This is a genomic window from Actinacidiphila sp. bgisy145, from assembly GCF_057708125.1.
On record NZ_JBYIRL010000020.1, the window covers coordinates 112339 to 157852 of the forward strand.

At 73.9% G+C, this 45514-nt stretch carries 39 protein-coding genes (1 of these 39 cut by a window edge); 20 read left to right on the forward strand and 19 right to left on the reverse strand.

Features of this window, described 5'->3' with window-relative positions:
- Positions 1-489, forward strand: partial view of a hypothetical protein gene (locus AC3ERT_RS19550; protein WP_435175680.1) — the end only. It extends 2622 nt beyond the left edge of the window; the window shows 489 of its 3111 coding nt (coding positions 2623-3111); its start codon lies off the left edge, out of view; the stop codon is at positions 487-489.
- A gap of 122 nt (positions 490-611) precedes the next feature.
- Here AC3ERT_RS19550 and AC3ERT_RS19555 read toward each other — a convergent pair whose 3' ends face one another.
- Positions 612-1376: a Mut7-C RNAse domain-containing protein gene (locus AC3ERT_RS19555; RefSeq protein ID WP_335978723.1), complete on the reverse strand. Its 765-nt coding sequence runs from the start codon at positions 1374-1376 to the stop codon at positions 612-614.
- Between the two features lie 108 nt (positions 1377-1484).
- Between AC3ERT_RS19555 and AC3ERT_RS19560 the strand changes: the two genes are divergently transcribed.
- Complete coding sequence (locus AC3ERT_RS19560) at positions 1485-1964, forward strand: GNAT family N-acetyltransferase (protein ID WP_435135801.1); 480 nt, start codon at positions 1485-1487, stop codon at positions 1962-1964.
- A gap of 14 nt (positions 1965-1978) precedes the next feature.
- On the opposite strand, the gene AC3ERT_RS19565 is transcribed toward AC3ERT_RS19560, so the two are convergent.
- From AC3ERT_RS19565 to AC3ERT_RS19590, 6 genes are all read right to left on the reverse strand, one after another.
- The gene (locus AC3ERT_RS19565) at positions 1979-2242 is read right to left on the reverse strand and encodes a LapA family protein (protein WP_335978725.1); all 264 of its coding nucleotides are present in this window, start codon (positions 2240-2242) and stop codon (positions 1979-1981) included.
- Positions 2243-2370: 128 nt separating this feature from the next.
- Entirely contained in the window at positions 2371-3636 is a 1266-nt protein-coding gene (locus AC3ERT_RS19570; protein WP_335978727.1) for a M14 family zinc carboxypeptidase, read from the reverse strand.
- A 527-nt stretch (positions 3637-4163) separates the two neighbouring features.
- The gene (locus AC3ERT_RS19575) at positions 4164-5162 is read right to left on the reverse strand and encodes a S66 peptidase family protein (RefSeq protein ID WP_435175682.1); all 999 of its coding nucleotides are present in this window, start codon (positions 5160-5162) and stop codon (positions 4164-4166) included.
- Positions 5159-7153: a prolyl oligopeptidase family serine peptidase gene (locus AC3ERT_RS19580; protein ID WP_435175684.1), complete on the reverse strand. Its 1995-nt coding sequence runs from the start codon at positions 7151-7153 to the stop codon at positions 5159-5161. The genes AC3ERT_RS19575 and AC3ERT_RS19580 overlap by 4 nt, the downstream gene beginning before the upstream one ends.
- Positions 7150-8538: a M20/M25/M40 family metallo-hydrolase gene (locus AC3ERT_RS19585; RefSeq protein ID WP_435175686.1), complete on the reverse strand. Its 1389-nt coding sequence runs from the start codon at positions 8536-8538 to the stop codon at positions 7150-7152. The genes AC3ERT_RS19580 and AC3ERT_RS19585 overlap by 4 nt, the downstream gene beginning before the upstream one ends.
- Entirely contained in the window at positions 8531-9367 is an 837-nt protein-coding gene (locus AC3ERT_RS19590) for a M55 family metallopeptidase (RefSeq protein ID WP_335978735.1), read from the reverse strand. Before AC3ERT_RS19590 ends, AC3ERT_RS19585 begins: the two co-directional genes overlap by 8 nt.
- Positions 9368-9891: 524 nt before the next feature.
- Here AC3ERT_RS19590 and AC3ERT_RS19595 point away from each other — a divergent pair.
- Positions 9892-11598: an MFS transporter gene (locus AC3ERT_RS19595; protein WP_435132027.1), complete on the forward strand. Its 1707-nt coding sequence runs from the start codon at positions 9892-9894 to the stop codon at positions 11596-11598.
- A 283-nt stretch (positions 11599-11881) separates the two neighbouring features.
- Here AC3ERT_RS19595 and AC3ERT_RS19600 read toward each other — a convergent pair whose 3' ends face one another.
- A complete protein-coding gene (locus AC3ERT_RS19600) occupies positions 11882-14242 on the reverse strand; it encodes an MFS transporter (RefSeq protein ID WP_435175705.1) in 2361 nt (786 codons plus the stop codon).
- A 406-nt stretch (positions 14243-14648) separates the two neighbouring features.
- Positions 14649-15092 carry an SRPBCC family protein gene (locus AC3ERT_RS19605; protein ID WP_335978739.1) on the reverse strand — a complete coding sequence of 148 codons (444 nt, stop codon included), beginning with the start codon at positions 15090-15092 and terminating at the stop codon, positions 14649-14651.
- Between the two features lie 171 nt (positions 15093-15263).
- On the opposite strand from AC3ERT_RS19605, the gene AC3ERT_RS19610 reads away from it, so the two are divergent.
- The 10 genes from AC3ERT_RS19610 (at position 15264) to pssA (ending at position 27435) form a co-directional block, all read left to right on the forward strand.
- Positions 15264-16382 carry an Rv2578c family radical SAM protein gene (locus tag AC3ERT_RS19610; RefSeq protein WP_435132032.1) on the forward strand — a complete coding sequence of 373 codons (1119 nt, stop codon included), beginning with the start codon at positions 15264-15266 and terminating at the stop codon, positions 16380-16382.
- A gap of 19 nt (positions 16383-16401) precedes the next feature.
- Positions 16402-16932 (forward strand): GNAT family N-acetyltransferase, encoded by a 531-nt coding sequence (locus AC3ERT_RS19615; protein ID WP_435132035.1) that lies wholly within the window; start codon positions 16402-16404, stop codon positions 16930-16932.
- A gap of 332 nt (positions 16933-17264) precedes the next feature.
- The gene (locus AC3ERT_RS19620; RefSeq protein WP_435175689.1) at positions 17265-19217 is read left to right on the forward strand and encodes a 3-hydroxyacyl-CoA dehydrogenase family protein; all 1953 of its coding nucleotides are present in this window, start codon (positions 17265-17267) and stop codon (positions 19215-19217) included.
- Between the two features lie 181 nt (positions 19218-19398).
- On the forward strand, positions 19399-20187 hold the full coding sequence (locus tag AC3ERT_RS19625; RefSeq protein ID WP_335978747.1) for a TetR family transcriptional regulator: 789 nt from the start codon (positions 19399-19401) through the stop codon (positions 20185-20187).
- Positions 20188-20463: 276 nt separating this feature from the next.
- Positions 20464-21816 carry a crotonyl-CoA carboxylase/reductase gene (ccrA, locus tag AC3ERT_RS19630; RefSeq protein ID WP_435175691.1) on the forward strand — a complete coding sequence of 451 codons (1353 nt, stop codon included), beginning with the start codon at positions 20464-20466 and terminating at the stop codon, positions 21814-21816.
- A 202-nt stretch (positions 21817-22018) separates the two neighbouring features.
- Positions 22019-23983, forward strand: coding sequence for a protein meaA (locus tag AC3ERT_RS19635; protein WP_435132303.1), 1965 nt, complete (start codon positions 22019-22021; stop codon positions 23981-23983).
- A gap of 2 nt (positions 23984-23985) precedes the next feature.
- A complete protein-coding gene (locus AC3ERT_RS19640) occupies positions 23986-24564 on the forward strand; it encodes a MaoC family dehydratase (protein ID WP_435132305.1) in 579 nt (192 codons plus the stop codon).
- 1 nt (position 24565) lies between these two features.
- Complete coding sequence (locus tag AC3ERT_RS19645; RefSeq protein ID WP_335978753.1) at positions 24566-25780, forward strand: acyl-CoA dehydrogenase family protein; 1215 nt, start codon at positions 24566-24568, stop codon at positions 25778-25780.
- A 181-nt stretch (positions 25781-25961) separates the two neighbouring features.
- On the forward strand, positions 25962-26609 hold the full coding sequence (locus AC3ERT_RS19650) for a phosphatidylserine decarboxylase (protein WP_335978755.1): 648 nt from the start codon (positions 25962-25964) through the stop codon (positions 26607-26609).
- A complete protein-coding gene (gene pssA, locus AC3ERT_RS19655) occupies positions 26596-27435 on the forward strand; it encodes a CDP-diacylglycerol--serine O-phosphatidyltransferase (protein WP_335978758.1) in 840 nt (279 codons plus the stop codon). Before AC3ERT_RS19650 ends, pssA begins: the two co-directional genes overlap by 14 nt.
- Before the next feature lie 613 nt (positions 27436-28048).
- Here pssA and AC3ERT_RS19660 read toward each other — a convergent pair.
- Positions 28049-29203, reverse strand: coding sequence for a glycerate kinase (locus AC3ERT_RS19660; protein ID WP_435175693.1), 1155 nt, complete (start codon positions 29201-29203; stop codon positions 28049-28051).
- Positions 29204-29288: 85 nt separating this feature from the next.
- Between AC3ERT_RS19660 and AC3ERT_RS19665 the strand changes: the two genes are divergently transcribed.
- A complete protein-coding gene (locus AC3ERT_RS19665; RefSeq protein WP_435132050.1) occupies positions 29289-29813 on the forward strand; it encodes an NUDIX domain-containing protein in 525 nt (174 codons plus the stop codon).
- Between the two features lie 22 nt (positions 29814-29835).
- Here the strand turns inward: AC3ERT_RS19665 and AC3ERT_RS19670 are convergent, their stop codons facing one another.
- A complete protein-coding gene (locus AC3ERT_RS19670) occupies positions 29836-30315 on the reverse strand; it encodes an SCP2 sterol-binding domain-containing protein (RefSeq protein WP_335978764.1) in 480 nt (159 codons plus the stop codon).
- Positions 30316-30557: 242 nt separating this feature from the next.
- Between AC3ERT_RS19670 and AC3ERT_RS19675 the strand changes: the two genes are divergently transcribed.
- The 3 genes from AC3ERT_RS19675 (at position 30558) to AC3ERT_RS19685 (ending at position 32441) form a co-directional block, all read left to right on the forward strand.
- Complete coding sequence (locus AC3ERT_RS19675; RefSeq protein WP_435132053.1) at positions 30558-30989, forward strand: hypothetical protein; 432 nt, start codon at positions 30558-30560, stop codon at positions 30987-30989.
- A gap of 69 nt (positions 30990-31058) precedes the next feature.
- Positions 31059-31904, forward strand: a complete 846-nt coding sequence (locus AC3ERT_RS19680) for a helix-turn-helix transcriptional regulator (protein WP_435132056.1) — start codon at positions 31059-31061, stop codon at positions 31902-31904.
- 57 nt (positions 31905-31961) lie between these two features.
- Entirely contained in the window at positions 31962-32441 is a 480-nt protein-coding gene (locus AC3ERT_RS19685; RefSeq protein ID WP_435132058.1) for a PGPGW domain-containing protein, read from the forward strand.
- A gap of 37 nt (positions 32442-32478) precedes the next feature.
- On the opposite strand, the gene AC3ERT_RS19690 is transcribed toward AC3ERT_RS19685, so the two are convergent.
- From AC3ERT_RS19690 to AC3ERT_RS19725, 8 genes are all read right to left on the reverse strand, one after another.
- Positions 32479-33912, reverse strand: a complete 1434-nt coding sequence (locus AC3ERT_RS19690) for a phytoene desaturase family protein (RefSeq protein WP_435132061.1) — start codon at positions 33910-33912, stop codon at positions 32479-32481.
- Positions 33909-34841, reverse strand: a complete 933-nt coding sequence (locus tag AC3ERT_RS19695) for an inositol monophosphatase family protein (RefSeq protein WP_435132063.1) — start codon at positions 34839-34841, stop codon at positions 33909-33911. Before AC3ERT_RS19695 ends, AC3ERT_RS19690 begins: the two co-directional genes overlap by 4 nt.
- Before the next feature lie 43 nt (positions 34842-34884).
- Complete coding sequence (locus tag AC3ERT_RS19700) at positions 34885-36450, reverse strand: NCS1 family nucleobase:cation symporter-1 (RefSeq protein ID WP_435132065.1); 1566 nt, start codon at positions 36448-36450, stop codon at positions 34885-34887.
- Between the two features lie 78 nt (positions 36451-36528).
- On the reverse strand, positions 36529-37545 hold the full coding sequence (locus tag AC3ERT_RS19705) for a TIGR03842 family LLM class F420-dependent oxidoreductase (RefSeq protein WP_435132067.1): 1017 nt from the start codon (positions 37543-37545) through the stop codon (positions 36529-36531).
- 58 nt (positions 37546-37603) lie between these two features.
- Positions 37604-39004 carry a dihydropyrimidinase gene (gene hydA, locus AC3ERT_RS19710; RefSeq protein WP_435132070.1) on the reverse strand — a complete coding sequence of 467 codons (1401 nt, stop codon included), beginning with the start codon at positions 39002-39004 and terminating at the stop codon, positions 37604-37606.
- A complete protein-coding gene (locus AC3ERT_RS19715; protein ID WP_435132072.1) occupies positions 39001-40347 on the reverse strand; it encodes an aspartate aminotransferase family protein in 1347 nt (448 codons plus the stop codon). The genes hydA and AC3ERT_RS19715 overlap by 4 nt, the downstream gene beginning before the upstream one ends.
- Before the next feature lie 4 nt (positions 40348-40351).
- Positions 40352-41194, reverse strand: a complete 843-nt coding sequence (locus AC3ERT_RS19720) for a nitrilase-related carbon-nitrogen hydrolase (RefSeq protein WP_335978781.1) — start codon at positions 41192-41194, stop codon at positions 40352-40354.
- A gap of 167 nt (positions 41195-41361) precedes the next feature.
- Positions 41362-42621 (reverse strand): hypothetical protein, encoded by a 1260-nt coding sequence (locus tag AC3ERT_RS19725; protein WP_435132074.1) that lies wholly within the window; start codon positions 42619-42621, stop codon positions 41362-41364.
- Positions 42622-42813: 192 nt separating this feature from the next.
- Between AC3ERT_RS19725 and AC3ERT_RS19730 the strand changes: the two genes are divergently transcribed.
- The 3 genes from AC3ERT_RS19730 to AC3ERT_RS19740 all read left to right on the forward strand — a co-directional run bounded on the left by AC3ERT_RS19730 (position 42814) and on the right by AC3ERT_RS19740 (position 45497).
- Positions 42814-43245, forward strand: a complete 432-nt coding sequence (locus tag AC3ERT_RS19730) for a MarR family winged helix-turn-helix transcriptional regulator (protein WP_435132076.1) — start codon at positions 42814-42816, stop codon at positions 43243-43245.
- A gap of 43 nt (positions 43246-43288) precedes the next feature.
- A complete protein-coding gene (locus AC3ERT_RS19735; RefSeq protein WP_435132079.1) occupies positions 43289-44848 on the forward strand; it encodes an MFS transporter in 1560 nt (519 codons plus the stop codon).
- Positions 44849-44930: 82 nt separating this feature from the next.
- Complete coding sequence (locus AC3ERT_RS19740; protein WP_435132081.1) at positions 44931-45497, forward strand: isochorismatase family protein; 567 nt, start codon at positions 44931-44933, stop codon at positions 45495-45497.
- Positions 45498-45514: the final 17 nt, after the last annotated feature.

Consider the following 45514-nt stretch of genomic DNA (forward strand, 5'->3'; position numbering starts at 1 on the left):
CGCGGCCCGCGGCCGGCTCCGCTGGCCGCCATGATGCGCGAGTTCGCCCGCCTCGCGATGGAGGCCGACGACACCGAGGGCCTGCCGGCCGCGCTGCGCCACCTGGCGGCGGCGGACGAGCTGTGCGCCGAGGTCCCGCCCGGCACGCCGGACTTCGCGCACTGGTACCACAGCGGCGCCACCGCCTACCAGCGCGGACGCGCCTACGCCGCCGCCGACGCGTACGACGAGGCCCTGGCCGCCATGGAGCAGGCGATCGAGGCGTACGCCGAGGGCGGCCGGGCGGGCGAGGAGCCGCGGGCGGAGGCGGTGCGGATCGCCGCGCTCATCGAGGGCAACGCGCTGGGCGACGTGCCCGCGGCCACCGCCCGCCTCGCCGCGGCGATCGAGCGCTGCACCGCGGCGGAGCTGCCCGAGGCCGCCGAGGCGCTGGCGTCCGTACGGGACGGGCTGGCGGCGCAGCGGCAGCAGGGGGCGGACGGCGGCTGAACGGGGCGGCGCCGGCCCGTACGCGGGTCGGCGCCGCCGCGGGCCGCGAGGGCCGGACCAGGTCGGACCGGGTCGATCCGGGCCGATCCGGGCCGCCCCGGATCGACCCGCCCCGCCGCGGGTCAGGCCGCCGGGCCCGGGGCGGCCGGCGCCGGGCCGTACTCCCGCATCGCCCACTCCACGACCGCCTCCAGGTGGGCGTGGTGGGCGCCCTTCCAGTACACCCGCTCGCAGGCGGTGCAGCGGGCGAAGACGTCGTAGGACTTCTGGGTGCCGTCGCGCAGGCGGTCGCGCACGGTGTCCTTGTCCGCGGCGACCAGCGGGCCGTTGCAGGCCACGCAGCGGGTCCAGGGGGCGAGCGGGGGCGCGAACCGGCCGAGCACGTCGCTCAGTTGCTCCTGCGGGCGGTCGCTGTAGACGTAGCCGCCCGCGAAGATCTCCCGGCGGCGCAGCAGCCCGCGGTCGCGGGAGAGCATCACGCGCCGCTCCTGCGCGGAGCGGCGGGCGAGGGCCGGGTCGCCGATGTCCTCGTTCTCGTACGCGGCGTCGACGCCGAGCAGCCGCAACCGGCGGGCCAGCGTGCCCAGGTGGACGTCGAGGAGGAAGGCCGGCGGGCCGGGGATCTGCTGCGGCCGCCGTACCGCCTCGATCGCGATCTCCTCGCCCGCCGCGGGCACGTGTCGTGCCGGCACCCGGCGGCCGCCGGCGCGCAGGGCGCCCACCTCGGTGAGCGGGATGCCCAGCGACTCCACCACGTGCCCGAGCGAGGACATGCCGTCCGTCACCACCTCCGCGGCGCTCCCCCGGTACCCGGCGGCCACGAAGACATGCAGTTCAGGGGCGATGCGCACGCTGATCCGCGGCTTGTCCGCGGTGTTCTGGCTCACGTCCCCAGCATCCCACCGCCCCGCGCCCGCCTTCCACGCCTTTCCGCGCCGCTGTCAGCACCAGACCGCCCTTTCGGACCTGTCGGCGGGTCCGCCTACGATGGCCGCATGGAGATCAGGACGACCCGCTTCGACCACCCGGACGCCATACGTCTCAACGACCTGGTGCAGCTGGAGTACGCGGAGCGGTACGGCGACGGCGACGCGACGCACATGGCCGCCGACCACTTCGACCCGCCGCGGGGCCTCTACCTGCTGGGGTATGACGCCGACGGCAAGCCCGTGGCCAGCGGCGGCTGGCGGGCGCAGGACGATGCGGCCGAGGGCTTCACGGCCGGTGACGCGGAGATCAAGCGGATGTTCGTGGTGCGGTCCGCGCGCGGGCGGGGCCACGCCCGGGCGATGCTCGCCGAGCTGGAGGCGACCGCGGCGGCCGCCGGCCGGACCCGGATGGTGCTGGAGACCGGGCAGAAGCAGCCCGAGGCGATCGCGCTGTACACGTCGTGCGGGTACGTCCCGGTGGGCGGCTTCGGCCACTATCGCGACGAGCCGCTGAGCGTCCACTTGGGCAAGCCGCTCGCGGGCTGACCGGCGCCGGGCGGTCACCGCCGGGCGCGCCGCCTGCTGCGCCTGCCGCTCCAGGCGGCGAACAGCCCGCACAGGACGCCCGCGACGAAGGTGATCAGCAGCGCCGACCACAGCGGCATCCGCACCACCGGCCCGATCAGCCGGATCGGCACCTCCCGGGTGTTCTCGAAGATGAACACGAGCGCGAGCACCGCCAGCACCAGCGCGGCGATCCGGCGCGGCGTCATCGCCTCCCGCCACCGGCCGCGGGTGGGCCGGTCCGCCCTGTCGGCGCTCATCGCGCTCACCTGCCTCCGGTCCGCGGGACGCCCCCTTCGGTCCATGGTCACCGCAGGGGCGGCCGCACGGGCCGGGAACTACTCCGAACAGGTGACGGCGGCCCGGCCACCGCCCGGGGCGCGCCGCCTCACGGCCGCAGCTCCTCGTAGACGGCCATCACGCTGCGCGCCTGCTGCTCGACCTGGTCCGCGACCGGCACCCAGCGCGGCCGGTAGGCGGCCTCGTACGCCGCGCACCAGGAGTCGACCAGGCCCGTCACGGCCGGCAGCGCCGCGATCCGGCGCAGCATCGCGGCCGCGCGCAGCGGGATGCGCTGGGCGTAGACCTCGATGCTGGTGACACGCGCGGTGGTCATCTCCGGCAGCGGCCAGGCGTCCGCGGGGCGCACCGCGGGGTCCCACTCGGCGCTGAGCTGCGGGCCGATGCCGACGAGTTCGCGCACGGTGCGCAGCATCGGGCTGTCGGCGCCAACCAGCCGCGGGTCGATCCGGTCCAGCAGCCGCGCGACGGTCGGCAGGTCGCGGCGCAGCGCGGCGCCGGCGACGCGCAGGGCGCGGTCGGCGTCGGGGTGGGGGGTGGTGTCGGCGGCGCGGTCGCAGGCCCACATGGGCACCTCGACGACCGCGGTCACCCCGTCGTACCGCCCGGCGTGCGCCCAGGTGGAGTGGGCGCCGTCGCCGGCGGCGGAGGCGGGCGGCATGACGTAGACGCCGGGGCCCGGGCTGGGCCACTGGAAGGCGTCCGAGGAGCCGCTCTCCAGCGGGATGTCGAGTTCGGCGGCGGACTTGGCGATCCGCTCGGGGACGCCGGGCACGTCCCGGGTGAGCTGGACGAAGCTGCCGCCGACGTCGATGCCGTGCAGGGAGCACTGGAGCACCGGGCGCAGCCGGTCGAGGAGTTCCACCAGGGTGCGGGTCTCGGGCAGGGCCGCGGAGCGCACGGCCCCGTCGGTGGGCAGCCACTCGGGCTGTTCGGCGGCGCACGGCCGGAAGAAGTGCTCGTAGTGCCGGCGCAGGGTGTAGGGCCCGGTCAGCCAGGGCTCGTTGAGGGCCGCGCCGTCGGGGTCGATGCACAGCAGGAAGTGCCAGGTGCTGCCGTCGCCGGCGCCGGCGCGGCAGGACTCGGCGATGCGTTCGGCCAGTTTCAGGCTGGTGGCGCCGCCCACCGCGGCCTCGTTGGCGTGCGGTCCGGCCACCACCAGGACGTTGCGCGGTCCCTGGCCCACCGTCAGCAGCTGGAGCGGGCGTCCCGCCCGGGACCGGCCGACCTCCGCCAGACGGCACAGCCCCTGATATCTCCACGTGAGACGACGAGCACTCTCGGTGATTTCGCCCGTCGTCGGATAGCGCTCTTCCGTCACCGCAACCCCCTGCCGCGGACCCCCGAGCCGCACCCCGCATGACGGCTTCGAGTTCGGTTCCGTCAGTAGGTCACGCCCCCGCGAAGGTGTCAACGGTGCTACCGGCGCCGCTCCCGGGCCGGGTCGGGACGCCCGTCGCCGGACCGGACCCGGAGGCGGGCGCCCGGGGCCGGGTGCACCGCGTCGGGACGGGGCGCATGCGTGCCCGGGTGCGCCCGGCGCGCGCCCCGGGGTCCGCGCCACACCGGATAGGACCCGAGCCGCATGCCGAACGCGCAGCTCAGCGGGGTCCTGCGGGTGCTCGCGCCGTGCCCCGGGCGGTGCGCCGGAGCGCGCCGCCCGGCCGCTTCCGATCGGGCCCGGGGCGGCCCGCCGCGGGCCCGTCCGGCAGCGCCCGTACCGCCGGTAGCGGCGCCGCCGGACAGCTCCCGCACAGCCGGGACACAGCCCCGCCCCCGCACCCGCCGTGACCGGACGATATACGGCAGATACGCCGGTCCGCGGTCGGCGACCACCGCAGCCCCCGTACGCAAGGCCCGCCCGGGGCGGGCCTTGCGCCCTCACGCCAGCGCGGGCACCCCCATGCTCAGGACCGGGCCGGGCGCCGCCGGGTCGCCGGGCGCGGGCGGCGGCGCGTCGAGGACCGCCGGGACGCCGAGCGGCATCGTGAGCGTGGACGCGCAGTGCCCAAAGCCGAACTCCTCGACGATCGGCACCCCGAGCGGCCCGAGCAGGTCCACCACGAGGTCGCGCACCGCCTCGTACGGGCCGCACTCCGCCCAGGAGCCCAGCACGACACCGGCGACCCCCTCGAACCAGCCGGCGCGCAGCAGCTGGGTGAGGTAGCGGTCCAGCCGGTACGGCTCCTCGCCGACGTCCTCCAGCAGCAGGATGCCGCCGGCCGCCGACGCGCGGGCGTACGGCGTGCCCAGGTCGGCGGCGAGCAGCGACAGGCAGCCGCCGAGGGTGACGCCCTCGGCCCGGCCGGGCACGAGCGTGCGGGCCCCGGCGGGGGCAAGCACCTGGACCGACTCCGGCTCGAACAGGGTGCGGCGCAGGCCCTCCCGGGTCGGGGCGTCGTCGAGGAAGGTGGCGGCCGCGGCCATCGGGCCGTGCACGGTGGCCAGGCCCAGCCGGGTGGCCACCGCTTCGTGCAGGGCGGTGATGTCGCTGTACCCGATCAGGGCCTTCGGCGGTGCGGCCCGCAACTCCTCCCAGTCGAGCAGGTCGACCATGCGCTGCGCGCCGTAGCCGCCGCGGGCGCAGAGCACCGCGGTGGTGGCCGGGTCGCACCAGGCGTCCTGGAAGTCGTCCGCCCGGGCCGCGTCGTCGGCGGCGAGGTAGCCGCTGCGGTGGCCGTCCAGGACGTGCGGGGCCACCTGCGGCACCAGGCCCCAGCCGCGCAGCACCTCCAGGCCCGCGTCGAGCCGGTCGGCCGGTATCGGGCCGCTGGGGGCCACCACCGAGATACGGTCGCCCGGGGCGAGCCGCCGCGGGCGGATCAGCGCGGGCACGGGGACGCCCACGGCGTCGGCGACGCGCCTGAGTCGTTCGGTCATGTGGTCAGCTCCAGGACCGGCACCCCGTCCGGGGTGAAGCCGAAGACCTGCCCGTACAGGGACAGTTCGGCCTCCAGGCAGGTCACCATGGTGTCGAGGCGGCGGAAGCCGTGGCTCTCCCCGGCGAAGGCGCGGTAGGCGTGCGGGATGCCGCGCCCGGCGACTGCGGCGAGGAACCGCTCGCACTGCACCGGCGGGCAGATCACGTCGTCGAGCCCCTGGAGCAGCAGGAAGGGCACCGCGATCCGGTCGCTGCGGGTGATCGGCGAGCGCTCGCGGTACCGCTCGGGCACCTCGTCGACCGGGCCGACCAGCGACTCCAGGTACTGCGACTCGAAGTCGTGGGTCTCGCCGCCCTGCTTCGACCAGCCGAGCAGGTCCAGGATCGGGTAGATCACGGTGCCGCAGGCGTAGGTGTCGGTGCTGGTCAGCGCGGCCGCGCTGGTCCAGCCGCCGGCGCTGCCGCCGCGGATGGCGAGGCGCCGCGGGTCGGCGGCGCCCTCGGCGACCAGTCCCTGGGCGACCGCCGCGCAGTCCTCGACGTCCACCACGCCCCACTGCTCACGCAGCCGGTTGCGGTAGGCGCGGCCGTGGCCGGTGGAGCCGCCGTAGTTGACCTCGGCGACGCCGATACCGCGCGAGGTGAAGTAGGCGATCTCCAGGTCCAGCACCATCGCCGCGCGGCTGGTCGGCCCGCCGTGCACCCAGATCACATACGGTCCGGGGCCCTCGGCGCGGAACTGCGGGTGGCGCGGCGGGTAGAGGTGGGCGTGCACCTCGCGGCCCCCGGGGCCGGTGAAGGTGCGGGCGACGGGCTCGGGAAGGTAGGCGGGGTCCACGGTGTCGTGGTGCGCGTTGCCGATCACCTGGGTGCGGCCGGTGGCGGTGTCCAGCTCGATCACCTCGTAGGAGGTGCGGGCGCTCGCGGCGATGCCGATCACCCGGCCGCCGGTGGCGGCGAGCGTCGGGTTCCACTCCGTCCACGGGCCGGGGGCGTCGGCGACCTCGCCGGTGGCGGTGTCGAGCAGGCCCAGCCGGGGGGCGCCCACGCCGTGCAGCACCGCGACCAGGCCGCCGTCCAGCGGCAGGAACCAGCGGTGGCCCAGCTTCCACAGCGCGCCGGCGAACTCCTCCTCGCGCGGGCACAGGGCGGCCGCGGCACCGCTGTCCGGGTCGATCCGGTGCAGGTTCCACCAGCCGGTCCGGTCGGTGGCGGCCAGCAGGCTGCCGTCGGGCGCCCACTCGACCTGCGGGACGGACTCCTGCGGGCCGCCGATCAGGGTGCGGGCCGGGCCGAAGACGCCGTCGGCGCCGACCTCGGCGACCCGCAGCTCGGTGCCGTCCCACGGCATCAGCGGGTGGTCCCAGGCGAGCCAGGCCGCCCGGCTGCCGTCCGGCGACAGCCGCGGCCCCGTGACGAACCGGTGCCCGGCCGTGGCCAGTTCGCGGACCGCGCCGCGGTCCTCGGCGGCCGAGCCGTCCAGCGGGACGGCCGCGGGCACCCGGCGCACGTCGGACGGGCCGTCGCCGGTGAACTCCTCCAGCACGCCCCAGACCTCGCCGCGCTCCGGGCTGATCGTCAGATCCGCCCAGCGCAGGCCCTCGCCGACCGGCGAGAGGGGGGTGAGCGGTCGGGGGGTGCGGTCCGGCCCGTCCGGGCGGAAGGCGTACAGCCGCTGGTCGGCGTGGTGGGCGAAGACGATCAGCACGGAGCCGTCGAGGACCGCGCCGGCCCAGGGGGTGCCGCCGTACTCGATGACGCGGCTGCGGACGTTCCAGGGCGCGGGCAGCGGGCACTGCTCGGTGCCGTCGGGCAGGCGGCGGACCAGCGCGCGCCGGCCGCCCTCGGCGGGCCGGGGCGCGGTCCACCACACCTCGTCGCCGACGACGCCCACGAACTCCGGGCTGCCGTCGTGGGAGGCGGCGGTGGCGGCGTCGATCGGCGACGGCCAGCTGCCGTAGCCGACGGCCTCGCGGTCGGTGGTGGTCATCGGGCGCCCTCCCCTGCGGTGGTGGCGGGTGCGCCGGTGCGGCGCAGGAAGCGGTCCAGCACCTCGACGCCGAAGTGCAGCGCCTCGACCGGGACGTGCTCGTCCACGCCGTGGAAGAGGGCGTTGTAGTCGAAGCCGGGCGGCAGCTTCAGCGGCGAGAAGCCGTAGCCGACGATGCCCAGGCGGGAGAACTGCTTGGCGTCGGTGCCGCCGGACATGCAGAACGGCAGCACGTGCGCGCCCGGGTCGAAGTGCTCCAGGGACTCGCGCATCGCCGCGAAGGTGGGCGAGTCGACGGGCGCCTGGAGGGCGACCTCGCGGTGGTGGTACTCCCAGTCGACGCCGGGCCCGGTGAGGCGGTCCATGGTGGTGGTGAACTCCTCCTCGCCGCCGGGCAGCACCCGTCCGTCGACGAGGGCGGTGGCGGTGCCGGGGATCACGTTCACCTTGTAGCCGGCCTGGAGCACCGTCGGGTTGGAGCTGTTGCGGACGGTCGGCTCCACGAAGGCGGCGGCCGGGCCGAGCCGGGCGAGCAGGGCGTCGATGCTGTCGGGGTCGGTGGCGCCGTCCCCGTCGGTGACGCGGTCCAGGTCGATGTCCACGCCCTGGATCGCGGCCAGTTCGAGGAGTGCGGCGCGCACGGTGCCGGTCAGGCGCAGCGGCCAGCGGTGCTCGCCGATCCGGGCGATGGCCGCGGACAGGCGGGTGACGGCATTGGCGCCGTTGACCTTCGAGCCGTGGCCGGCCTTGCCGTGGGCGGTGAGCTTCAGCCAGGCGGTGCCGCGTTCGCCGGCGGCGACCGGGTACAGGCGCAGGCCGTCGCCGGCGTGGAAGGTGTAGGCGCCGGACTCGCTGATGCCCTCGGTGCAGCCTTCGAAGAGTTCGGCGTGCTTGTCGGCGAGGAACCCGGAGCCGTAGGCGGCGCTGTCCTCCTCGTCGGCGGTGAAGGCGAGCACGATGTCGCGGGCCGGGCGGTGGCCGGCGCGGGCCCAGGCGCGGACGGTGGCCAGCACCATCGCGTCCATGTTCTTCATGTCGATGGCGCCGCGGCCCCAGACCACGCCGTCGCGGATCTCGCCGGAGAAGGGGTGGACGCTCCAGTCGGCGGCCTCGGCGGGCACCACGTCGAGGTGGCCGTGCACCAGGAGGGCGTCGGCGGACGGGTCGGTGCCGGGGATGCGGGCGACCACATTGGCCCGGCCGGGGGCGGACTCCAGGATCTGCGGCTCGATCCCGGCGTCGGAGAGGTGCCCGGCGACGTATTCCGCGGCGGGGCGTTCGTTGCCGTCCCCGCCGCCGCGGTTGGTGGTGTCGATCCGGATCAGCTCGGAGGTGAAGCGGACCACCTCGTCGAGCGCCTGCGGGTCGACGGACTGCTCAGCCATACTGCTCCTCCACGGCCTGCGAAACGAGAGTGGTGACCGCCTTGAAGGCGCGGATCGCCTCGTACATCGTCGGCAGGGTGTAGGACACCCGCCGCTCGCCGGTGCGCTCGACACCGGGGACCACGGTGGCGGCGCCGGCCAGGTGCACCGCGTCGAACTCCAGCTCCACCGTGTAGGGCCCGGCGTCCGCCGGGGTGTGCTTGACGGCGAGCGCGGCGGCCGACGCGGCGGCGGCGCGGATGTCGGCGGCGGTGCGCGCGGGCGGGCGGCACACCGCGGCGTACCGCGAGACGTAGTCCTTGACGGCCACCGTGTGCGCCTGCGGGGCGTACCCCCGGGCGTCGATGCCGGTGCGGTCGTCGCCGGTGACGAGCACCACCGGCACGCCGTACTCCGCCACCACGAGGGCGTTCAGCCGGCCCTCGCTGGCCTGCTCGCCGTTGACCCACACGCCGGTGATGGAGTTGGCGAGATAGGTGTGGGCGAGGACGCCCTCGGTGCCGGCGCCGGTGTGGTAGCCGACGAAGGCGATGCCGTCCACGTCGCCGTGCTGGACGCCCTCGACCATCGACAGGTCCTTGTGGCGGCCGGTGAGCATCTGGGCGCGCTCGTCGAGCTTCTCCAGCAGGAGGTTGCGCATGGACCAATGGGCTTCGTTGACAAGGACCTCGTCGGCGCCGCCGTCGAAGAAGCCGGCGATCGCCGCATTGACGTCGGACGTGAACATATGGCGGCAGCGCTGCCACTGCTCGCTGCCCGGCAGAACGTCGGCCGGCCACGTCACGCCGGTCGCGCCTTCCATGTCCGCCGAGATGAGGATCTTCGTCATGAGCGTCACGTTACGCGGCCGTCGGACACCCGTGCCAGGCCCCCTGGCCGCCCTGTGGAAAACGTCAGTGGACTGGACCAATTCACGGCCCCCGCCGACCCGTCGCCGACCTTCCGGAATCGCCCGTTTCACCCTCGCGACCAGCGGCTTTCCCGCACCCCGCCGCCACCGCTCCAGCGCCGCGAACTCGGCCGCCGGCGGCGGTTGTTCACCGGTTGCCGGACGCGTCGGGACCCGCTCGGCGGCGCTGTGCGGCCGGGTGCGGGCAACCCGCTTCGGCCGGCCGGCCACCGTGCGTGAGGACCGGGAAATCAGTGGCGGATCACGCCGGTCCGTGATTCGTTGGCCTTGTCCCGCGTCCGCCGCGGGAGACCGTACGAAACCGGGCACGCCCGCACGAGGGCAACCGTCGCGAGCGTGCTAGCGTCCAAAGTCTGTGTTCGAACTCCTGTCACGGCGGGGGTCCGGCCCCGCCGGACGGGACCCGGCCGGGGCACTCCGCACCCGCTACCGGAAGAGGCCACGTGACCACCTGGCAGCCCGCGCGCGTCGCTGTCGCCCGCGGACCGAGGGGCCTGCTGCGGCGGGTCGACCTACGCCACCCGGTGGCCGTGGCCACCTTGCTGGCCGCCGTGCTGCACGTGCTGTGGGCGCTGTACCTGGCCAAGGACTCCGGCGACATGGCCGCCCAGTACGCGTGGACGGAGTTCATAAAGGCCCACCCCTCCGCGTCGTACAACCTGTCCTGGTACGGCGGCATGCACCCGGCCTCGTACAGCATCCTGTCGCCGTACATCATGGCCGCGCTCGGGGTGCGGATGACCGGGGTGATCGCCGGCACCCTCACCGCGACCTTCTCCGCGGCGCTGCTGATGCGGTCCCAGGTGAAGCGGCCGCTGGTGCCGGTGCTGTGGACGACGTTCGCTCTTTGGGGTGATGTCGTCTCCGGCCGGGTCACCTTCGCGCTGGGCATGCTCTTCGCGGTGGTCGCCACCCTGGCGCTCTACCCCGGGGAGCGCACCACGCGCGGCCGCTCGCCCCGGCTGGTGCTGGCCACCGCGATGGCGGCCTTCGCCACGATGTGCAGCCCGGTCGCCGGGCTCTTCCTGCTCGTGGTGGCCGCGGCGCTGTTCCTGACCGGCCGCCGCAAGGACGCGTACATCCTGGCCGCGGCTCCCCCGGTGGTGGTCGGGGCGACCTCGCTGCTCTTCCCGTTCTACGGGGTGCAGCCCTTCAAGTGGTACTTCGCCATCATCCCGTTCGGGGTCTCGGTGGCGACCGCGCTCGCGGTGCCCAAGGCATGGAAGGCCATCCACCTGGGCTCCTGGGTGTACGCGCTCGGCGTGGTGCTGACGTTCATCGTCCCCTCGCCGATCGGCAGCAACGTCGAGCGGCTCGCGCTGCTGTACGGCGGCACCATCCTGCTGATCGTGGCGATGGCCAGCACCTGGGGCACCAAGCGGTCGCTGCTGGTGTGGCTGGCGTTCGCCGGGACCGCGTCGTGGCAGATCGCCAAGCCGATAGTGGACCAGGTCACCACCGCCTCGACCTCCTCCTCGGTGCAACACGCGTCCTCGCTCATCCACGAGCTGCACTCCCTGCACGCCGACCGGGGCCGCGTGGAGGTGGTGCCCCTGCGGTCGCACTGGGAGGCCTCCGGGCTCTCGCCCTACGTCAACCTCGCCCGCGGCTGGAACCGGCAGGCCGACGTGGAGCGCAACCCGCTCTTCTACGACGGCACGCTCACCGCGGACACCTACCGGGACTGGCTGCGGCGCTGGAGCGTGAACTACGTGGTGCTGCCCTCCGTCGCGCAGCCGGACGGCGCGGCCGTCGCCGAGGCGAAGCTGGTGGCCGCGGGGCAGCCGTGGATGACCGAGGTCTGGCACGACACGGACTGGCAGGTGTACTCCGTCGCCGGGGCGGACCCGATGGCGGACCCGCCCGCGGTGGTGGACCAGGCCGGGCCGGCCGAGCTGACCGTCACGATGCCGAACAGCGGGTCGGTGCTGCTGCGCATCCCGTGGTCGCCCGTCCTCGGGATCGAGGGGGCAACCGACAACGACAGCGGGTGCCTGGCGCCGGACGGCGACTGGACGCGGCTGTACGCGCCCAAGGCGGGCACGTACAAGATCGGCGGGACCTATGCGCTGATCCGCGGCACCCAGTGCGACAAGGCGCAGATCGAGGACGGGACGGGGCGCAAGCCGACGTCCTCCTCCGGAGGCTGAGCCGTCCCGCCCGGGGTGCCCCTGCGGCACGGTTCCCGGATCTTACGGTCCGTCCGGGCTTGTCGCGCAGTTCCCCGCGCCCCTGGGCGCGTGACAGCTCCTTCCGCACGAAGGGCCCGCACCGGCAGGGGCGCGGGGAACTGCGCGCCCAACAGGCCACCGGGCGGCAGCCGGAAACCCGCCGGCAGGGCAACGGCGGGATGCCGCAGACCCACCGGCGGGTGGTCCCGGAACCGGCAGCACGTGGCGGCCCGGGGGGGTTGGTTCGGGCCGCCCGCAGGGGCTAGTCGGCGTGGCCGAGTTGGAGGTCGCGTTCGGTGCGGCCGCCGCCGGCTACTTGGAGGACGGTGGCCACGGGCGGGTAGCCGGCGGCGATGACGGTGTACTCGCCGGCCGCGAGGTCGACGAAGCGGAAGTGGCCGTCGGGGCCGGTGGTGACGGAGTCCACGACGTTGCCCGCCGCGTCGAGGAGGGTGACGCGGGCGTCCTCGACGAGGCGGCCGCCGGGGGCGCGGACGATGCCGCGCAGGGAGGCGCCGCCGGCGAGTTCGACGTCCTGCCGGGTCTCGCGGGATGCCTGGACGGTGACGGGGAGGGCCGCCGGGCGGTAGGCGGGCGCGCTGGCGGCGAGGGTGTACTCGCCGGCGACGAGCTCGGTGAGCGTGTAGACGCCCTCGCGGCCGCTGCGGGAGGTGGCGACGACGTCGCCGCGCACGTCGGTGAGGGTGACGATCGCGTCGCGCACGGGGGTGCCGTCGGCGGTGTGCACGGTGCCGGCCAGCCGGCCGGCGCCGCCGAGGACGACGTCGAGCTCGACCGGGTGGTCGCCGACGGCGACGGTGACGGCCTGCGGCTGGTGCCCGCCGGCCGCGGCGATCAGGACGTAGCTGCCGGCTCCGGGGGTGCTCAGGGCGTACCGCCCGTCCTCGGCGGTGGCGCCGCGGCCCACCTGGCGGCCGGAGCCGTCGATGAGGGTGAGCGCGGCGCGGCCGACGGTGGTGCCGTCGGAGTGCTGGACGGTGCCGCAGACGGGCACGCCGCCCTGGCCGCGCCGGGCGCCGGGCACCGGCTGTTCGGGGACCGGCCCGGGGTTGACCGTGGTGGTCGTGGCCGTGGGGCCCGCGCCGTACAGGGGGTCGTGGCCGGACTCGTAGGGGGTGTCGTACCCGGGGTCGTAACCGGGTTCGTACGCCGCCTGAGCGGCGGGGCCGTGCTGGGTCACCAGGGGTTTCTCCTTGAGCAGGAAGGTGATGATGAAGCCGAGGACGAGGACCGGCACCAGGTAGAGGAAGATCCGCGGCATGGCGTCGGAGTACGCGTGCACGTATCCGTCGCGCAGGGACGCGGGCAGGGTGCGGACCAGTTGGGGGGTGACCGACTCGGGGTCGGGCAGTTTGACGCCGTGCGGCAGGTCGGCGGCGAGTTGGTGGCTGAGGCGGTTGGCGAACAGGGTGCCGAAGACGGCCGCGCCGACCGAGCCGCCGATCTGCCGGAAGTAGTTGTTGGCGCTGGTCGCCGACCCGATGTCGGCGGGCCGCACCGAGTTCTGCACGGCGAGCACCAGGACCGGGAGGATCAGGCCGATGCCCAGGCCCAGGACCGCCATGTAGACGCTGTACTCGGGGCGGCCGGTGCCGGCGTCCAGCCGGGAGAGCAGATACATGCCGATCGCGGACAGGGCGCTGCCGACGAGCGGGAAGATCTTGTAGCGGCCGGTGCGGCTGATGAGTTGGCCGCTGCCGATGGAGGCGACGACGACGCCGAGCATCATCGGGAGCATGAGCAGCCCGGACCCGGTGGCGCTGGCGCCGTCGACCATCTGCAGGAACGTCGGCAGGTAGCTGGCGGCGCCGAAGAGCGCGACGCCGACGACGGCGCCGATCAGCGCCGAGGTGTTGAACACCCCGTCGCGGAAGAGCCGCAGCGGGATGACCGGCTCCGCGGCGAACCGCTCCACGAGCACGAAGAGCAGCACGCACACGATGGTGCCCGCGCCGAGCCCGAGGATCTCCTTGGACCGCCAGCCGTAGGTGGAGCCGCCCCAGGTGGTCAGCAGCACCAGGCAGGTCGAGCCGGCCGCCAGCAGCAGGGCTCCGATGACGTCGAGCCGGGGCCGGGCGGTCGGCTTGGGCAGCTTGAGCACCAGGCTGACGACCAGGAGCGTGACCAGCCCGAAGGGCACGTTGACCGAGAAGCACCAGCGCCAGGAGGCGTGGTCGGTGAAGAAGCCGCCCAGCAGCGGTCCGGCGACCGAGGCGACACCGAAGGCGGCGCCGATCAGGCCCATGTACCGGCCGCGTTCGCGGGGCGGCACGATGTCGGCCATGATCGCCTGCACGCCGATCATCAGCCCGCCGCCGCCGATGCCCTGGACCGCGCGGAAGGCGATGAGTTCGTTCATCGTCTGGGACCAGGCGGCGAGCGCCGAGCCGATCACGAAGGTCAGGATCGCGAACTGGAAGACGCTCTTGCGGCCCAGCAGGTCGCCGAGCTTGCCGTAGATCGGCAGGCCGATGGTGGACGACAGCAGGTAGGCGGTCACGACCCAGGACATCCGGTCCAGGCCGTGCAGTTCGCCGACGATCTTGGGCAGCGCGGTCGCCACGATCATCTGGTCGAGAGCCGCCAGCAGCAGGGCGAGCATCAGTCCCAGGAAGACCAGCCGCAGCCGGCGGGGGGACAGGCCGCCCGGCGCCGCGTCCGGGCCGCCGGCCTGCGCGGCAGCCGCGCGCTCCGCCCCGCCCACCGCACCGCCCGGCGCGCCCTGCGCCTCCTCCCCCGCCTGCTCCTTCGGCGGTGCCCCGCCCAGGACTTCACCCAGGAACCCGCCCGGGCGGGGCTCCCCCTGCCGCTCGATCAGTGTGCCGCCGCTCACTGCCACTCCCCTCGTGCCACCTGTTCCGCCACCGTCTCCCGCCATGAGGCGACAACGACGGACGGACCCGGTGTGGTCTCAGGAAGTCGGCGAATTCACCCTTATCGGTGAATGGTCGCGAAACCGGGCGAGCACCGCGGGAGTTACTGCTCCGCGGCGGCGGAGCGCGGCGGGGTCAGCCCTCCACCTCGGCGGCGAGGTTGGCGAGCACCTGGTCGTGGATCGCGTTGAGCCCCTTGGGGGCGAACGTCCGCTCGAAGAAGCCGCCGACGCCGCCGGCACCCTGCCAGGCGGTCGCGTTGACCACCTTGCTGCTGCCGTCGCCGGCCGGGGTGACCGTCCAGGTGGTCACCATCGAGGAGTTGCGGTCGGTCTCGACGAGCGTGCCCTCCGCGGGGGCGGTGACGTCGAAGAGGCAGTCGCGGACCCGCTTGCTGGTGGCCTGGAGCTTCCAGTGCACGACGGTGCCCGCGCCCTCGCCGCCCTCGCGGACTTCGTACTCGCTGTACTGACCGGGCAGGACCCGGCCGCGGGTGCCGGCGTAGTCGGCCAGCGCGGCGAACACCCGCTCCGGCTCCGCCGCGACGATCCGCTCCGTGGTGGCCTCGACCAGCGCCATGAATTCTCCTCGGGTCCATGCCCGTTGGGGCATCGGGGGTTCGTGGTGCGCGCACCTGCGGCGCGCGACACACCAGCCAACCACACTCGCTTATCGAATCTGTGTTCTATTGTGGTGTGGAGGGCGGCCACGAGACCGCCGGTGGGGGCCGGACGACGGAAGGAGGGCGCGATGCGCTGGGACGGGCTGAACGCCGAGGACTCCGCGGGGGCGCTCTTCGGGACCTCGGCGGTGACGACGCGGACGTTCGACACCCCGGGATTCCGCGGCATCACCTTCCACGAGGTGCGCGCCCGCTCGATCCTCAACCGGGTGCCGGGCACCTCGCGGATGCGGTTCGAGTGGACGGTCAACCCGTACCGCGGCTGCTCGCACGCCTGCGTGTACTGCTTCGCCCGCAAGACGCACAGCTACCTCGACCTGGACACCGGGCACGGCTTCGACTCGCAGATCGTGGTGAAGGTCAACGCGCCGGAGCTGCTGCGCCGCGAACTGGCCGCGCCGCGCTGGCAGGGCGACCACGTCGCCATGGGCACCAACGTGGACTGCTACCAGCGCGCCGAGGGCCGCTACCGCCTGATGCCCGGGATCATCACCGCCCTGCGCGACCGGGCGAACCCCTTCTCGATCCTCACCAAGGGCTCGCTGATCCTGCGCGACCTCGAACTGGTGCGGCAGGCCGCGAGCGTCACCGACGTGTCCATAGCGCTGTCGATCGGCTTCCTGGACGGCGAGCTGTGGCGCAGCGTGGAACCGGGCACGCCTTCCCCGGAGACGCGGCTGGCGGTCTGCCGCACCCTGAGCGACAACGGCATACCCACCGGGGTGCTGATGGCCCCGGTGCTGCCCTTCCTGAGCGACTCCCCCGGCCAACTCCGCGCGGCGGTACGGGCGATCGCCGCGGCCGGCGCCACCTCCGTGACCCCCCTGGTGCTGCATCTGCGCCCGGGCGCACGGGAGTGGTACACCGCCTGGCTCCAGCGCCACCACCCCCACCTCGTGCGGCGGTACGAAGCGCTGTACGCGGGCGGCTCGTACGCGCCGAAGTGGTACCAGCGGCAGGTCACGCGCCAGGTGCACGAGTTCGCGGCGGAGTTCGGCTGCGGCCCGGCCCGCCTCGGCGCCGCGCGCGGCCTGGCGGCGGCCGGGGAAGCGCCCCCGGCGGGCCCCGGGGAGGCGTCCGAGGCAGCCAGGACACCCACGGAACCCACGGCACGGAGCACGGCGGAGCCGCCCGCCGGCGCGCCCGGTCCGGGGGCGCCGGAAAACACGCAGCTCACCTTGATGTGACCTGCCTAGAATGCGGCGCATGGTGCGGGTCAGGGAGATGAGCGAGCCGGACGTGGCGGCGGTGTCGGCGATCCGCGTCATGGGCTGGCGGCACGCCTACGCCGGACTGATACCCGCCGGCCACCTCGACGCGATGGACCCGGTCGCGGACGCCGTGCAGCGCCGCGAGTGGTTCGTCCGCTCCGCCGGCCGCGTGCACAACCTGGTCGCCGAGGAGACCGCCGGCGACGGCACGCCCGCGCTCGTCGGCTGGGCCTCGTTCGGGCCCTACCGGGGCGAGGACACCGGCACGGCCGCCGGGGAGCTGTACGCGCTGTACGTACGGCCGGACCGGATCGGTACCGGCGCCGGGCGCGCGCTGACCGCGGAGGCGGTCCGGCGCTCGGCCCAACTCGGCCGCACCCGGCTGTCGTTGTGGGTCCTGACCGGCAACACCCGGGCCCGCCGCTTCTACGCCGCCGCCGGCTTCCTGCCCGACGGCGCGACCATGACGGAGCTGTACGACGGCGTGCCCGTCGAGGAGACCCGCTACACCCGCGCCCTGCCGTAGGGGTGCGCCCGGCGCGCGACACCCGGCGTGACAGATGATCGATATTCGCTCATCTGTGAGTAACGTACATCACCTGTGCAGAAGACTGGCGGGCAAGTTACCCGCGGGTTACAGTCGAGGGACCCGCCGGCGACCGGTGAACCGGGCGCTGGGCGGACGCCGTTGTCGGTTCGGCACTTTGCGGTGTGGCCCCGGGACAGGGCCCCGCCGACGCACGCGGGCGCACACGCGCCGGCCCTTGGCCGCGATCAAGCCCGCGACTCCACTTCATCCTTCCTGCCGTGCGCCCGCGCGCTGCGCGGCGCGGCTCCCGCCATCCCTGGAGTCACGCGATGGACCGTCCCTCCACCCCGTCCGCGGCCGATCCGGCCGCAGTCCCCGCCCAGGCGTCCGCCAAGCCCTCCGCCCGGCCCGCCGCCGCGGTGTCGCCCGGGTCCGCGCGCCCCGAACCGTCCGCGCGCCCCGAACCGTCCGAGCAGCCCGCCCTGCCCGCCGTGGTGGCCGTGATCGGCCTGGGCACCATGGGCGCCGGCATCGCCGAGGTGCTGGCGTGCGCCGGCCACGAGGTGGTCGGCGTCGACATCGACGACGCGGCCGCCCGCCGGGCCGTCGCTGCGCTGGAGACCCGCACCGCCCGGCAGGTCGAGCGCGGCCGGCTGACCGCGGCCGAACGGGCCGACGTGCTCGCGCGGTTCCGCACCTTCCCCGAGCTGCGCGCGGCCGCGGCCGCGGACCTGGTGATCGAGGTGGTCGCCGAGCGCTATGACGTCAAGCGCGAGGTGTTCACCGCGCTGGACCGCATCGCCAAGCCGGAGGCGATCCTCGCGACCGGCACCAACGCGCTGTCGGTGACGCGGCTGGCGGCCGAGACCGGGCGGCCGGACCGGGTGCTGGGCCTGCACTTCTTCACCCCCGCGCAGGCGATGAAGCTCGTCGAGGTGGTCTCCACGGTGCTGACGGCGCCCGAGGCGACGCGGACGGTGACCGCGCTGGTGCGCAGCCTCGGCAAGGAGCCGGTGCCGGTCGGCGACCGCGCGGGCTTCATCGCCGACGGCCTGCTGTTCGGCTACCTCAACCAGGCCGCGGCGATGTACGAGGCGCGGTACGCCGCCCGGGAGGACATCGACGCGGCGATGCGGCTGGGCTGCGGGCTGCCGATGGGCCCGCTGGCGCTGCTCGACCTGATCGGGGTGGACACCGCCACCACCGTGCTGGAGGCGATGTACGAGGCGAGCCGGGACCGGCTGCACGCGCCCGCGCCGGTGCTGCGGCAGCTCACGGCGGCCGGGCTGCTGGGCCGCAAGTCCGGGCGCGGCTTCTACAGTTACGCCTCCCCCGGCTCCGGCACGGTCGTCGCCGACGCCGAGACGCCGCCCGAGCGGGGCGGCGGCGCCCGGGGCCGTACGGTCCGCTCGGTCGGTGTGGCGGGCTCGGGCACCATGGCGACGGGTATCGCCGAGGTGTTCGCGAAGGCCGGGTTCGACGTGGTGCTGGCGGCCAGGACACGGGAGAAGGCGGAGCGGGCGGCGGCGCGGCTGGCGGGGTCGCTGGAGCGCTCGGTGGCCAAGGGGCGGCTCACCGCGCAGCAGCGGGACGCGGCGCTGGCGCGGGTGGCGCCCACCGGGTCGTACGAGGCGTTCGCGCGGGTCGACCTGGTGGTGGAGGCGGTCGCGGAGGACCTGTACGTGAAGCAGGAGCTGTTCCGGGTGCTGGACAAGGTGTGCCGGCCGGGCGCGGTGCTGGCGACGACCACGTCCTCGCTGCCGGTGGTGGCGATCGCGCGGGCCACGGCGCGGCCGCAGGACGTGGTGGGGCTGCACTTCTTCAACCCGGCGCCGGCGATGAAGCTGGTGGAGGTGGTGCGGACGGTGCTGACCGCGGCGGACGTGGTGGCGACGGCGCACGAGGTGAGCGGGGCGCTGCGCAAGCACCCGGTGGACTGCGGGGACCGGGCGGGCTTCATCGTCAACGCGCTGCTCTTCCCGTACCTGAACAACGCGGTGAAGATGGTGCAGGACCACTACGCGACCGTCGACGCGGTCGACGCGGCGATGAAGCTGGGCGGCGGCTACCCGATGGGGCCCTTCGAGCTCCTGGACGTGGTCGGGCTGGACGTCTCCCTGGCGATCGAGCAGGTCCTGCACGACGAGTTCCGCGACCCGGGCCTGGCCCCGGCCCCCCTGCTGGAACACCTCGTCTCGGCGGGCTGCCTGGGCCGCAAGACCGGCCGCGGCTTCCGCGAGTACGGCCCCTCTTTCGCCGCCACCTCGCCTCCGGGCGCTTAGACCCGGTGTCGACAGTCGACCATGCTCGATTCCCTCGTGCCTCGGGAAACTCCGCGTGGTCTCCCTTTCGACACCGGCGCGCCCTTCGGCTCGGTGGCTACTCCGGCCGACCGCAGGACGTATCCGTGCCCCGGGAGGCGGCCCGTCGATCGCCCGCGACCGTACGTGTTACGTTCCCCGCATGCCTGAGAGTGTGAAGTCCGCCACCGAGAGCGCGAGCGGCCGCCGCGCGGCCGCTCAGCGCCAGCGGGTGCGGCAGGACATCGCGTCGGCGGCGATGCGGCTGTTCGCGACTCAGGGCTACGAGGCCACGACGGTGGACGAGATCGCCGCGAGCGCGGGTGTGGCCCGCCGTACCTTCTTCCGGCACTTCCGGTCGAAGGAGGAGGCGATCTTCCCGGACCACGACGACACCCTGGTCCGGGTGCAGGCGGTGCTGGACTCCGCCGACCCGCACGAGCACCCGTTGGACACGGTCTGCCGCGGCATCACCGAGGTGCTGCGGATGTACGCGAACGTGCCCGAGATGTCGGTGGAGCGCTACCGGCTCACCCGTGAGGTGCCGACCCTGCGGGAGCGGGAGATCGCGTCGGTGGCCCGGTACGAGCGGCTGTTCACGCGTTACCTGCTGGGCCACTTCGACGAGGGGGCGCACCGCGACGGCGACGACGACCCGCTGCTGGCGGAGGTGGCCGCCTCCGCGGTGGTCGCGGCCCACAACCATGTGCTGCGGCGCTGGCTGCGGGCGGACGGCAAGGGCGACGTGGAGGCGCAGCTCGACCACGCCTTCGACGTGATCAAGACGACGTTCGGCACGGGGATCGGCGCGGGCCGGATACCTTCGCGGGCCGGCGCCGGCACCACCACGTCCGTCTCGCGGCAGGGCGAGGTGGTGGTGGCGGTGGCCCGGACGGACGCCTCGCCGGCGGAGATCCTGCGCAGCATCGAGGAGGCGCTGCGCAAGGCGTAGCGACCGCCGACGCCCCCCACGACCCACACCCCCTGCGACCCCGCACAACGGCCGCCCGGCGCTTCCCGGGCGGCCGTTCGCGTTGCTCATCCGTGCCGCCGGCGCGACACTTGAGGAAAAATACTGGCACGCAGTGTCTTTACGTCTGGCACGCAGTGCCATAACGTGTCCGTACGCCGAGCACCTGTCCCCCCGGCCCGGCCCCCGAGTTCCCCCTGTTCGCCGAACCGACAACGGCACCTCCATCCCCGTTCCGCTGCACCGGAGGCGAGCCACATGACGACGAGTTCCACCAGGGACGTCCTGGACGCGATCCAGGCACCGGATGCCACCGCCGCGGACTTCGCGGCCATGCCCCTGCCCGCGTCGTACCGCGCGGTGACCGTGCACAAGGACGAGGCGGGGATGTTCGCCGGGCTCGCGACCCGCGACAAGGACCCCCGCAAGTCACTGCACCTGGACGAGGTCCCGGTGCCCGAACTGGGCCCGGGCGAGGCCCTGGTGGCCGTCATGGCCAGCTCGGTCAACTACAACTCGGTGTGGACCTCGATCTTCGAGCCGGTCTCCACCTTCGCCTTCCTGGAGCGCTACGGCCGCACCTCGCCGCTGGCCGCCCGGCACGACCTGCCCTACCACGTGATCGGCTCGGACCTGGCCGGGGTGGTGCTGCGCACCGGGACCGGCGTGAACCGGTGGCGCCCCGGCGACCGGGTGGTGGCGCACTGCCTGAGCGTGGAGCTGGAATCGGCCGACGGGCACGACGACACGATGCTCGACCCGGAGCAGCGGATCTGGGGCTTCGAGACGAACTTCGGCGGGCTGGCGGAGATCGCCCTGGTCAAGGCGAACCAGCTGATGCCCAAGCCCGCCCACCTGACCTGGGAGGAGGCCGCCTCCCCCGGGCTGGTCAACTCCACCGCCTACCGGCAGCTGGTCTCCCGCAACGGCGCCGACATGAAGCAGGGCGACAACGTGCTGATCTGGGGCGCCAGCGGCGGACTCGGGTCGTACGCCACCCAGTTCGCGCTGGCCGGCGGCGCCAACCCGGTCTGCGTGGTCTCCAGCCCGCAGAAGGCGGAGATCTGCCGCCGGATGGGCGCCGAGGCGGTCATCGACCGGTCCGCCGAGGGATACCGCTTCTGGAAGGACGACCGGCACCAGGACCCGCGCGAGTGGAAGCGGTTCGGCGCCCGGATCAGGGAGCTGACCGGCGGCGAGGACGTGGACATCGTCTTCGAGCACCCCGGCCGCGAGACGTTCGGCGCGTCGGTCTACGTCGCCCGCAAGGGCGGCACCATCGTCACCTGCGCCTCCACCAGCGGCTACACGCACGAGTACGACAACCGCTACCTGTGGATGAGCCTCAAGCGGATCGTCGGCTCGCACTTCGCCAACTACCGCGAGGCGTGGGAGGCCAACCGCCTGATCGCCAAGGGGAAGATCCACCCCACCCTGTCCAGGACCTACCGCCTGGAGGACACCGGCCAGGCCGCGTACGACGTGCACCGCAACCTCCACCAGGGCAAGGTCGGCGTGCTCGCGCTCGCCCCGCGCGAGGGCCTGGGCGTCACGGACCCCGAACTGCGCGCCCGCCACCTGCCCGCCATCAACCGATTCAAGGACGCGTGAGACCGCCACGATGACGGACAACCACCAGCCACCGGGCACCCACGTAAGAACGGCGCCCCCGGCGAGCGAGCCAAAGGGGGCGCCGGTGTCGAAAGCGACGAGCGACAAGCGAGGCACGAGCGCGGGAGCGAGGACCGTCGACGCCGGGTCGAAGCCCCCGGAGGCGAGCGAGCACAAAAGGGCGCGCGACCGGCCGTGGCTGATGCGGACGTATGCCGGGCACTCCACCGCGGAGGCGTCCAACGCGCTGTACCGGCGGAATCTGGCGAAGGGGCAGACCGGGCTGTCGGTGGCGTTCGACCTGCCGACGCAGACCGGCTACGACCCCGACCACGTGCTGGCGCTCGGCGAGGTGGGCCGGGTCGGGGTGCCGATATCCCATCTCGGCGACATGCGGCGGCTGTTCGAGGACATCCCGCTGGAGCGGATGAACACCTCGATGACGATCAACGCCACCGCGATGTGGATGCTGGCGCTGCTCCAGGTCGTCGCCGAGGAGCAGGGCGCGGACATCGCCACGCTCCAGGGCACCACGCAGAACGACATCGTCAAGGAGTACCTCTCCCGCGGCACCCACGTCTTCCCGCCCGGCCCCTCGCTGCGGCTGACCACGGACATGATCACGTACGCGGTCAACCACATCCCCAAGTGGAACCCGATCAACATCTGCAGCTACCACCTCCAGGAGGCCGGGGCCACCCCGGTGCAGGAGATCGCGTACGCGATGTCCACCGCGATCGCCGTGCTGGACGCGGTGTTCGCCTCCGGCCGCATCCCGCGGCAGCGGCAGGGCGACGTGGTCGGGCGGATCTCCTTCTTCGTGAACGCGGGCGTGCGGTTCGTCGAGGAGATGTGCAAGATGCGCGCCTTCGGCCGGATCTGGGACCAGGTGACCCGCGAGCGGTACGGCGTGACCGACCCGAAGCAGCGCCGTTTCCGCTACGGCGTGCAGGTCAACTCGCTCGGCCTGACCGAGGCGCAGCCGGAGAACAACGTCCAGCGGATCGTGCTGGAGATGCTGGCCGTCACCCTGTCCAAGGACGCCCGCGCCCGCGCGGTCCAACTGCCCGCGTGGAACGAGGCGCTGGGGCTGCCGCGCCCCTGGGACCAGCAGTGGAGCCTGCGCATCCAGCAGGTGCTGGCCCACGAGAGCGACCTGCTGGAGTACGACGACATCTTCGCCGGCAGCCACGTGGTGGAGGCGAAGGTCGCCGAACTCGTCGAGCAGGCCACCGCGGAGATGGCGCACATCGACGAACTGGGCGGTGTGATGGCCGCGGTGGAGTCCGGCTACCTCAAGTCGCAGCTGGTGGCCTCGCACGCGGAGCGGCGGGCGCGGATCGAGTCCGGCGCGGAGAAGATCGTCGGCGTCAACATCCACGAGTCGACCGAGCCCAACCCGCTCACCGCGGACCTGGACCGGGCGATCATGACGGTGGACCCGGCGGGCGAGGCACGGGTGGTGGCCGCGCTGCACGACTGGCGGGTCGGCCGGGACCAGCCGCGGGCCGACAAGGCGCTTGCCGAGCTGCGGGCCGCGGCCGCCGGAACGGAGAACCTGATGCCTGCGACGCTGGAGTGCGCGCGGGCCGGGGTGACCACCGGCGAGTGGGCGTCGGCGCTGCGCGACGTGTTCGGCGAGTTCCGCGCGCCGACCGGGGTGAGCGGCGCGCCGGTCGCGGTGGGCGCCGAGGTGGACGGCGAACTCGCCGCCGTACGGCGGAAGGTGGCCGCGACCGCGGCCGAACTGGGCGGCGGGCGGCTGCGGCTGCTGGTCGGCAAGCCGGGCCTGGACGGGCACTCCAACGGCGCGGAGCAGATCGCGGTGCGCGCCCGCGACGCCGGCTTCGAGGTGGTCTACCAGGGGATCAGGCTCACCCCGGAGCAGATCGTGGCCGCGGCGGTCGCCGAGGACGTGCACTGCGTGGGCCTGTCGATCCTGTCCGGATCGCACGCGGCCCTGGTGCCGGACGTGCTCGGGCGGCTGCGGCGGGCCGGGGTGGACGATGTGCCGGTGATCGTCGGCGGCATCATCCCGGCCGCGGACGCGGAGCACCTGCGGGCCGCCGGTGTGGCGGCCGTCTTCACGCCGAAGGACTTCGGTATCACGGGGATCATCGGCCGGATCGTGGACGAGATCCGCCGAGCGAACAAGCTGGAGGTATGACGGTGCAGTTCGGGCGTACTTACGAGGAGTTCGAGGTCGGCGCCGTCTACCGGCACTGGCCCGGCAAGACGGTCACCGAGTACGACGACCACCTCTTCTGCCTCCTCACGATGAACCACCACCCGCTCCACATGGACGCGCACTACGCCGGGAGCAGTACGGACTTCGGCCGCAACGTGGTGGTCGGCAACTACGTCTACTCGCTGCTGCTGGGCATGTCCGTGCCCGACGTGTCCGGAAAGGCGATCGCCAACCTGGAGATCGAGTCGCTGCGGCACGTGGCGCCGACCTTCCACGGCGACACGATCTACGGCGAGACGACCGTGCTGGGCAAGCGGCCGTCGAAGTCGAAGGACGACCGCGGCATCGTGGAGGTGGAGACCCGCGGCTACAAGCAGGACGGCACCCTGGTCTGCGTCTTCCGCCGCAAGGTGATGGTGCCGACCGCCTCCTACGTGGCCGAGCGCGGCGGCGAGCAGCCCGGCCGCCCCGAACCCGCACGCGCCGCGGGCACCGCAGAGACCGCCGGCCCCGCCGAACCCGCCGGCACCGCCGGCACCGACTCCCGGGGAGGGAAGTGACATGGCCGACCGCCTCGCGCAGACCGAGGGTCTGACCGACATCCAGCGGGAGATCCTCGCCACCGTGCGCTCCTTCGTCGACAAGGAGATCCTGCCGGTCGCCACCGAGCTGGAGCACCGCGACGAGTACCCGACCGAGATCGTCGCGGGCCTGAAGGACCTGGGCATCTTCGGCCTGATGATCCCCGAGGAGTACGGCGGGCTCGGCGAGTCGCTGCTGACCTACGCGCTGACCGTGGAGGAGATCGCCCGCGGCTGGATGAGCGTGTCCGGGATCATCAACACGCACTTCATCGTCGCGTACATGATCAAGCAGCACGGCACGCAGGAGCAGAAGGACTACTTCCTGCCGAAGATGGCCACCGGCGACGTACGCGGAGCGTTCTCGATGTCGGAGCCGGGGCTCGGCTCCGACGTGTCCGCGATCCGCACCAAGGCCGTCCGGGAGGGCGACGCCTATGTGCTCAACGGCCAGAAGATGTGGCTCACCAACGGCGGCTCGGCCAACCTCGTGGCCGTGCTGTGCCGCACCGACGAGGGGCAGCCGGCCGACGCGCCCGCGCACCGGTCGATGACCACCTTCCTGATCGAGAAGGAGCCCGGCTTCGGCCCGAACCCCAAGGTCTCCGGGCTCACCGTGCCCGGCAAGATCGAGAAGATGGGCTACAAGGGCGTCGACACCACCGAGCTGGTCCTCCAGGACGTCCGCGTGCCGGCCGACCGGGTGCTCGGCGGAACCGGCGGCCGCGGCTTCTACCAGATGATGGACGGCGTCGAGGTGGGCCGGGTGAACGTCGCCGCGCGCGGCTGCGGGGTCGCCCGCCGCGCCTTCGAGCTGGGCATCTCCTACGCCCAGCAGCGCGAGACCTTCGGGCGGCCGATCGCGCAGCACCAGGCGATCCAGTTCAAGCTGGCCGAGATGGCCACGAAAGTGGAGGCCGCCCACCAGCTCATGGTCAACGCCGCCCGCAAGAAGGACTCCGGCGAGCGGAACGACCTGGAGGCGGGCATGGCCAAATATCTCGCCTCGGAGTACTGCAAGGAGGTCGTCGAGGACGCCTTCCGCATCCACGGCGGCTACGGCTTCTCCAAGGAGTACGAGATCGAGCGGCTGTACCGTGAGGCTCCCATGCTGCTGATCGGCGAGGGGACCGCCGAGATCCAGAAAATGATCATCGGACGGCGGCTGTTGGAGGAGTACCGTGTCGACGGGTGAATGTCCGCGTTCGCAGCGGTTTTCCTGAGATGAGAGTCACACTGCGTGAAAACGGCAGGTGCGGGAACCGGCCATCGACTCGCCCATCAGCTTGCCGAGTTGCCCGTGTCAGCCGATACCATCAGTGAAAGCCGCCGTCCCCAGAAGCATTTCGCGGCACCCTCCGCTACGAAGGTCTTCCATGCCCCACAGCCAATCCTCTGCACCTCGCCGCCGGGTCGGCCTCGCGCGCGGAGCGTCGCCGTGGCTCCTGCCGACCGCGGCCACGGCGGCGGTCAGCCTGCTGCGCGCCCGACGCTCCGGACGGTGGACGGCGGTGGCCGTCCCCGCCACCGTCCTCACCGCCGGCATGCTGTGGTTCTTCCGCGACCCCGAGCGGAAGATCACCGAGGGCGGGGTGGTCTCCCCCGCCGACGGCGTGGTCCAGAGCGTCATGCCGTGGAAGGACGGGCGCACCCGCGTCGCGATCTTCATGAGCCCGCTGAACGTCCACGTCAACCGTGCCCCGCTGAGCGGCACGGTCACCTCCGTCGAGCACATCCCCGGCGGGTTCGTACCGGCGTTCAACAAGGAGAGCGAGCACAACGAGCGGGTGGTCTGGCACTTCGACACCGAGATCGGTGACGTCGAGGTGATCCAGATCGCCGGCGCGGTGGCCCGGCGGATCGTGCCGTACGTGCCGCGCGGCTGCAAGGTCGAGCAGGGCGAGCGGATCGGGCTGATCCGGTTCGGCTCCCGGGTGGATGTCTACCTGCCGGAAGGCGTGGGCAGCGCGGTCGAGGTCGGCGAGACCATGACGGCTGGGGTGACGCGTCTTGACCGTGACTGAGCACGAGACGCACAACTGGGTCAGCGAGATCGAGGAGCAGGACGACGACCTGCCGCTGTCCACCCGGCTGTCGATCGCGGACGCGCTGACGCTCGGCAACGCGATCTGCGGCTTCATGGCCGTCTACTTCACCACCACCGGCGTGCTCGTCCCGCACCTCATGGGGAACAGCAGCAACGCGATGTCCAAGCACAGCGCGGCCAACGCGGTCACGCTGATGCTGATGGCGTCCGTCTTCGACCTCTTCGACGGGCTCGTCGCGCGGAAGCTGCGCAGCTCGGCGATGGGCGCCGAGCTGGACAACCTCTCGGACCTGATCAGCTTCGGGCTCGCGCCCGCGTACTTCGTCGTCGTGTGGGGGATCGTCACCGACGACGCCCACGGCAAGGTGGCCGCCGCCGCGGCCGTACTCGTCGTGCTCGCGGTGGTCCTGCGGCTCGCCCGCTTCTCCTGCACCACTCTGCGCGACGGCGTCTTCCAGGGCATGCCCAGCCCCTTCGGGGCGATGACCGTGGTGTCCCTGGTCCTGCTCGAGCTGCCCTTCGTCCCGACCGTGCTCGCGATCGTCGGGGTGGCGTGGCTCATGGTCAGCCGCGTCGAGTACCCCAAGCCGCGGGGGCGCCTCGCACTCGTCACGTTCTGCTGGACGCTGGTCAGCATGGGGTGCCTCGCCGCCTGGACCCTCGACATTCCCGGGGGGCACCAGCTGCTCCAGGCCGGCTGCGCCCTCCAGTGCGTCGCCGCCGCCACGATTCCGGGGTTCGCGACCACCCGCCGCGTCAACACCTTCCGCGCCAACCGTCGCGAACGCGCTACCGCGCGGTAAACGCACCCCCCGGGTGCCCCCGTCCCGTCCGCCCCGGGACCACCGCCCGGTGGGCGGTTCCTGCCCTCCGGGCGGGTGGGTTCCGCCGTCCCGGGATCACCTGCCGGTGACGGGGTCCCTCCGGGCGGGTGGGTTCCGCCGTTCCGGGATCACCTGCTTGTCTGTGGCTCGTCGCGCAGTTCCCCGCGCCCCTGATTGCCTCGGCTCCCTCCGCAAGACGGGGGCCGCAGAAGGGCCGGGCAGAACCAAGGGCGCGGGCTGCCTGTGGCTTGTCGCGCAGTTCCCCGCGCCCCTGATTGGCTCGGCTCCCTCCGCAGGACGGGGGCCGCGGAAGGGCCGATTGGCTCGGGTCCCTTCGCGGAAGAGTCTGAAGCTTTCACCTGCCGACGGGCAGGATGGGGGCCGCGGAAGGGCCGAGCGGAACCAGGGGCGCGGGGAACGGCGCGACAAGCCCAGGACCGGCAGGTGGTCCCGAAGCAGACCGGACCGGGCTGGGCAGGGGGACGGCCGGCACGGAAAGGCCGAGCGAAACCAGGGGCGCGGGGAACGGCGCGACAAGCCCCCCACCGGGGGGTGGTCCCGGGTCGGCAGGACGGGGCTGGGCGGGGGGAGGTCAGCCGAGGAAATCCCGCGCCAGGGAGGCCGCCGCGAGCCGCAGGAGCCGCGCGGCATCAGCCATGCACCGTTGGACATCGGGTTCGAGCTCGGCAAGAGCATACGCACGGGTGATGCCGACGGAGGCGAGCTCCTCGGGGGAAAGGGCGAGGCGGCCGCAGACCGCGGCGACGGGCACTCCGCGGGAGCGGGCCGCCGCGGCGACGCCGACCGGCGCCTTGCCGTGGAGGGTCTGGGCGTCGAGGGAGCCCTCCCCGGTGATGACGAGGTCGGCGCGGCTGACCGCGTCGGCGAACCCGAGGACGTCGAGGAGGACCTCGATCCCGGGCCGGAAGGACGCGCGGAGCCCGACGAGGGCGCCGTACCCGATGCCGCCGGCGGCGCCGGCCCCGGGCGCGTCGGCTGCGGCGAGAGCCGCACCCCCGAGGGTGGCGCCGAGCACGGCGGCGTACTGCCCGAGCGCACCGTCGAGGAGCGCCACGTCCTGCTCGCAGGCGCCCTTCTGGGGCCCGTAGACGGCGGCGGCGCCCTTGGGCCCGCGCAGCGGGTTGTCCACGTCGCTGGCGAGCACGATCTCCGTGTCGGCCAGTCGCGGGTCGAGCCCGGACAGGTCCGCGGTGGCGAGCGAGGCGAGCGCGGCGCCGCCGGGCGCGACGGGCACCCCTTCGGCGTCGAGCAGGCGGGCGCCGAGCGCGGCGAGCATGCCCGCGCCGCCGTCGGTGGTGGCGCTGCCGCCGACCCCGAGCACGATGGTGCGGGCCCCGGCGTCGAGCGCGGCGCGCAGCAGCTCGCCGGTGCCGTACGTGGTGGCGGTCAGCGCCGCGAAGACCCCGGGGGGCAGGTGCCGCAGCCCGGACGCCTCGGCCATCTCGACGACGGCGGTGCCGCCGCGCAGCGCGTACGCCGCGTCGACCGGTGCGCCGAGCGGGCCGGCCACCCGCGCGGTGCGGCGTTCGAAGCCGGCGGCGACCGCCGCGTCCACGGTGCCGTCGCCGCCGTCGGCCACGGGCAGCGACGTGACGGCCACCTGGGGTGCCACCTCGCGCAGTCCGGCGGTGACGTGGGCGGCGACCTCCACCGCGGTCAGCGAGCCCTTGAACTTGTCCGCGGCGACGAGGACATGCCCCACCGGCCGCTGTGCTGCGTCGGACACGTGATCTCTCCTGATCCGGAACGGGACGTCGCGCCGGTTCGAGACCCTATCCCACCGGCCGTACACACCCCGTAGGTTGGTGCGTATGACCACCGACTACGCCACGTACATCGCGTCGCTGCCCAAGATCCTGGCCAGTGCGAGCACCCTGTTCCGCTCGACCGACGGCCGGGTGCTGCTGGTCGAGCCCAACTACCGGGACGACGGCACCTGGACGCTGCCGGGCGGCACCATCGAGTCGGACCAGGGCGAGACCCCGCGGCAGGGCGCCCGCCGGGAGACGCTGGAGGAGATCGGCCTCGACGTGGTGCCCGGCGCGCTGCTGGCGATCGACTGGATCGCCGGCGCCGCCCGGCCGCCGCTGGTGATCTACCTCTACGACGGAGGCGTGCTCGGCGACGACGAACTGGCGGCGATCAAGCTCCAGGCGGAGGAGTTGGACTCCTGGCGGCTGGTGGCGCCGGAGGACCTGGAGCAGTACCTGTACGCGAACGGCGCGCGCCGGGTCCGGGCCGGGCTGGCCGCGCTGGCGGCGGGCACCGCGCCGGTGGAGCTGGTGGACGGCGACCCGGCGCAGGAGGCGGCCGCCGCCGCGCCCGAGGGTAGGTGACCGGCGGCCGCCGCGCCGGCGGCTACGCCTTGGGGATGTCGAAGAAGTACGTCAGACCGCCGGCGAGGCGGATGTCGCCCTTCACCTTCAGCTTGCGGGTGAAGAACAGGGTGGGTCCCGAGGCGTTGCCGGAGACCAGCTTCAGGAACTCCGGTGCGGCCATCGTCAGGCTCAACTGCGGTGTGCGGTCGGTGCGTTCGGTCGTCACCGTGCAGGCGCCGCCGGCTATGTGCGTCTCGTAGACGTCGTCGCGGTCGCCGGGCTCGGTGCCGGACTCGGTGATCCGCCAGCGGATCAGGGCGTCCCGGCCGCCGGCCGCCTCGGGCTTGAACCGGGTGTGCATCCGCCCGAACACCTCGTCCAGCACCCGGCGGCGCTGCGGCCCGGCCATGAACTCGCTGAGCCGGCGGCCCGGCAGGCCCTTCACGATCCGGGCGAACTCGCCCGGCTCCACGGACCCGAAGTCCAGCGCCTCCAGGTCGAGATCATCAAGTGCGGCCATGCTTACGCCTCTTCCTGACTTCGCAGTAACCTTACTGGCGAGTAAGGTTAGTGAACCGCCCTTCGACTGGCAAGGGTTACGGACTGAGGTGGGACACCGGTGCCCCCGCCGACTTAAGATTCTGCGCACGGGGGACGACGGCTTTTCGCTTGGCGGCGGCCATCTGTGCCGGCACGGCCGGACACGGGTCGGGTCGGCAGACCCCGGCCAGGTCACCACAGCGAAAGAAGGCGGAAAGTCCCATGGCGGAACGGCAGTACCTCGGGCGCGGCGTGAACACGTCGTGGGAGAAGTTCTGGTACGTCCTCGGCTGCATCTACTTCGGCGTGTACTACCTCGCCAAGGTGCCCGCGAAGAAGGCCCTGAGCGAGTACGGCCTGGTCCAGATGACCGGCGCCGAGCAGTTCTGGTACGTCGTGCTGTGCATATTCGGCGGGGGCGGCTACTTCAGCAAGGTGATCTTCAAGCGCGCGCTGTCGGAGGTGCGCGACCCGGCCGCGATGTACCAGGCCGGCGGCCAGCCGCAGATCGGCTACCAGCAGCCCGCCCCCGGCTACGGCACCCCGCAGCCCGGCTACCAGCAGCCCGCCCCCGGCTACGGCGCCCCGCAGCCGGGCTACCCGCAGCAGCCCGGCGCCCAGCCCGGCCAGGGCTACGGCTACCCCGGCGCCTGACCGCCCGCGTCCGTAGCCGGGGACCAGTTGTCCCTGGCTACGGACGGCGGCCGAGTGCATGGTGGAGGGGTGGACAGAACCGAACTGGCCGACTTCCTGCGGCGCTGCCGCACCCGGCTCTCCCCCGCCGACGTCGGGCTCTCCGAAGGGCCACGGCGGCGCACCCCCGGGCTGCGCCGCGAGGAGGTGGCGCGGCTGGCGGGGATGTCCACCGACCACTACACGCGGCTGGAGCAGGCCAGAGGCTCGTACCCCTCCCGGCAGATGCTCGCCGCGGTCGCCCGGGCGCTGCGGCTGAGCGGCGACGAGCGCGACCACCTGTTCCTGCTGGCCGGCGAGGAGCCGCCGCGCGGTGGCCGGCCGGCCACCGCACATGTCCGCCCGGGCCTGCTGCTCGTCCTGGACCGGCTGGCCGACACCCCCGCGCAGGTGGTGAGCGACCGCGGCGACGTGCTGGCGCAGAACGCGATGGCCAAGGCGCTGCACGGCGACGCGTCCGCCCGCCCGGAGGACCAGCGCAACATCGCCTGGCGCTACTTCACCGACCCGGCCGCCCGTGAGCTGTTCCCGGCCGAGGACCGCGACCGCGGCGCCCGTGCGGCGGTCGCCGACCTGCGCGCCACCCTCGCCCGGCGCCCGGACGACCAGCGGCTGGCCGGGCTGGTGCGCCGGCTGCGCGAGCGCAGCGCGGAGTTCGCGGCGCTGTGGGACGACCACGAGGTGGCCGTGCGGCGCAGCGACGTCAAGCGCTTCCTGCACCCGGTCGTCGGGCTGCTGGAGCTGGAGTGCGAGGTGCTGGCCAACCCCGAGCACGACCAGCGGCTGGTGGTGTACACCGCGCGCCCGGGCAGCGCGTCCCGCGAGCGGCTGGAGCTGCTGCGGGTGGTGGGCTTGCAGCAGCTGACCCCCGGCTGAGCCGCCCGCGGGGCGCGTTGCCGCGCCGCCCACCGGCCCGGCGGCTACGGTGAGGCGGTGAGCGCGGCGCGGCGTACGGGTCAGGGCGAGCCAAAGCGCCCCGGCGGGTCCGGTGTGCCCGGCGCGGTGGAGCGGTCCCGGCGGCTGCACCCGGCGAAGCGGCTGGCGCTGGGCGTGCTCGGTGGTGTGCTGCTGCTGGTCGGGGTGGCGCTGCTGGTGCTGCCGGGGCCGGGCATGCTGCTGGTGCTGGCCGGGCTGGTGCTGCTGTCGCGGGCGGTGCCCGCGGTGGCCCGCTTCGAGGAGCCGGTACGGGTCCGGGCGATGCAGGGCGTGGCGGCGAGCGTGGCCTCGCCGTGGCGGATCGCCGGGACCGCGCTGGCCGGGCTGGCGCTGATCGGCGCCGGGGTGGTGTGGGGCGCGCGGCTGGTGCCGCGGCTGCCGTTCGGCGGCTGGAGCACCGGGTCGAGTCTGATCCTGTCCGGGCTGGTGCTGCTCGGACTGCTGGGGTGGAGCTACCGCCGGACGCACCGCTCCTGACGCCCCGCGTGACCGCTCCTGACGGCCCGCGTGGTGTCTACGCGCGGGCCGCGGCCCGCCTCAGGTGCCGCAGCACCGCCTTCGCCGCGTTGTGGCCGCTCATGCCGTGCACGCCCGGCCCGGGCGGGGTCGCCGAGGAGCACAGGAAGACCCCGGGGCGCCGGGTCGCGTACGGGATCGCGGCCAGCCGCGGCCGCAGCACCGTCTGGAGCCCGGAGAACGCGCCGCAGGCGATGTCGCCCTCCACGTAGTTGGCGTTGCGGGCGGCCAGGCCCGCGGGGCCGGTCACCGCGCGGGCCAGCACCAGGTCGCGGAAGCCCGGCGCGAACCGCTCGATCTGCCGCTCGACGGCGTCGGTCGCGTCGCCGTGCCAGCCGCGCGGGACGTGCGCGTACGCCCAGAAGACGTGCTTGTCCGCGGGCGCGCGGGACGGGTCGACCACGGTCGGCTGCGAGGTGATCAGGAACGGCGTCTGCGGCATCCGGCCGGCCACGGCCCGGTCGAGGGCGTCGCCGATCTCGGTGTATGTGGGGCCGATGTGCACCGTGCCGGCCTCGCGGGCGGCGGGCGCGGTCCACGGCACGGGGCCGTCCAGCGCGTAGTCGATCTTGAAGACGGACGGGCCGTAGCGGTAGCCGCGGTAGGCGTCGCCGAGCGCGGCGATCCGGGCCAGCGCGGTGGGCGAGGTGTCGAAGACGTACGCGCGGGCCGGCGGGAGTTCGTCGAGCTTGCGCACGGTCACACCGGTGGTGACCGCGCCGCCGAGTTCGGCCAGGTGCGCGGCGAGCGCGTCGCTGATCGCCTGGGAGCCGCCGCGCGCCACCGGCCAGCCGCGTTCGTGGGCGGCCAGCGCGAACATCAGGGCCATGGCGCCGGTGAGCGGTTCGCGCAGCCGCGCGATGGCGTGCCCGGCCAGCCCCGCGAGCAGGCCGCGGGCCTTCGCGTCATGGAACCGGAGCGCCATCAGGCCGACCGGGGGCAGGCCGGTGAGGCCGAACCGGGCGAAGCGGTAGGGGTCCTTGGGCAGTCCCGCCCAAGGCGGCCGGAAGAAGTCCGCGGCCAGGGCGTCCCAGTGGCCGGTGTACGGGGCGAGCAGCTTGCGGTAGGCGGGCGCGTCGCGCGGCCCGAGCGAGGCGGCGGTCTCCCCGACCGTGCGGCCCAGCACGGCCGCGGTGCCATCGGGGAAGGGGTGCGCCATCGGCACCCGCGGGTGCAGCCACTCCAGGCCGTGCCGGGCCAGCGGCAACGCGCCGAACGCCGGCGAGCCGACGCCGAAGGGGTGGACGGCCGAGCAGGGGTCGTGGCGGAAGCCGGGGAGCGTCAACTCCTCGGTGCGGGCGCCGCCCCCGACGGTGTCGGCGGCCTCGTAGACCTGCACGGACAGGCCGGCGCGGGCGAGTTCGACCGCGGCGGTCAGGCCGTTCGGGCCGGCGCCGACCACGACCGCGTCGGCGACCACCGCGCGGCTCACCGCGGGCCGCCCGCGGGCCCGCTCGGCGCGCCGCTGTGCAGACCGTCCGCCGCACTGCCCGCCGCGCCGCTCTCCGAGAAACCGACACCCAGGGTGCGCACCACGCGCTCGGCGGTCGCCGCGTTCCGGGCCACCGTGAACGGCAGCCGGTTGCCCCCGGCGACGCGGAACGGCGCCCCCGCCGGCGTCAGGCTCGCGCCGCCCGCCTCCGAGACCAGCAGCAGCCCCGCGGAGTGGTCCCAGGGCGCCTCCCAGAAGAAGGCCACACCGTCGGCGATGCCCCGGGCGACCTCCAGGTAGGCCAGGCCGGCGCTGGTGACGCACGGCACCGTCTCGACGCCCGCCGCCTCCAGCCGGGCCAGCGCGGCGCGCTCCTCGGCGTGGCGGAAGACCGGGTTGGAGATCCATATCCGCAGCGGCTCGCGGTCGGCGGCCGTCCGCAGCCGCGCCCCGTCGAGGTACGCGCCCAGCCCGCGCCGCGCGGTGGCGAACAGGCCCAGCTGCGGGGCGTACGTCCAGGAGGCCACGGGCTCACCGCCGCGGACCAGGCTCACCAGCGTGGAGAATCCCTCGTCGCCCCGGACGAACGCCGAAGTGCCGTCGACCGGGTCCACCACCCACACCGGGGCGTCACCGCGCAGCAGTTCCAGCAGGGCCGGGTCGGCCGCGACCGCTTCCTCGCCCACCACCACCGACCCGGGCAGCAGTTGGGGCAGCCGCCGCGTGAGGGCCTCCTCGGCCCGCCGGTCGGCGGTGGTGACGAGGTCGTGCGGCCCGTTCTTCTCCACGACGTCGGCGGCGGCCAGCCGCCGCCAGCGCGGGGTCACTTCGGCCGCGACGACGTCCCTGACGACCGCCTCGACATCGGCGGTGAACGCGTCGGTCAGGTCCTCCGCGGTCGGCGGCGCCGTGCCTGCATCGTTGCCCATGCCCCCTATCCAACCAGAGACGGCCCCGGCCCCGTGCCCCGTCTCACCCGGCGCCGGCGGCACCCGGCGGCCGGGCGAGCATCAGGGCGAGGTACACCACGAGGGACGCCCCGAGGCCGACCGCCCAGCCGTAGTCCGCCAGGGGCTGGAGGAAGGGGATCAGCCCGTGCACGGGGAAGGGCCCCGCCTTCGTGCCGTCCGCGCCGAGGGTCGAGTACGAGCCGCCGACCGCGAGCAGGCCGCCGGTCGTGAACGCCGCGACGGCCCGCCAGTTCCAGCCGCCGGTGTACCAGTAGCGTCCGTGGTCGGCGTACAGGTCGGCCAGGTGCAGTTCGGTGCGCCGCACGATCCAGTAGTCGGCGATGAGGATGCCGGCGACCGTACCGAGCAGGCCGCCGACCACGCCGAGCCAGGTGAAGATGTACAGCTGCGGTGTGGAGGTCAGCTTCCACGGCATGACGAGGACCCCGACCACACCCGTGACGACCGCGCCGGTGCGGAAGGTGACGCGCTTCGGCGCGAGGTTCGCCAGGTCGTACGCCGGGGAGACCACGTTCGCCGCGACGTTCACCGAGATCGTCGCGATGAAGACGGTGACCAGCGCGAAGAGCAGGCCGAAGACGTTGTCGGTCCGGCCGGCGAGTTCCACCGGGTCCCAGATCGCCGCCCCGTAGACCTGCTGCGATCCCGAGGTGACCAGCACGGACATCAGCGCGAAGAGCGTCATGGTCGTCGGCAGTCCGAGGGTCTGGCCCCACGCCTGTGCCCGCTGCCCGCGGCCGAAGCGGGTGAAGTCGGGGATGTTCAGGGACAGCGTCGACCAGAAGCCGATCATGCCCATCAGGCCGGGGAAGAAGACCTTCCAGAAGCCCGCGCCCCAGCCCAGCTTCGACGGCTGGTGCAGCAGGGGGCCCAGGCCGCCCGCCTTGTGCGCGATCCAGACCAGCAGCACGGCCGCGCCCACCAGGACGAACGGCGCCGCCCAGTTCTCGAAGCGCCGCAGGGTCTCCATGCCGCGGTATATGACGGCGAGTTCGATCGCCCAGAAGACCAGGAAGGACAGCCACAGCGTCCACGGGTAGCCGCCGACCTCGCCGGTGTCGGCCCACCCGCCGAAGATCTTGCCCAGCAGCACGAAGATGCCCTGGCCGCCGATCCAGGTCTGGATGCCGAACCAGCAGCACGCCACCGCCGCCCGCACCAGTGCCGGCAGGTTCGCGCCGCGGACCCCGAACGAGGCCCGCGCCAGCACCGGGAACGGGATGCCGTACTTCGGGCCGGCGTGGCCGGTCAGCAGCATCGGCAGCAGCACGATCACGTTGGCGAGCGCGATCGTCAGCACCGCCTGCTTCCAGTCCATCCCCAGCGCCACCAGCCCCGAGGCCAGCGTCCAGGACGGGATGCAGTGCGCCATGGCCACCCACAGCGCGAGGTAGTTGTACACGCCCCAGGTCCGCTGCTCCACCGGGACCGGTACCAGTTCGGCGTTGGCGAAGGGTGCGGAGGCCACCGCGGACGGGTCGGACAGCGCGACCCGGCCGTCGGGGTACGCCTGCTGGGCGGAGCCGCCCGGGGACGCGGGCGGGGGTATGGGAGCGGTGTCGGTCATGGGCGGTCCGTCCGTTCGGAGGAGGGCGGCAGGGGGACGCGGTGCCGTGCGGGGGGCCGTCGAACCGGGAAGCGCGGGTCAGGGGTTGAGGGCGGGGATGATGTCGGTGCCGTAGGTGTCGATGACGGTTTCCTGGGCGTCGTGCATGTCGTAGACCGCGAACTGGTCGACGCCCAGGGCGCGCAGGGCCTCCAGCTTGGCGATGTGGGCCTGCGGCGGGCCCAGCAGGCAGAAGCGGTCCACGATGTCGTCGGGGACGAAGGCGGTGTCGGGGTTGCCGGCGCGGCCGTGGTGGGAGTAGTCGTACCCCTGGCGGGCCTTGATGTAGTCGGTGAGTTCGTCCGGGACGGCCGCGGAGTGCTCGCCGTAGCGGGAGACCAGGTCGGCGACGTGGTTGCCGACCATCCCGCCGAACCAGCGGCACTGGTCGCGGGCGTGGGCGAGGGCGGCCGGTGAGTCGTCCGCCGTGACGTACGCCGGCGCGGCCACGCAGATCGTGATCCCCGCCGGGTCCCGGCCCGCCTGCTCGGCGGCGGCGCGCACCGCCTTGACCATGTGCTCGGTGAGGTAGACGTCGGCGAGCTGGAGGATGAACCCGTCGGCCTTCTCCCCCGCCATCTTCAGCGCCCTCGGCCCGTACGCGGCCATCCACACCGGCAGTTCGCCGTCCTCGACCCAGGGCAGGCGCAGCGCGGTGCCGTCGACGGCGGCCTCGCGGCCCTCGGCGAGGTCGCGGATCACCGTGATCGCCTCGCCGAGCCGCGCGAGCGTGTTGGGGCTGCGGCCGGCCACCCGCATCGCCGAGTCGCCGCGGCCGATCCCGCACACCGTCCGGTTGCCGTACATGTCGTTGAGCGTCGCGAAGGTCGACGCGGTCACCTCCCAGGTGCGGGTGCCGGGGTTGGTGACCATCGTGCCGACCCGCAGCCGCTCGGTCCGCGCCAGGATCTGGCTGTGGATGACGAACGGCTCCTGCCACAGCACCGCCGAGTCGAAGGTCCACCCGTACGTGAACCCGCTGCGCTCCGCACGCTGCATCAGCGACACGACCCGCGAAGCCGGCGGGTCGGTCTGGAGAACGAGTCCGAAGTCCATGGCGGCACCGCTCCTTCAGCTTCGATGAATGGTCGACGGAACCCGCCGCGGCGGCGGGTCAGCCGAGGAACTGGCAGGTGCCGCGCGGCACGTACTGCCCGTGCCCGGCCCGCCCGACGTACGCGCGGTCCTGGATCACCGGCACCCCGCGGGAGAGCACCGTCTGCGCCTGCCCGGTGATGCGGCGGCCCTCGTAGGCGTTGTAGTCCACGTTCATGTGGTGGCTGCCGGCGGACAGCACCTGCTCGGCGTGCGGGTCGTAGACGACCACGTCGGCGTCGGCGCCGGGGGCGAGGGTGCCCTTGCGCGGGTAGAGGCCGAACATCCGGGCCGGCGTGGCGCAGGCGATCTCGATCCAGCGGCGGCGGGTGAGGTGGCCGTCCAGGACCGCCTGGTGCAGCAGGTCCATCCGGTTCTCCACCCCGGGCAGCCCGTTGGGGATCTTGGAGAAGTCGCCGCGGCCGATGTCCTTCTGCCCGGTGAAGCAGAACGGGCAGTGGTCGGTGGAGACCACCTGGAGGTCGTCAGTGCGCAGGCCCTGCCACAGCGCGGCCTGGTGCTCGCGCGGCCGCAGCGGGGTGCTGCACACGTACTTGCTGCCCTCGAAGCCGGGTTCGGCGAGGTTGTCGGTGGACAGGAAGAGGTACTGCGGGCAGGTCTCGCCGAAGACCGGCAGCCCCTGGTCGCGGGCGGCGATCAGCTCGGCCACCGCCTGCTGGGCGGAGACGTGCACCACGTACAGCGGGGCGCCGGCCACCCGGGCGAGCTGGATGGCGCGGTGGGTCGCCTCGGCCTCCAGCAGCGCGTGCCGGACCTCGCCGTGGTAGCGCGGGTCGGTCCGCCCGGCGGCGAGCGCCTGCCGCACCAGGACGTCGATGGCGATCCCGTTCTCGGCGTGGGCCATGATCAGCCCGCCGTTTCCCCCGGCCCGCTGCATCGCCCGCAGGATCTGCCCGTCGTCGCTGTAGAAGACCCCCGGGTAGGCCATGAAGAGCTTGAAGCTGGTGATGCCCTCCTCGACCAGGAGGTCCATCTCCTTGAGTACCGGCTCGTTGACGTCGGCGACGATCATGTGGAAGCCGTAGTCGATCGCGCACTTCGCGTCGGCCTTGGCGTGCCAGGCGTCGAGGCCGGCCCGGAGGGTGCCGCCGACCTGCTGGATGGCGAAGTCCACGATGGTGGTGGTGCCGCCCCAGGCCGCGGCGCGGGTGCCGGTCTCGAATGTGTCGGCGGCGACGGTGCCGCCGAAGGGCATCTCCATGTGGGTGTGCGCGTCGACGCCGCCGGGGATGACGTAGCGGTCGGTGGCGTCGATGACGGTGTCGGCGGTCCAGCCGGCCGCGGTGTCGCTGTCGTGGGCGGCGAGCGCGGCGATCCGGCCGCCCTCGATCAGCACGTCGGCGTGGACCTCGTCGGCGGCGGTGATGACCAGGCCGCCGCGGATGAGGGTACGGCTCATCGCGCGCCCCCTTCCGCGGGCTGCTTGGCCACTTCGGCGTGGGCGGCGGCCAGGGCCTCGCCCAGCGCGTCGGCGCCCTCCTCGGCCTCGGCCACGGTGAGGGTCAGCGGCGGGGCGATCCGCAGCGCGTTGCCGGCGCGGCCGCCCTTGCCGATGAGCAGGCCGCGTTCGCGGGCGGCCTCCAGGACGAGGGAGGCGGCGGCCGGCGACGGGGTGTCGGTGCCGGGTTCGACGAGTTCGACGCCGAGCATCAGGCCGCGGCCGCGCACCTCGCGGACCAGCGGGTTGCGGGCGGCGACCGCGTCCAGCCGGGCCCGCAGCAGGCCGCCGACCCGGCGGGCGTTGCCCTGGAGGTCGTGGTCGAGCAGGTAGGTGAGGTTGGCGAGGGCGCCGGCGGTGGTGATCGGGCTGCCGCCGAAGGTGGAGATGGAGTTGGCGTCCAGGCAGTTCATCACCTCGGCGCGGGCCACCACGCCGCCCATGGACAGGCCGTTGCCGATGCCCTTGGCGAAGGTGAGGATGTCCGGCGGGCCGGCCTCGGCGTGCGCCTGCCAGCCCCAGAAGTGGTCGCCGGTGCGGCCCCAGCCGGTCTGCACCTCGTCGGTGATCCACAGGATGCCGTGCCGGTCCAGCACCCGCTTGAACGCCGCGAGCAGCCCGTCGGGTCCGGAGGTGAAGCCGCCCACGCCCTGCACCGGTTCGGCGATCAGCGCGGCGATGGTGCCGCCCGCCTGCCCCAGCAGGTCTTCCAGGTCCGCCACGCAGGCGTCGGTGAACTCCGCGTCCGTCAGGTGCGCGTACGGGCCGCGGGTGCGCACCCCGCCGTGCACGTAGAGCGTCTGGAGCGGGGAGAGGCTGGTCGGGGACCAGGCGGAGTTGCCGGTGATGCCGATCGAGGTGAAGGACCGGCCGTGGTAGCTGTTGCGCAGCGCCAGCACCTGGTTGGAGCGGCGGTAGGTGGTGGCCAGCAGCAGCGCGGTGTCGTTGGCCTCGGTGCCGGAGGTGGTGAAGAACACCCGGGCGTCGGGGATGCCCGACAGCCGGGCGATCCGCTCGGCGAGTTCGACCGCCTGGCGGCTGAGGTAGAGCGTCGAGGTGTGCAGGATCTTCCCGGCCTGCTCGGTGACGGCCGCGGTCACCTCGGGCAGCGCGTGCGCGGTCATCGTGGTGAGGATGCCGCCGAAGAAGTCCAGGTAGCGCCGTCCCTCGGCGTCCCAGACGTGCCGGCCGGCGCCGTGCGTCAGCTCGATCGGCCGGGCGTAGTAGGTGGCCAGCCAGTTCGGCAGCACCGCCTGGTGGCGGGCGTGCAGCGCGGCGTGCGCGCTGCCGGTCGCGGTTGCCATCTGCTCACGCCTCCGTCAGGTCGCCGTAGGCGTCGGGCCTGCGGTCCCGGTAGAACGCCCAGGTCTGGCGGACCTCGTCGATCAGGTCGAAGTCGAGGTCGCGGACGAGCAGTTCCTCCTCGGTGTCGGAGGCGGCGCCGTCCACGAGCTGCCCGCGCGGGTCCACGAAGTAGCTGCTGCCGTAGAAGTCGTTGTCGCCGTACGGCTCGGTGCCGACGCGGTTGATCGCCGCGACGAAGTACTCGTTGGCGACGGCGGCGGCCGGCTGCTCCAGCTGCCACAGGTACGCCGACAGGCCGCGGCTGGTGGCCGAGGGGTTGTAGACGAGCTGCGCGCCGGCCAGGCCCAGGGCGCGCCAGCCCTCGGGGAAGTGCCGGTCGTAGCAGATGTACACCCCGATCCGGCCGACGGCGGTGTCGAAGACCGGCCAGCCGAGGTTGCCGGGCTTGAAGTAGTACTTCTCCCAGAAGCCCTCGACCTGCGGGATGTGGTGCTTGCGGTACTTGCCGAGGTAGCTGCCGTCGGCGTCGATCACCGCGGCGGTGTTGTAGTAGAAGCCGGACTGCTCGACCTCGAAGACCGGGACGACCAGGACCATCCCGGTCTCCTTCGCCAGCGCCTGCATCCGGCGCACCGTGGGGCCGTCCGGCACCGGTTCGGCCCACCGGTAGTGCTCGGCCTCCTGCACCTGGCAGAAGTAGGGGGCGTTGAAGACCTCCTGGAAGCCGATCACCTTCGCACCCTGGGCGGCGGCGGCCCGCGCGTGCTCCTCGTGCTTGGCGATCATCGACCCGGTGTCCCCGGTCCAGGTGGCCTGTACCAGCGCGGCCCTGACGACGTTGCTCATCCGCAGCTCCTCTGACGTGACGTCACGTCGGTTCTACGCCCGTAGATCCCAGCCGTCCGACGAACGTAAGTCCCGCGCACCACTGTGGCAAGGCCCGTGCCGTTACCACGGGGGAACAGGCTTGTTTCGCACCCGCCCGACCCGTACGGCGGCATCCGGACGGCGCGTCAGGCGTACAGCGCGGCCGAGATCTCGCGGTGGCAGGAGCGGGATACGCGGGCGGCGGCGGCCAGGAGGGGCTGGGCCAGGGCGGGCCGGACGCGGGCGGTCTCGGCGGCCGTGGCGGCCGGGCGGGAGCGGGCGAGGGTCTCGAGGAGTTCGCCGGCCTCGGCGGCGCGGCCGGCCAGGTGCAGGGCTTCGGCCACGACGGCGACGTCCTCGGCACTGCGGGCGGCGGCCTGGCGCAGCAGCGTACGGCAGTCGGGCGCGCGCCCGTCGGCGGCGAGTGCGGCGGCGGCCTCGGCGAGCGGGACGGGCGGCAGCGCGGCCGTCTCCCACAGCAGGGTGGAGACGTCGGCGGCGAGCCCGGTGCGCTCCAACTCCCTGATCACGTACGGGATTCGGTCGGCGGGTCCCTCGGCGGTGGCGCACAGCACGAGATAGGCGGCGCCGGACTCGCCGGCCCGCCGCAGGACGCCGAGCCGGGCCGCGGCGGCCTGGGCCTCCGCGGTCCAGCGGGGATCGCGGCCGGACGCGCCGGGTGGAGCGGCGGGCGCGGCCGGGGACGTGGGGGCGCCCGCGAAGCGGGCGCCGCTGGGTGCGGGCGGCGCCGCGGGCGCCGCCTCGACGGGGGCCGGCGCGGTGGGCGCCCCGGCGAACCGGGCACCGCGCGGCGCCGCGGACCGCACCCGGGCGGACGGCTCGGCCGCCGGCGCCTCGGGCGGCCCCGCGCCCGCCCCGGCGAACCGCGCCCCGGTGGGCCGCCGCACCGCCGGGACGCCGGCGGCGACCACCTCCGTCGTCCCCGCGACGGCCAGCAGACGGCCCCTTAACTCCTCGCAGCGCGCGGAGGCGCGCGCCAGGTCGTCGCGCGCCCAGGCCCGCTCGTCCGCGGCGCGGGCCGGCTCCTCGCCGGCCGGTTCCCCGTGGGCGGCCCGCGCGGCCGCCCGGTCGCGTGCGCGGAGCGCCGCGTCGAGCCGGCGGCGCAGCTCGGCGGCCGCGCCGGGTGCCGCGTCCTCGGCGGCGGCAGCGGCGCGGTGCAGTGCGTACGCCCGGCCCGCCTCGGCCGGATCGGCGTCCTGCGCACCGGCGTTGACCGCGACGTCGCGCAGCACCGTGCGGACCACGTCCCACGGGGGGAGCCGCCGCCCGCTGCCGTAGTCGGCCGCGGCCTCGGGGTCGCGCCGGGCGAACGCCCCGTACCAGCCCGGCCGTTCACCGAGCGCCGAGAGCAACGACCTGAAGTAGTAAGAGAATTCGGCTGCCACCGCGCCCTCCACCGTCATGGGCCGGGCTGCCACCGGCCCGGCTTCCGTCCGGCATTGGACACCCGTCCCGTTACGCCGCTGCTACGGCCGTTTTTCGGGCGCGCTCCCGCCGGTAGTCGGGCGGTGGCGGCGGCGTCCGGAATTCGACAGGCAAACTTGCAAGTTTTCCTGTCAACCTTCTACGCTGGAGGCATGTCACAGGCCGAACGCCTCCGCACCGCCGACGAGCTGACCACGCTCGTCGCGCACCTGTCGCGGCGCATGCGCACCGCGTCGAACGACGCGGAGATCACGCCGTCCCAGCAGTCGGTGATCAGCCGGCTCGACCGGGAGGGCCCCGCCACCACCGCGGCCCTGGCCCGGGGCGAACTGGTCCGCCCGCAGTCGATGCGGATGACGCTCGCCGCGCTGGAGGAGCGCGGCCTGGTCGAGCGCGCCCCGCACCCGACCGACGGCCGCCAGGTGGTCTTCTCCCTCACCGACGCGGGCACCGACCTGCTGCGCACCGGCCGCCGCGCCCGCCGCGGCTGGCTCGCCGAGGCGATGGAGGCGCAGCTCACCCCGGACGAGCAGCGCGCGCTGACGGACGTGGTGCCGCTGCTGCGCCGGCTGGTCGAGTCGTGACCCCCGCCCTCATACGTCCCTGCGCCCGCCGGGCGGTCGCGCGGTGACCCGGCCCCCGAACGGCCCGGCGCCCGAGCCCCACGCGTCCGGACCGGACATCTCCGGGCCCGGCGCCTCCGGGCCGCATGCCCCCGGGCCGCACACCTCAGGGCCCCACGCCTCCGGGACGCACACCCCGGAACCGGCCGCGGCCCCCGCGGGCGCGACCCCCGGCTTCGGCCCCCGCCTGGTGGTCCCGCTGATGCTCGGCGCGGTGCTCAACCCGATCAACTCCACCATGATCGCCACCGCGCTGGTCGCGATCGGCGGCAGCTTCCACGTCGGCGCCGCCGACACCGCCTGGCTGGTGTCGAGCCTCTACCTGGCCAGCGCCGTGGCGCAGCCGACGATGGGACGGCTCGCCGACCGGCTCGGGCCGCGCCGGGTGTTCCTGACCGGGCTGCTGGTCGTGGCCGCGGCCGGGCTGGTGGGCACCGCGGCGCCCTCGCTGGGGTGGCTGATCGGCTCCCGGGTGCTGCTCGGCATCGGCACCTCCTCCGCCTACCCGGCGGCGATGGCGCTGCTGCGGTCCCACTCGCAGCGGATCGGCGTGCCGACACCGCGCCCGGTGCTGGGGCTGCTGTCGCTGGCGGGCCTGTCGAGCGCGGCGGTCGGCCCGGTGCTGGGCGGCGTGCTCGCCGCGACGCTGGGCTGGCGCGCGGTCTTCGCGGTGAACCTCCCGCTGGCGCTGCTCGGCTTCGTCCTGGCCGCGCTCTGGCTGCCGCGCACTCCCCCGGCCCCGAACGAGAGCGGCGCCCCGGCCGAGAACGGCGCCCCGGCCGGCGCCGCCGGGCCCGTACGGCCGCAGGGCGGCATCGACCCGGTCGGCATCGCCCTGTTCGCCGCGCTGCTCACCGCCTTCATGCTGTTCCTGATGCGGCTGTCCGCCCCGCCGTGGCCGCTGCTGCCGGTGGCCGCCGTGCTGGCGGGCGTGCTGACCTGGTGGGAGCTGCGCCGCAAGACGCCCTTCCTGGACCTGCGGATGCTGGCCCGCAACCGCCCGCTGACCCTGACCTACCTGCGGCACGGCATGTCGTACCTGGTCGTCTACTGCGTGATGTACGGCTTCGCGCAATGGCTGGAGGACGCCCACGGCTACTCCTCGGCGACGGCCGGACTGCTCATGCTGCCGATGTCGGTGGCGGCGATGGCCACCTCGATGCTGGGCACGCGGACGAAGGGCATCAGGGCGCCGCTGACCACCGCCGCGGTGCTGCTGCTGGCCGGCAGCGGGCTGCTGCTGGCGGCCGGGCACACCACCCCCGCGGTCGCGCTGTGCGCGGCGGGCGCGCTGTTCGGCCTGCCCCAGGGCCTGACCTCCACCGGCAACCAGGCCGCGGTCTACGCGCAGGCGCCGCCCGGCGAGACCGGCAGCGCCGCCGGGCTCCAGCGCACCGCGCAGTACCTCGGCGCGATCACCGCGGCCAGCCTGATCGGCCTGTGCTACGGCCCGCGCGCCACCGACGCGGGGCTGCACGAGATGGCGCTGGCCACGCTGGTCCTCGGCGCCGCCGTCCTGCTGCTCACCGCGGCCGACCGCTCCCTGCGGGGCACGACCCGGTGACCCGCCCCACGACCTTTCCGTCCTTTCCGTACCGCACGGAACAGCACAGCACCACCCACCCCGTGAGAGAGAGCACTGCGCCATGACCGCCACCACCCTCGACGCCCGCACCGCGCTCGTCGTCATCGACCTCCAGCAGGGCATCACCGCGCTGCCGACCGTCCACCCGTCCGCCGAGGTGATCGAGCGCGCCGCGCGGCTGGCCGCCGCCTTCCGCGCGCGCGAGCTGCCCGTGGTCCTGGTGAACGTCACCGGTGTCGCGCCCGGCCGCACCGACGGCGGCCCCGGCGGCGCCGTGACCTTCCCCGACGGCTGGGCCGACCTGGTCAAGGAGCTGGACCAGCAGCCGGGCGACATCACCGTCAGCAAGCAGCAGTGGGGCGCGTTCTACGGCACCGGCCTCGACATGGAGCTGCGCCGCCGCGGGGTGACCCAGATCGTGCTGGCCGGCATCTCGACGAGCATCGGGGTGGAGTCCACCGCCCGCGACGCGTTCGAGGCCGGCTACCACGTCACGATCGCCACCGACGCGGTCACCGACACCGACGCGGACGCCCACGCCAACTCCGTGCAGCGGATCTTCCCGCGGCTCGGCGAGACCGGCAGCACCGACGAGATCCTGGCGCTGCTGCCCGCCGCGGCCAACTGAGCCGCACCCGCGCCCGG

Bases quoted from the DNA above. Each gene is read 5' to 3' on its own strand.
- AC3ERT_RS19635 (WP_435132303.1), top strand. From the start codon at position 22,019: ATGCGGACGTATGCCGGGCACTCCACCGCGGAGGCGTCCAACGCGCTG.
- AC3ERT_RS19590 (WP_335978735.1), bottom strand. From the start codon at position 9,367: ATGACGAAGATCCTCATCTCGGCGGACATGGAAGGCGCGACCGGCGTG.
- AC3ERT_RS19605 (WP_335978739.1), bottom strand. From the start codon at position 15,092: ATGGCGCTGGTCGAGGCCACCACGGAGCGGATCGTCGCGGCGGAGCCG.
- AC3ERT_RS19575 (WP_435175682.1), bottom strand. From the start codon at position 5,162: ATGACCGAACGACTCAGGCGCGTCGCCGACGCCGTGGGCGTCCCCGTG.
- AC3ERT_RS19610 (WP_435132032.1), top strand. From the start codon at position 15,264: ATGCGCTGGGACGGGCTGAACGCCGAGGACTCCGCGGGGGCGCTCTTC.
- AC3ERT_RS19565 (WP_335978725.1), bottom strand. From the start codon at position 2,242: ATGAGCGCCGACAGGGCGGACCGGCCCACCCGCGGCCGGTGGCGGGAG.
- AC3ERT_RS19695 (WP_435132063.1), bottom strand. From the start codon at position 34,841: ATGGGCAACGATGCAGGCACGGCGCCGCCGACCGCGGAGGACCTGACC.
- AC3ERT_RS19615 (WP_435132035.1), top strand. From the start codon at position 16,402: ATGGTGCGGGTCAGGGAGATGAGCGAGCCGGACGTGGCGGCGGTGTCG.
- AC3ERT_RS19580 (WP_435175684.1), bottom strand. From the start codon at position 7,153: ATGACCACCACCGACCGCGAGGCCGTCGGCTACGGCAGCTGGCCGTCG.
- ccrA (WP_435175691.1), top strand. From the start codon at position 20,464: ATGACGACGAGTTCCACCAGGGACGTCCTGGACGCGATCCAGGCACCG.
- AC3ERT_RS19730 (WP_435132076.1), top strand. From the start codon at position 42,814: ATGTCACAGGCCGAACGCCTCCGCACCGCCGACGAGCTGACCACGCTC.
- AC3ERT_RS19665 (WP_435132050.1), top strand. From the start codon at position 29,289: ATGACCACCGACTACGCCACGTACATCGCGTCGCTGCCCAAGATCCTG.
- AC3ERT_RS19705 (WP_435132067.1), bottom strand. From the start codon at position 37,545: ATGGACTTCGGACTCGTTCTCCAGACCGACCCGCCGGCTTCGCGGGTC.
- AC3ERT_RS19600 (WP_435175705.1), bottom strand. From the start codon at position 14,242: ATGCTCGCCCTGCTGCTGGCGGCTCTCGACCAGATGATCGTGGCGACC.
- AC3ERT_RS19560 (WP_435135801.1), top strand. From the start codon at position 1,485: ATGGAGATCAGGACGACCCGCTTCGACCACCCGGACGCCATACGTCTC.
- AC3ERT_RS19715 (WP_435132072.1), bottom strand. From the start codon at position 40,347: ATGGCAACCGCGACCGGCAGCGCGCACGCCGCGCTGCACGCCCGCCAC.
- AC3ERT_RS19740 (WP_435132081.1), top strand. From the start codon at position 44,931: ATGACCGCCACCACCCTCGACGCCCGCACCGCGCTCGTCGTCATCGAC.
- AC3ERT_RS19645 (WP_335978753.1), top strand. From the start codon at position 24,566: ATGGCCGACCGCCTCGCGCAGACCGAGGGTCTGACCGACATCCAGCGG.
- AC3ERT_RS19700 (WP_435132065.1), bottom strand. From the start codon at position 36,450: ATGACCGACACCGCTCCCATACCCCCGCCCGCGTCCCCGGGCGGCTCC.
- AC3ERT_RS19620 (WP_435175689.1), top strand. From the start codon at position 17,265: ATGGACCGTCCCTCCACCCCGTCCGCGGCCGATCCGGCCGCAGTCCCC.
- AC3ERT_RS19675 (WP_435132053.1), top strand. From the start codon at position 30,558: ATGGCGGAACGGCAGTACCTCGGGCGCGGCGTGAACACGTCGTGGGAG.
- AC3ERT_RS19650 (WP_335978755.1), top strand. From the start codon at position 25,962: ATGCCCCACAGCCAATCCTCTGCACCTCGCCGCCGGGTCGGCCTCGCG.
- AC3ERT_RS19585 (WP_435175686.1), bottom strand. From the start codon at position 8,538: ATGGCTGAGCAGTCCGTCGACCCGCAGGCGCTCGACGAGGTGGTCCGC.
- AC3ERT_RS19625 (WP_335978747.1), top strand. From the start codon at position 19,399: ATGCCTGAGAGTGTGAAGTCCGCCACCGAGAGCGCGAGCGGCCGCCGC.
- AC3ERT_RS19670 (WP_335978764.1), bottom strand. From the start codon at position 30,315: ATGGCCGCACTTGATGATCTCGACCTGGAGGCGCTGGACTTCGGGTCC.
- hydA (WP_435132070.1), bottom strand. From the start codon at position 39,004: ATGAGCCGTACCCTCATCCGCGGCGGCCTGGTCATCACCGCCGCCGAC.
- AC3ERT_RS19720 (WP_335978781.1), bottom strand. From the start codon at position 41,194: ATGAGCAACGTCGTCAGGGCCGCGCTGGTACAGGCCACCTGGACCGGG.